The 57,671-nt window shown below is 65.1% G+C and carries 43 protein-coding genes and 3 pseudogenes (1 of these 46 running past the window's edge); 27 read left to right on the top strand and 19 right to left on the bottom strand.

The genetic code is table 11. The features are described 5' to 3' along the window. On the bottom strand, window positions 1-959 hold the 5' portion of the coding sequence (locus tag H261_RS03840; protein ID WP_040475670.1) for a DUF3971 domain-containing protein. It extends 2,203 nt beyond the left edge of the window; 959 of the gene's 3,162 nt are visible here — the first part of the coding sequence; its start codon is at window positions 957-959; its stop codon lies beyond the left edge, outside the window. A gap of 82 nt (window positions 960-1,041) precedes the next feature. Here H261_RS03840 and H261_RS03835 point away from each other — a divergent pair, with 82 nt between their 5' ends. From H261_RS03835 to H261_RS03825, 3 genes are read left to right on the top strand one after another with little or no spacing between them, the layout of a single operon-like run. After that, a complete protein-coding gene (locus H261_RS03835; protein WP_040475683.1) occupies window positions 1,042-4,011 on the top strand; it encodes a bifunctional [glutamine synthetase] adenylyltransferase/[glutamine synthetase]-adenylyl-L-tyrosine phosphorylase in 2,970 nt (989 codons plus the stop codon). After that, window positions 4,008-4,469, top strand: a complete 462-nt coding sequence (locus tag H261_RS03830) for a peroxiredoxin (RefSeq protein ID WP_008614498.1) — start codon at window positions 4,008-4,010, stop codon at window positions 4,467-4,469. Before H261_RS03835 ends, H261_RS03830 begins: the two co-directional genes overlap by 4 nt. Continuing rightward, complete coding sequence (locus tag H261_RS03825; protein WP_008614497.1) at window positions 4,466-5,260, top strand: ferritin-like domain-containing protein; 795 nt, start codon at window positions 4,466-4,468, stop codon at window positions 5,258-5,260. The genes H261_RS03830 and H261_RS03825 overlap by 4 nt, the downstream gene beginning before the upstream one ends. A 47-nt stretch (window positions 5,261-5,307) precedes the next feature. On the opposite strand, the gene H261_RS03820 is transcribed toward H261_RS03825, so the two are convergent. Both H261_RS03820 and H261_RS03815 read right to left on the bottom strand, forming a co-directional pair. Then, entirely contained in the window at window positions 5,308-5,571 is a 264-nt protein-coding gene (locus H261_RS03820; protein WP_008614496.1) for a DUF2312 domain-containing protein, read from the bottom strand. Window positions 5,572-5,758: 187 nt separating this feature from the next. Beyond that, window positions 5,759-6,551 (bottom strand): annotated as a pseudogene (locus H261_RS03815) (N-formylglutamate amidohydrolase). A gap of 146 nt (window positions 6,552-6,697) precedes the next feature. Between H261_RS03815 and ykgO the strand changes: the two are divergent. Beyond that, window positions 6,698-6,823 carry a type B 50S ribosomal protein L36 gene (ykgO, locus tag H261_RS03810; protein ID WP_008614494.1) on the top strand — a complete coding sequence of 42 codons (126 nt, stop codon included), beginning with the start codon at window positions 6,698-6,700 and terminating at the stop codon, window positions 6,821-6,823. A gap of 127 nt (window positions 6,824-6,950) precedes the next feature. On the opposite strand, the gene H261_RS03805 is transcribed toward ykgO, so the two are convergent. Beyond that, window positions 6,951-10,514, bottom strand: coding sequence for an ATP-binding protein (locus tag H261_RS03805; RefSeq protein ID WP_008614493.1), 3,564 nt, complete (start codon window positions 10,512-10,514; stop codon window positions 6,951-6,953). Between the two features lie 92 nt (window positions 10,515-10,606). Here H261_RS03805 and H261_RS03800 point away from each other — a divergent pair, with 92 nt between their 5' ends. Beyond that, window positions 10,607-11,917, top strand: coding sequence for a radical SAM protein (locus H261_RS03800; RefSeq protein ID WP_008614491.1), 1,311 nt, complete (start codon window positions 10,607-10,609; stop codon window positions 11,915-11,917). A 36-nt stretch (window positions 11,918-11,953) separates the two neighbouring features. On the opposite strand, the gene H261_RS03795 is transcribed toward H261_RS03800, so the two are convergent. The 6 genes from H261_RS03795 to gltB form a co-directional block, all read right to left on the bottom strand. Then, complete coding sequence (locus H261_RS03795) at window positions 11,954-12,778, bottom strand: MBL fold metallo-hydrolase (protein ID WP_008614489.1); 825 nt, start codon at window positions 12,776-12,778, stop codon at window positions 11,954-11,956. A 105-nt stretch (window positions 12,779-12,883) separates the two neighbouring features. Further along, a complete protein-coding gene (locus H261_RS03790) occupies window positions 12,884-13,609 on the bottom strand; it encodes an SAM hydrolase/SAM-dependent halogenase family protein (protein ID WP_008614488.1) in 726 nt (241 codons plus the stop codon). A 133-nt stretch (window positions 13,610-13,742) separates the two neighbouring features. Beyond that, on the bottom strand, window positions 13,743-14,954 hold the full coding sequence (locus tag H261_RS03785; RefSeq protein ID WP_008614487.1) for an NnrS family protein: 1,212 nt from the start codon (window positions 14,952-14,954) through the stop codon (window positions 13,743-13,745). Window positions 14,955-15,066: 112 nt separating this feature from the next. Continuing rightward, a complete protein-coding gene (locus H261_RS03780; RefSeq protein WP_040475669.1) occupies window positions 15,067-16,755 on the bottom strand; it encodes a methyl-accepting chemotaxis protein in 1,689 nt (562 codons plus the stop codon). 337 nt (window positions 16,756-17,092) lie between these two features. Then, window positions 17,093-18,511 carry a glutamate synthase subunit beta gene (locus H261_RS03775; RefSeq protein ID WP_008614484.1) on the bottom strand — a complete coding sequence of 473 codons (1,419 nt, stop codon included), beginning with the start codon at window positions 18,509-18,511 and terminating at the stop codon, window positions 17,093-17,095. Window position 18,512: 1 nt separating this feature from the next. Then, window positions 18,513-23,144 (bottom strand): glutamate synthase large subunit, encoded by a 4,632-nt coding sequence (gene gltB / locus H261_RS03770; RefSeq protein ID WP_008614483.1) that lies wholly within the window; start codon window positions 23,142-23,144, stop codon window positions 18,513-18,515. Between the two features lie 515 nt (window positions 23,145-23,659). Here gltB and H261_RS03765 point away from each other — a divergent pair. From H261_RS03765 to H261_RS03740, 6 genes are all read left to right on the top strand, one after another. Continuing rightward, on the top strand, window positions 23,660-24,430 hold the full coding sequence (locus H261_RS03765) for an ABC transporter ATP-binding protein (protein WP_008614481.1): 771 nt from the start codon (window positions 23,660-23,662) through the stop codon (window positions 24,428-24,430). Then, window positions 24,423-25,133, top strand: a complete 711-nt coding sequence (locus H261_RS03760) for an ABC transporter ATP-binding protein (protein WP_152426691.1) — start codon at window positions 24,423-24,425, stop codon at window positions 25,131-25,133. Before H261_RS03765 ends, H261_RS03760 begins: the two co-directional genes overlap by 8 nt. Window positions 25,134-25,152: 19 nt before the next feature. Next, a complete protein-coding gene (locus tag H261_RS03755; protein ID WP_040475668.1) occupies window positions 25,153-26,367 on the top strand; it encodes an ABC transporter substrate-binding protein in 1,215 nt (404 codons plus the stop codon). Between the two features lie 88 nt (window positions 26,368-26,455). Beyond that, a complete protein-coding gene (locus tag H261_RS03750) occupies window positions 26,456-27,343 on the top strand; it encodes a branched-chain amino acid ABC transporter permease (protein ID WP_040475667.1) in 888 nt (295 codons plus the stop codon). A 4-nt stretch (window positions 27,344-27,347) separates the two neighbouring features. Then, entirely contained in the window at window positions 27,348-28,298 is a 951-nt protein-coding gene (locus H261_RS03745) for a branched-chain amino acid ABC transporter permease (RefSeq protein WP_008614463.1), read from the top strand. A 21-nt stretch (window positions 28,299-28,319) separates the two neighbouring features. After that, window positions 28,320-29,021 (top strand): Crp/Fnr family transcriptional regulator, encoded by a 702-nt coding sequence (locus H261_RS03740; RefSeq protein WP_040475666.1) that lies wholly within the window; start codon window positions 28,320-28,322, stop codon window positions 29,019-29,021. A 211-nt stretch (window positions 29,022-29,232) separates the two neighbouring features. On the opposite strand, the gene H261_RS03735 is transcribed toward H261_RS03740, so the two are convergent. Next, entirely contained in the window at window positions 29,233-31,356 is a 2,124-nt protein-coding gene (locus tag H261_RS03735; protein ID WP_008614460.1) for a sensor histidine kinase, read from the bottom strand. A gap of 60 nt (window positions 31,357-31,416) precedes the next feature. On the opposite strand from H261_RS03735, the gene H261_RS03730 reads away from it, so the two are divergent. Further along, window positions 31,417-32,217 (top strand): substrate-binding periplasmic protein, encoded by an 801-nt coding sequence (locus H261_RS03730; RefSeq protein WP_052004149.1) that lies wholly within the window; start codon window positions 31,417-31,419, stop codon window positions 32,215-32,217. Between the two features lie 10 nt (window positions 32,218-32,227). Here H261_RS03730 and H261_RS03725 read toward each other — a convergent pair whose 3' ends face one another. Further along, entirely contained in the window at window positions 32,228-33,121 is an 894-nt protein-coding gene (locus H261_RS03725) for a dihydrodipicolinate synthase family protein (protein ID WP_008614458.1), read from the bottom strand. An 80-nt stretch (window positions 33,122-33,201) separates the two neighbouring features. On the opposite strand from H261_RS03725, the pseudogene H261_RS03720 reads away from it, so the two are divergent. Together H261_RS03720 and H261_RS26635 are read left to right on the top strand one after the other, a co-directional pair. Beyond that, a pseudogene (locus tag H261_RS03720) lies at window positions 33,202-34,417 on the top strand (glycerate kinase type-2 family protein). Beyond that, window positions 34,414-35,337, top strand: coding sequence for an AEC family transporter (locus tag H261_RS26635; protein WP_040475664.1), 924 nt, complete (start codon window positions 34,414-34,416; stop codon window positions 35,335-35,337). The pseudogene H261_RS03720 and the gene H261_RS26635 overlap by 4 nt, the downstream one beginning before the upstream one ends. Here H261_RS26635 and H261_RS03710 read toward each other — a convergent pair. The 4 genes and pseudogenes from H261_RS03710 to H261_RS03695 form a co-directional block, all read right to left on the bottom strand. After that, window positions 35,321-35,869 (bottom strand): annotated as a pseudogene (locus tag H261_RS03710) (MBL fold metallo-hydrolase); the annotation flags it as partial. The gene H261_RS26635 and the pseudogene H261_RS03710 sit on opposite strands and share 17 nt — an antisense overlap. A 66-nt stretch (window positions 35,870-35,935) precedes the next feature. Continuing rightward, on the bottom strand, window positions 35,936-38,908 hold the full coding sequence (locus tag H261_RS03705; RefSeq protein ID WP_008614455.1) for a Tn3 family transposase: 2,973 nt from the start codon (window positions 38,906-38,908) through the stop codon (window positions 35,936-35,938). Between the two features lie 496 nt (window positions 38,909-39,404). Beyond that, a complete protein-coding gene (locus H261_RS03700; protein ID WP_008614454.1) occupies window positions 39,405-41,048 on the bottom strand; it encodes an ABC transporter ATP-binding protein in 1,644 nt (547 codons plus the stop codon). An 89-nt stretch (window positions 41,049-41,137) separates the two neighbouring features. Beyond that, the gene (locus H261_RS03695) at window positions 41,138-42,295 is read right to left on the bottom strand and encodes a nucleotidyltransferase domain-containing protein (protein ID WP_008614452.1); all 1,158 of its coding nucleotides are present in this window, start codon (window positions 42,293-42,295) and stop codon (window positions 41,138-41,140) included. Between the two features lie 518 nt (window positions 42,296-42,813). Here H261_RS03695 and H261_RS03690 point away from each other — a divergent pair. The 6 genes from H261_RS03690 to H261_RS03665 are packed head-to-tail and all read left to right on the top strand — an operon-like array spanning window position 42,814 to window position 47,973. Beyond that, window positions 42,814-44,688, top strand: a complete 1,875-nt coding sequence (locus H261_RS03690) for an asparagine synthetase B family protein (RefSeq protein WP_008614451.1) — start codon at window positions 42,814-42,816, stop codon at window positions 44,686-44,688. Further along, the gene (locus H261_RS23210; RefSeq protein WP_152426690.1) at window positions 44,685-45,506 is read left to right on the top strand and encodes a hypothetical protein; all 822 of its coding nucleotides are present in this window, start codon (window positions 44,685-44,687) and stop codon (window positions 45,504-45,506) included. The genes H261_RS03690 and H261_RS23210 overlap by 4 nt, the downstream gene beginning before the upstream one ends. Beyond that, window positions 45,503-46,384 (top strand): phosphoenolpyruvate carboxykinase (ATP), encoded by an 882-nt coding sequence (locus tag H261_RS23205; protein WP_008614447.1) that lies wholly within the window; start codon window positions 45,503-45,505, stop codon window positions 46,382-46,384. The genes H261_RS23210 and H261_RS23205 overlap by 4 nt, the downstream gene beginning before the upstream one ends. Continuing rightward, window positions 46,377-47,255: a sulfotransferase domain-containing protein gene (locus H261_RS03675; protein WP_040475662.1), complete on the top strand. Its 879-nt coding sequence runs from the start codon at window positions 46,377-46,379 to the stop codon at window positions 47,253-47,255. The genes H261_RS23205 and H261_RS03675 overlap by 8 nt, the downstream gene beginning before the upstream one ends. Then, window positions 47,256-47,540 carry a PqqD family protein gene (locus H261_RS03670; protein ID WP_008614444.1) on the top strand — a complete coding sequence of 95 codons (285 nt, stop codon included), beginning with the start codon at window positions 47,256-47,258 and terminating at the stop codon, window positions 47,538-47,540. It begins immediately after the preceding gene. Continuing rightward, entirely contained in the window at window positions 47,524-47,973 is a 450-nt protein-coding gene (locus tag H261_RS03665) for a lasso peptide biosynthesis B2 protein (protein WP_008614443.1), read from the top strand. Before H261_RS03670 ends, H261_RS03665 begins: the two co-directional genes overlap by 17 nt. On the opposite strand, the gene H261_RS03660 is transcribed toward H261_RS03665, so the two are convergent. Further along, complete coding sequence (locus H261_RS03660) at window positions 47,970-49,085, bottom strand: glycosyltransferase family 4 protein (RefSeq protein ID WP_081608847.1); 1,116 nt, start codon at window positions 49,083-49,085, stop codon at window positions 47,970-47,972. The two genes, H261_RS03665 and H261_RS03660, sit on opposite strands and share 4 nt — an antisense overlap. Before the next feature lie 152 nt (window positions 49,086-49,237). Here H261_RS03660 and H261_RS03655 point away from each other — a divergent pair, with 152 nt between their 5' ends. Further along, entirely contained in the window at window positions 49,238-50,242 is a 1,005-nt protein-coding gene (locus H261_RS03655) for an SGNH/GDSL hydrolase family protein (RefSeq protein ID WP_152426689.1), read from the top strand. Window positions 50,243-50,350: 108 nt separating this feature from the next. On the opposite strand, the gene H261_RS03650 is transcribed toward H261_RS03655, so the two are convergent. Next, the gene (locus tag H261_RS03650) at window positions 50,351-50,599 is read right to left on the bottom strand and encodes a hypothetical protein (protein WP_008614438.1); all 249 of its coding nucleotides are present in this window, start codon (window positions 50,597-50,599) and stop codon (window positions 50,351-50,353) included. Window positions 50,600-50,628: 29 nt separating this feature from the next. Further along, window positions 50,629-51,603 (bottom strand): alpha/beta fold hydrolase, encoded by a 975-nt coding sequence (locus H261_RS03645; protein WP_152426688.1) that lies wholly within the window; start codon window positions 51,601-51,603, stop codon window positions 50,629-50,631. An 86-nt stretch (window positions 51,604-51,689) separates the two neighbouring features. Here H261_RS03645 and H261_RS03640 point away from each other — a divergent pair, with 86 nt between their 5' ends. From H261_RS03640 to H261_RS03620, 6 genes are all read left to right on the top strand, one after another. Continuing rightward, on the top strand, window positions 51,690-52,796 hold the full coding sequence (locus H261_RS03640) for an autotransporter outer membrane beta-barrel domain-containing protein (protein ID WP_008614434.1): 1,107 nt from the start codon (window positions 51,690-51,692) through the stop codon (window positions 52,794-52,796). Window positions 52,797-52,902: 106 nt separating this feature from the next. Next, window positions 52,903-54,246 (top strand): exopolysaccharide biosynthesis polyprenyl glycosylphosphotransferase, encoded by a 1,344-nt coding sequence (locus tag H261_RS03635; RefSeq protein ID WP_008614433.1) that lies wholly within the window; start codon window positions 52,903-52,905, stop codon window positions 54,244-54,246. A gap of 2 nt (window positions 54,247-54,248) precedes the next feature. Then, the gene (locus tag H261_RS25720) at window positions 54,249-54,725 is read left to right on the top strand and encodes a glycosyltransferase family protein (RefSeq protein ID WP_052004137.1); all 477 of its coding nucleotides are present in this window, start codon (window positions 54,249-54,251) and stop codon (window positions 54,723-54,725) included. After that, window positions 54,722-55,360 carry a glycosyltransferase gene (locus H261_RS25715; protein WP_052004136.1) on the top strand — a complete coding sequence of 213 codons (639 nt, stop codon included), beginning with the start codon at window positions 54,722-54,724 and terminating at the stop codon, window positions 55,358-55,360. The genes H261_RS25720 and H261_RS25715 overlap by 4 nt, the downstream gene beginning before the upstream one ends. After that, window positions 55,357-57,303: an O-antigen ligase family protein gene (locus tag H261_RS03625; protein WP_040475660.1), complete on the top strand. Its 1,947-nt coding sequence runs from the start codon at window positions 55,357-55,359 to the stop codon at window positions 57,301-57,303. Before H261_RS25715 ends, H261_RS03625 begins: the two co-directional genes overlap by 4 nt. Before the next feature lie 195 nt (window positions 57,304-57,498). After that, a partial coding sequence (locus H261_RS03620; protein ID WP_008614429.1) for a recombinase family protein occupies window positions 57,499-57,671 on the top strand: 173 nt, incomplete at its 3' end.

Raw genomic sequence — 57,671 nt, 5'->3', positions numbered from 1 at the left:
CCCTTGCTCAATTCGCCGCGCAGGGTCGCCGAAGCCACCTGATGGACGGTATGGAACGGCGCCGGCAGGTCGAGGCGGCCGGCGCCGCCCGACAGGTCGAAGGCCAGATGCTCCACCACGCCGCCGCCGCCGACCCGCACCCGCACGCTGCCGGCCAGCGGCATGTCCATCACCCGCAGATGCAGCGCCGGACCGCCGAAGCGGGCCAGCACCGCCGGACGGATGCCGGACAGGCGCAGTTCGGCGTCGGCGGCGCCGTCGGCCTTGGCATAGGCGGCCTCGACCGTCACCTCGCCCACCTCGCCGGCCAGGTCCAGGGGCAGACGGCCCTTGGCCTGGATACCCGACGGAACGCGGCGGATGGTCAGGTCGGCCCCCGGGGCATGCCAGCTGGTTGAAAGCGCCCGGTCATCGACCAGGATGTCGGCGTCCCGGATGCTCAGCGATTGCAGCGAGCGGCCCGGCTTGGACGGATCGGGCTCGCCCAGCAGGGCGTCCTTGATCCGGGCCAGCACCACTCCGGCATCGTCGCCGCCGCCATCGGGCATGCCGAACTGGAAATACCCCGAGGAGTCGCGGACCAGGGTCAGGCGCGGCCCGTTCAGGCGGATGGAATTGGGGGCGATGACGCCCCGGAGCAGTGCCCGCCCGCTCAGGCTCAGGGCCATGTCGGGCACCGCCACCACCGGAACGTCGTTGCCGGCCACATAGGCCCGCACGTTGCGCACATGGATTTCCAGCATGCGCTCGTCGTCGCCGCGCTGCAGCAGGGTGGTGTCGAGCCGAACGGTCAGCGATCCGTCCCGCGCGGTCAGCGCATCCTCGATATAGGGAGTCAGGAATTCCAGCGAAATCGGGCCGTGCGACAGCCGCCACGCCGCCAGCGGCAAAGCGACCAACAGCCCCACCGAAACGGCCCCGAGAAGCTGGAACAGACTCCTAACGGTGCCGTGAACCACTCGCCGCCATCTCCATGCCCGCTTGACCCTTGATCCCGTATTCCGCAGTGTGAAGCAACCACAACATTTGGGGCCGCACAAGGTGAGTTTTCCCCTCGATCCATGTTTCTTCCCCCAAATCGCCGATCATGGCCGCGTCGAGGTCGGACTGGCCCGCTGGCGGGAAGCCGCCGATTCCCAGGACGACGCCGAATTGGCCGCCTTCATGCGCGCCCTGCCGGCACGGGAGGGCGTGGGCGATCTGTTGCGCGGCATCTTCGCCAATTCACCGTTTCTCACCCTGTGCCTGGAAAAGGAGCCGGCCTTTCTGCGCCGTACGCTGGAGGTCGGGCCCGACGCGGCGCTGGAGGCGCTGATCGGCGACCTGAAGGCCGGTCTCGGCGCCGAGACCGATCTGGGCCGCCTGATGCGGAATTTGCGCATCGCCAAACGCCGCTGCTCGCTGCTGGCCGCCCTGGCCGATCTGGGCGGCGTCTGGCCGCTGGAAAAGGTCACCGGGTCCCTGGCCCTGATGGCCGAGACCGCCATCCGCCTGGGGCTGGCCTTCCTGCTGCGCCGCGAGGCCGGGCGCGGCAATCTCCGGCTGGCCCATCCCGAGGACCCGGAAAAGGGCTCCGGGCTGATCGTGCTGGGCATGGGCAAGCTGGGGGCGCGGGAGCTGAACTATTCCAGCGACATCGACCTGATCATCTTCTACGACCATGAAAAGCTGGTCTACACCGGCAAGCGCTCGATCCAGGAATGCGTCATCGCCCTGACCAAGGACCTGGTGCGCATCCTCGACGAGCGCGACCCCGACGGCTACGTCTTCCGCACCGACCTGCGTCTGCGCCCCGATCCCGGTTCGACGCCGCCCGCCGTCGCCCTGGTGGCGGCCGAGGCCTATTACGAGGGATTCGGCCAGAACTGGGAACGGGCCGCCATGATCAAGGCCCGGCTGGTGGCCGGCGACGAGGAGACCGGGGCGGCCTTCCTCCGCTTCCTGCGCCCGTTCATCTGGCGCAAATCCCTGGATTTCGCCGCCATCCAGGACATCCATTCCATCAAGCGCCAGATCAACGCCCACAAGGGCGGGCGCTCCATCGCGGTGGCCGGCCACAACGTCAAGCTGGGCCGCGGCGGCATCCGCGAAATCGAGTTCTTCGCCCAGACCCAGCAGCTGATCTGGGGCGGCCGCCAGCCGGAGATGCGGGTCTCCGGCACCATGGCGGCGCTGGAAGCGCTTTCCGCCGCCGGCCACGTCACCCCCCAGGTGGTCGACGACATGGAAGCCGCCTACCGCTATCTGCGCACCCTGGAACACCGCCTGCAGATGGTGGACGACAAGCAGACCCAGACCCTGCCCGCCAATCCCCAGGTACTGGCCGAGATCGCCGCCTTCATGGGGGCGGCGGACCTGGATTCCTTCGCGGCCGAGCTGACCGCCCACCTGCAGAAGGTCGAGCACCACTATGCCGGCCTGTTCGAGGACGCGCCCCCCCTGGGCGCTGGCGGCAACCTGGTGTTCACCGGCGGCGAGAACGACCCCGAGACGGTGCATACCATCACCGAAATGGGCTTCACCAATGCCGACGCGGTGTGTTCCACCATCCGCGGCTGGCATCACGGACGGGTACGGGCCACCCGCTCGACCCGGGCGCGGGAATTGCTGACCGAGCTGACCCCGGCCCTGCTGTCGGCCCTGGCCACCACCACCGCCCCCGACGACGCCTTCATGCGCTTCGACGAATTCCTCACCCGCCTGCCCGCCGGGGTGCCGCTGTTCTCGCTGTTCTACGCCAACCCCTCCCTGCTGGAGCTGGTGGCGGAGATCATGGGCGACGCCCCCTTGCTGGCCGAGCATCTGGCGCGCCACACCACCACCCTGGATTCGGTGCTGCAGGCCAATTTCTTCGAGCCCCTGCCGCCCCTGGACGCACTGGAGGCCGAGCTGGCCAAGGCGCTGTCCGAGGCCGACGACTTCCAGCTGGTCCTCGACGTGACGCGGCGCTGGGCCAACGACCGTAAGTTCCAGGTGGGCGTGCTGACGCTCAGGAACGTCGTCGAGGCCGGCGAGGCGGCCGGCGCGCTGTCCGACGTGGCCGGCGCCATCCTCCGCCAGCTGGGACCCAAGGTGGAGGAGGAATTCGCCCGCGCCCACGGCCATGTGGCGGGCGGCGCCTGGGTAATCCTGGCCATGGGCAAGGCCGGCGGGCGCGAGATGTCGGCCACCTCGGACCTGGACCTCATCCTGGTCTACGACTGCCCGGAGGAGGCCGAGGAGTCCGACGGCACCCGCCCGCTGGCTCCGCCGGTGTGGTTCTCCCGCCTGACCCAGCGCATGGTGGTTGCCCTGACCGCCAAGACCGGCGAGGGCACCCTCTACGAGGTGGACATGCGTCTGCGGCCCTCGGGCAATTCCGGCCCCATCGCGTCGAGCCTGGAGGCCTTCCGCCGCTATCAGGAGGAAGCCGCCTGGACCTGGGAGCACATGGCGCTCACCCGCGCCCGGGTGGTGGCCGGCGACCAGGCCCTGGCGGCCCGCGTCGACGCCGTCATCCGCGACACCCTGACCCGGCCCCGCGACCGCTCGAAGCTGCTGGCCGACGTGGCCGACATGCGCGAGCGCATGGCCAGGGAACACAAGGCCGCCTCCATCTGGGAGGTCAAGCACCTGCGCGGCGGGCTGGTGGACATCGAGTTCACCGCCCAGTACCTGCAACTGGCCCACGGCCCCGACCACCCGGAAATGCTCGACAGCAACACCGCCGAGGCGCTGGAGCGGGCCGCCGCCGCCGGGGTGCTGGAGCGGGGCGACTGCACCACCCTGACCGAGGCCCTGCGCCTGTGGTCGGCGGTGCAGACCGTGCTGCGCCAGACCATCGCCGGCGGCTTCGACGAGGCCACCGCCCCCAGGGGGCTCAAGGACGTGCTGGTGCGCGCCGCCGGGATGACCGATTTCAAGAGCCTCACCGACCGCATGGAAGACTGCGCCGCCGGCGCCCACGAGGTGTTCCGCCGGCTGATCGACCAGCCTGCCGCCGACCTGAAGAAAAAGGAGCCTCCGCAATGACCACCGCCATCGGCGCCCCCGCCCCCGCCTTCGCCATGGATTGCGACGACGGCAAGACCGCCCTGGCCGATTACCGGGGCAAGGTCCTGGTGCTGTACTTCTACCCCAAGGACGACACCTCGGGCTGCACCTCCGAGGCCAAGGCCTTCCGCGACGCCATGGAGGAGTACCGGGCGGCGGGCGTCGAAATCCTTGGCGTGTCGAAGGATTCGGTGGCCAGCCACGCCAGGTTCCGCGCCAAGCATGACCTGCCCTTCCGCCTGGGCTCCGACCCCGACGGCGCCGTCTGCGAGGCCTATGGCGTGTGGAAGAAAAAGAGCATGTACGGCCGCGAATACATGGGCATCGAGCGCTCCACCTTCCTGATCGGCCAGGACGGCGTGCTGCGCGCCGAATGGCGCAAGGTCAAGGTCACCGGCCACGCCGAAGCGGTGCTGAAGGCGGCAAAAGGGCTGTGACCACCCTTTCCGAAGCCGCCTGCGCCGTCCTGGCCGCCGCCGCGCCGGCCGAGAAATGCCGCCTGACCCGCGCCTTCGCCGCCGACTGGCGCGAGGGCCGCATCACCGAGATGGGCGACGCCCTGCCGTCCGCCCGCCCGGCGCGGCCCGAACGGCCCCGCCTGCTGCCGCCCCGGGACATGCCGCGCCGGTCCTATGGCGGCGAGAAGGGGCGGATCGGCCTGATCCACGCCCTGGCCCATATCGAGCTCAACGCCATCGATCTCGGCTGGGACATCGTGGCGCGCTTCGCCCACGAGGCCCTGCCCCGCGATTTCTCTTCCGACTGGGTGCAGGTGGCGCTGGACGAGGTCGAGCATTTCGAGATGCTGGAGCGCCTGCTGGGCAGCCTGGGGGCCGCCTATGGCGACCTTCCCGCCCATGACGGGCTGTGGCAGGCCGCCGAGAAGACGGCCGGCGACCTCCTGGCCCGGTTGGTGGTGGTGCCCATGACCCTGGAGGCCCGTGGGGTCGACACCACGCCTCCCACCATGGACAAGCTGGCGCGCAACGGCGATACCCTGACGCCCCCGGCGCTCGACATCATCTACCGCGACGAAATCCGCCATGTGGCGGCGGGGGTGCGCTGGTTCACGGTGGTGGCGGAACGGCGCGGCCTCGATCCCAAGGCCGCCTATCACCGCTACATGGCCGAGCATTACCCCGCCGGCCTGAAGGCGCCCTTCAACCACCAGGGCCGCGCCGAGGCGGGTTTTCTCCGCGACTGGTACGAGCCGCTGGCGCGGGAATAGGGGGCCGGCCCGGCCCCCGCATCAGCCTTGCCCGACCCTGGCTGCGGTTACGCCTCGCCGATGGCGGCGAGGTAGAGGTCGAGAATCTGCTGCTCCTCCTCCCGCTCCTGGCGGTCGCGCTTCCTGAGCGCCACGATCTTACGGATGATCTTGGTGTCGAAGCCCTGGGACTTGCACTGGGCGTAGACGTCCTTGATATCGGCGGCCAGCGCCTTCTTTTCCTCTTCCAGCCGCTCGATGCGGTCGATGAACTGCCGCAGCGCCTCGGCCGCGATGCCGCCGATCTGGCTGGTGTTCTGTTCGTCGCTCATGGACAGCTCTCCTGGTCGAAATCGGCCCAGACCATAGCCAAGGCCCCGCCGGGTTTCAATAGACCTCGGCATCCCGGTTGACCGGGATGCCCGAAGCCCTCAATCGCCGGGCGCTTCGCTTGGCTTTCGCGGGCATGAGCCGCGGCGCGCTTCGCGCTTGCCTCCGGGCCGCAAACCGGCCCGTCGGTCAATAGACCTCGGCGCGGTACAGCCCCTCGTCGGCGAGAACGCCGGCCAGCGCCTCGGCCAGAATGGCGGCCCAGCGGACGCAGCCCGCCTCGTCGGCCACCAGATCCTGGCGGATCTCGAACGAGACGTTGGGCAATCCCGCCGCTCCGGCATGGGTGTCCAAAGTGTAGTTGATCTCGCGCCCCGAATAGGGCTGGTTGTCGCCCACCGTCAGACCGCCGCGCGCCCGCAGGGCCGCCAGCACCGGTTCCGCCATGCGCGGGTCGCGGTTCCACAGCACCCCCACATGCCAGGGGGCGCGGCGCCTGTCCGTCGATGCGGGGCGTGAAGCTGTGCACCGCCACCACCGCCGGAGCGGTGCCGTGCCGCCACAGATGGGCGATACGGTCGCCGATGGCGTTGTGATAGGGCCAGAACCAGTCGCGGGCCCGGCCATCGGCCTCGGCCTCATCGACGCCCTCGTTGCCCGGCACACTGATCCCGCAGGTGAGCGGCGGAATGGAGGACGGATCGCCGGGCTGGCGGTTGCAGTCGATCACCAGGCGGCTGATGCCGGCCAGCACCGCCGGACAGCCCAGCGTTCCGGCCAGCAGGCCGGCCACCCGGGCGGCGCCGATATCCCAGGCCACGTGGCTGCTCCGGACTGCCTCGTCGACGCCCAGATCGCCCAGGCCCGGAGGAATGGCCGCCGAGGCGTGGTCGCAGACCACCAGGACGCGGGCCTGCGGACCGCCTTCGATGGCCTGGAAGGCGACGGGGGTTCCGTGGGGATCGGGAATGAACTTCAGCATGGAAAGGAGTATAACTTCGGAAATTCGAAAAAAAACGTTTCACGAGCTGTTGACAGCCCCCGTTCCATTCCGTATTTTCCCGGCCTCGCGCTTGCGAACCCAAGTGACGTCGTTTCGGCGACAATTACGCTTTAGGAAGTCGGACCATGAAGATTCGTAACTCGCTGAAGTCGGCCAAGCTGCGCGACAAGAATTGCCGCATCGTTCGCCGCAAGGGCCGGGTCTACGTCATCAACAAGACGAACCCCCGCTTCAAGGCTCGCCAGGGCTGATCCCCGGCCGCCGGTCGGCGCCCTTACAGGCTCGGATCGAAGCAAACCGCGCTCCCCACCGGGAGCGCGGTTTTCTTTTGGGCCGGGACGGCCGCGCTCCCAACAGGCATCCTGCCCGCCCAAGCCCCTATACCGCCGCCACCGCCTCGGCCGCCTCGTCGAAGGCGGCCTCCAGGGCGGGCTGGAGCGAGGCGGCCCGGGCCAGGTCGGAGGCGGCGCAAGCGGCCTCCGCCTCGGCGCACAGCCGGGCGAAGCGGAAGGCGCCGGCACTGTTGCCCGCCCCCTTGGCGGAATGGGCGGCCTCGCGCCCCGCCACGGCGTCGCCCGCCACCAGGGCGTCACCCAGATCTGCCACCAGCGGCCGGGTGGTGTCGACGAACAGGGCCAGCAATTCCCGCACCTCGTCGCCGATATCGCCGAAAATCTGCCGCATGGGGGCGAGGTCGAGAACCGGCGGCAAGGCCGGGTCTTCCGGCGGGGCGACGGCAACCGGCACCCCCGCGGCCGGGCGCGCCGTCTCGGAACGGCGCCGCCGCAACCCCACCGCCGCCGGCAGCAGGCGGCGGATGGTGGCATCCAACTGGGCAAGGTCGATGGGCTTGGCCAGGAAGGCGTTCATGCCGCAATCCAGGCAGCGCCGCGCCGTGCCGGCCAGGGCGTCGGCGGTCAGCGCCACGATGGGCAGCAGATGGCCGGTCTCCATCTCCCATTCGCGGATACGCTGGGTCAGTTCGTAACCGTCCATCTCCGGCATGTGGCAATCGGTGAGCAGCAGGCCGTAATCCCTGATCTGCATGCGTTCCCAGGCTTCGGCGCCGTTGCCCACCACCTCGATGGCATAGCCCAGGCGTTCCATCAGGTGGCGGATCACCACCTTGTTGGTGGGATTGTCCTCGGCCACCAGAATCAGGGCGCCGGCGGCGGCGGCCTCTTCCATGGCGGGAGGCTTCCACCCCTCCTCGATTCCCTCGCCTTCCGCCGTGTCGGCCTCGGCCGAGGCGCGGCCCACCGCCGCCGCCACGCTGCGCCACAGCTGGCGGCGGCGCACCGGCTTGGGCAGGGCGGCGTACAGGCCGGCGGCCTTGACCTCGGCGGAAACGGCGGCGAAGGCGTCCTGGGACACCAGCATGGCCACCTTCAGCTCAAGGTCCGGCCCGGCGGCGGTCACCAGGGCGCCGGCCACCCCCATGCGCATACGGAAATCCTGGCCGCCGTCCAGCAGGGCGACATCGTAGGTCCAGCCGGCCAGGGCGGCGGCGCGCACGGCGGCCACCGCGCCTTCGGCTCCGACCACCACCGCCACCTGGGCGCCGAGATGGCCGAGATACTGGCGCAGGCATTCCGCCGCCACCGGCCCCTCGGCCAGCACCAGCACGGCGATGCCCGACAGGTCGGGACCGGCCTCGGCCTCGGCCTCGACCGGCTCCAGCGGCACCTGGAACCAGAAGGTGGAACCCTGGCCGATATTGCTGCGGACTCCGATGTCGCCCTCCATCATGGCCACCAGGCGGCGGCAGATGGACAGGCCGAGCCCGGTACCGCCATAGCGCCGGGAAATGGTGACGTCGGCCTGCATGAAAGGCTCGAACAGGCGGGCCTGCTGCTCGGCATCCAGGCCGATGCCGGTGTCGGTGATGGCGAATTCCAGGCGCAGCGGCCGTTCGCGCGGGTCCATGGCCCTGGCCGAGATGCGCACATAGCCCTTGTCGGTGAACTTGATGGCGTTGCCGGCCAGGTTGGTGATGATCTGCCGCAGCCGGATGGGGTCGCCCACCACCCGGTCGGCCAAGGCGGGCTCGACGAAGGTGATCAGGCTGATGCCCTTTTCCTGGGCGCGGATGGTCAGCAGGTCAGCCACCCCTTCCACCAGTTCGGACACCGACAGCTCCACCAGTTCCAGCTGCAGCTTGCCGGCCTCGATCTTGGAGAAGTCCAGGATGTCGTTGATGATGGTGAGCAGCGAGGTGGCGGAATCGCGGATGACGCGGGCCATTTCCCGCTGCTCGGCGGGCAGCGGCATGTCTTCCAGCAGATGGGCCATGGTCAGCACCCCGTTCATGGGGGTGCGGATCTCGTGGCTCATGGTGGCGAGGAACAGCGACTTGGCCTGGCTGGCCTCCTCCGCCACCTTCTTGGCCTCGGCCAGGGCGGCTTCCTCCTCCTTGTGCCGGGTGATGTCGGTGGAGGACGCGATCACCGCCGGCTCGCCGTCCATCTCGATCTCGGCGGCCGACAGCATGGCCCAGAACTCGTGGCCGTCGCTGGCCCGCATGCGGCATTCGAAGCCGCCGACGAAACCGCGCTTGCGCACCATCTCCACCAGCCGCGCGCGGTTGTCGGGATCGGCGTAGCACGAGGCCACCGAGGTGCCGAGTGCCCGGGCCTTGGGCACCCGGTACAGTTCGGACCAGCGGGGATTGACCAGCAGGATGGCGTTGTCCGACACCCGCGAGATGGCCAGGGCCAGGGGCGAGGTGTCGAGGATGCGGCGCAGGCGCCGCTCGCTTTCGATCAGCGCCTCGCTGGATTCCTGCAGCTTGGCCATGGCGTCGCGGAATACCGCCAGCTCGGCGGCCATGTCGGAAATCTCGTCGTTGCCCTCGCCGGGGATGGGCGCCTGGAAATCGCCCTCGGCGATGGCGTGCATGGACGACGCCAGCCCGGCCAGACGGGCCACCACGCTGCGCCCCAGATACAGCCAGATGAACAATAACGGCCCGAAGAAGGTCAGCATGGCCACCACCAGCATGGTGGTCCGTCCGCTGGACACCGCGGCCTCGGTGCGGCGCTCGTTCTCCGCCGCCTCGGCCTCGGCGGCCGAGACCAGGCGGCCCACCGAGGACGAGGTGCGGGCCACCAGGTCGCGGCCCTCGTCGTTGGCGGCGGCCAGCCGGGCGATGGTCAGCATCTGCAGGGTGCGCAGCTCGAAGACGTTCTCCGGCCCGGTGCCCAGCGCCAGGACGCGCCGGGTCAGTTCCCGGGTCCGCTGGCTCTTCGCCCCGCTGGCATCCACCAGTTCGGCCAGGGAGCGCACTTGCTCCTCATAGGCGCCGCGCAGGTCACCGACCTTTTCCATATTGGCCGCCACCACCGCCTCGCGCAGGTAGTTGGACGCCAGCACCACGGTGGCCAGGGCCGGGTCGCCGGCCAACCCGCCCATGGCGCGGTGAACCTCCACGTCCAGCTGGCTGATGATCTCGGCCTGGACCCGGCTGCGCTCGGCCAGTTGCAGGCGCTTGTCCACCAGGATGTTGCGGTCCACCACGTTGTCGGCGAAGGCGGCGATCATGGAGCGCAGTTCCTCCACCCGGCCGGTATCGGCGATGGAGCCGGCCAGATGGTCCACCAGGGCGAGAAGGCGCTCGGTCTGCTGCTGCAGGGCGACGAAATTGCTCTGGCGCTGGAACTGCGATTGCGAGCCGTCCAGGGCGGGGGCGGCGGCGGCCAGCCGGGCGGTGGCCTCGGACAGCTTCAGGGCATTGGACAGGCTGGGCAGGTTGGTCCGCGTCACGGCGGCCAGCAGCCGCTCGATCTCGGAATAGCTGAACCAGGTGAGCAGGCTGGCCACCATGATCATGCCGGCCACGGTGCCCACCGCCACCACCAGCTTGGCCCGGATGCCGAAACGCCAGCGGCCGCCGGCCCGCCCCTCCTGGGCTGTAATCCTGTCGTCGGCTGACACGCCCGGCACTCGCCCGTTCTCCCCTGCTGCCCCCGGGCGCATAATGCCCCAGACCATGCGGCCATGGAAAGCCAAGACCGGGCGGTGTAGTCTCCCGATCCATGAAGCCCGTGAAGAAAAAGACCAAACCCGCCGATCCCGTCCGCGTCCTGGCCGAGGCCCTGCGTCTGGCCGAGGGGCAACTGGTGGACGAGGCCGTCGCCGCCCTGGAGAAGGCCGACGGCCATCCCGAATGCGACTACCGCCGGGCCGGGTTGCTGCTGGTCAGGAACCACGCCGCCGAGGCCGAGAATCTGTTCCGCCGGGTACTGTCGGCGGTTCCCGGCCATCTCGACACCATGGTGGGGCTGGCCGGCGCCCTGGTGGCCCAGGGCCGCGCCGCCGAGGCGCTGCCGCTGCTGGAACCGGCGGCCGAGGTGCAGCCGCAATCGGGCCGTATCCAGTACCTGCTGGGCATCGCGCTGGACGAGGCCGGGCGGAGCGAGGCGGCGGCGCCCCATCTGGCCAAGGCCCGCGCCCTGGTCATCGCCCCGGCCGAGCGGCGGCGGCTGGTGCCCTACGAGCTGTACGTCCAGCTGAGCCGCCGCTGCAACCTGCGCTGCACCATGTGCGGCTGGGAGATCTGGAAGGACAATTCCGGCTTCATGGAAGACGACGTCTTCGAGCGGGTGATTGCCGAGGGCAAGGCGTGCGGCATCACGGCCATGCACATCCTGGCCGGCCAGGGCGAACCCTTCCTCCACCCCCGTGTCTTCGAGATGCTGGAGCGCGCCGTGGCCGAAGGCTTCCAGGTGGGCATCGTCACCAACGGCACCCCCTTCACCCCCGACAAGATCGCCCGGCTGGCCAAGGTGGGGCTGGCCTACCTGCAATTCTCGTTCGCCGGCTGGGACGCGGAAAGCTACGAAAGCGTCTATGTGGGCTCGAAATTCGACCGCACCCTGGCCAATCTCAAGGCCATGCACAGGGCGCTGAAGGGCACCCCCACCCGCTTCGCCGTCAAGGCGGTGGCCCTGGGCGAGTGGGAGGAAAATCTGCGCCGGACCAAGGCCTTCCTCGCCACCCACGGCATCACCGACGTATGGACGGTGCCGGCCAATAATTTCGGCGGTTCCGTCCAGTGCGGCAGCTTCAACCAGCGCCACGGCATCTGGTCGCTGAAGGAGATCGGCCACCACCGGCTGATGCCCTGCCGCCTGTTCCTCAAGGCGGTGGGCGTGTTCTGCGACGGCACGGTGACCGCCTGCGGCTGCTACGATTCCAACGCCCAGCTGAAGATCGGCAACATCATGGAACAGGGATTGGGCGACATCCGCCGCGGCCCGGCCTATGGCCACATCCTCGAGGCCTTCCGCGCCGGCGATGTCCGCCATGTCCCCATGTGCGGCAAGTGCGACGATCCGTTCAGCTGAACCGCCCCCGGTGATCGCAACCGATCACCGGAAGCCCTATAGCGGGATTTCCATGCCGTCGCGGGCCACCACCACCCGGTCCCAGGTCTGGAGCGCCTCGGCCTCGATGCCGGCCATGACGTCGTCGGTGTGCTCGGGATCGTGATGGAAGATGGCCAGACGGCCGGCCCCCGCCGCCTGGGCGAGGCGGACGCCCTCCTGCCAGGTGGAATGGCCCCAGCCGACCTTGGCGGGGAACTCGGCATCGGTATAGGTGCAGTCGTAGATCACCAGGTCGGCGCCGCGCATCAGGGACAGGACGTTCTCGTCCAGCGTGCCGGGGGTATGCTCGGTATCGGTGATATAGGCCATGGCGACGCCGCCGGTCTCCAGGCGATAGCCGCAGGCGCCGTTGGGATGGCGGAGCGGCGCGGTGCGCAGGGTCACCCCATCGTAGGGGGTGAAGACGCTGCCCACCTCGAAATCCTCGTAGGAGACGATGCCGCGCATGGCGGCCAGGGGCACCGGAAAATTGGGGGTCTCCATCTGTCCGGTCAGCACGTGCTGGATGCCGCGCGGGCTGCCCTCCTGCTTCGGCCCGTGGACCTCCAGGCGAAAGGCGGGATTGTAGGCGGGCGCGAAGAAGGGAAAGCCGTTGATGTGGTCCCAGTGGGTGTGGGTGAAGAACAGGTGGGCCTGGCCGAGTCCGCGCCCGATGATCTCGCGCCCCAGGGAACGGATGCCGGTGCCGGCATCAAAGACCACGATCCCGCAATCGGTGGTGACGGCGATGCATGACGTATTGCCGCCATAGACCACATGATCGGGCGAAGGACAGGCGATGCTTCCGCGCACCCCCCAAAACTTCACCGTGCAAGCCATTCCCTAGCTCCCCGCGTCTGCCCCACGACACGACTGTAACCATCGTAGCGCCCTGCGCCTATGTATTTGGTCACACAAACGGGGAAAAATAAGAAAGAATGTTAGTTAAATTGTGACGCTATCGCCAACGGCCAGTCCCGGAAGGCTGGAGGCGGCGCCGCCGTTGACGGCGATTTCCGCCAGACCCGAGGAATTCTCGTACCAGAAGGCCCCGCCTTGCGGCGCGTCGGAGAAGGTGCGCGCCCGGCGGAACTCCCTGCCGCCGGCCCGCAGCACGGCGTCGCCGGCCAGGGCCGAGGCGCGCAGCCCGGTCCAGGCGTTGCCGTAATGGTCGTGATAGATGATTGCGGCCAGATCGTCGGGCCAATCGGCGCGGCGCGACGGCTCGGCGGCGCGGCAACCGGCGTCCTCGGGGGCCAGCCCGGCGGCCAGGCGGGCGGCGACGGGAGCGAAGAGGTCACGGCCATGGAAGCTGGCCGACAGCCGTTCGGGCCGCCAGACGATCTCCCAGGCGCGAAGCGTTCTGGCGCGGCGCATCAGCGGCTCGAACAGGCCGTTGCCGGGACCGGCATACAGCACGCCGTCGGCCTCGACCACCAAAGGCAGGCGCTCGCCGCCCACCCCGGGGTCGACCACCGCCAGCACCACCGACTGGCGGGGGATGCCGGCGGCCAGGGCCGCCAGCAGATAGGCCGAGGCCCGGGGATCGAAGGCCGGCGCGTCGGCGACCAGATTGACCACCGGCTCGGCCGGCAGGGTCTGGCGGATGACCATCTCCATCTGCCCGAGATAGGGCCCGTGGGCGCCGAAATCGGTAAAGAGAACGATCATCGGCGGCACTCCATTGTTTCAACGCCCCTCAGGCGCCGGGCGCGGGCCTCCGCCCGCTTGGCTCCCGCCGCGTAAGCGGCGCGGCCCCTTGGGCCTAGCCGGCCTCAAGGGAGGCCGGCGACGCAACGCCCCCTTACCCCGGCCGGCCGTCGGCCCGCGGCTTGGTGCAGACGGGGAAGTAGACCACGACGTAGAGAATCCAGCCCAGGGTCCACACCGCGCCGCCGACCATGGTCAGCGCCATCATGCCGTCGGGAATCACCGGCGCCACCACGCGGAGCATCGCCCCGGCGGAGATCAGGCCGTAGGCCCACACCGTGGCCTTGGCCACCACCAGGGGATGGCCGGCATGGCCCAGGGCGGCGCGGCTCATCACCCCGATGACCATGGTGGCGACCGAACCGGCGGTCAGCGCGTGCAGCGCCGCCGAGGCGGGCAGCGCCTCGATGAAGGCCGAAAGGCCCAGCAGGGCGAAGCCCAGCACCATCCAGGCATAGCCCACATGCAGGACCACCAGGATGGGGTTGGACACGGTCTTGAGCCCGTGCCAGCCCGACAGCCGCCAGGCGTGAACCGCCGCCGCCAGCAGCAGCAGCACCCCGGCCACCGGCGAGGACGGCAGGAAGACCTGGGCCAGGCCGGCCAGGGCGACCACCGCCCCCGCTCCGCCCGTCTCGATCCAGCCCACCGGCGCCACGTCCACCGGACGGCCCTGCATGCGCAGCCAGTTTTGGGTGAAGGAGGGAATGATGCGCCCGCCGACGATGGCGATCATCAGCAGCAGGACGAAGATGCCCAGCGTGACGCCCTTGAGCCCGACCACCTTGCCGGTCAGCGCCTCGATATGGGCGCACAGCCCGGCCAGCCACAGCACGCCGAGGATGGGCAGGAAGACGATGTTGCGCCACTTGCCGGCCTCGATCAGCGGCTTGGCCAGCAGGAAGGCCAGCAGCGGCAGATAGCCGAGATCGATCACCGCCACCAGCACCGGCGGCAGCATTCCGGCCAGGGCGATGGCCACCCGGCCGGCCAGCCACAGGCCGAACAGCGCCATCAGCGGCTTGCCCGACACATGGTGGGAGTTGGTCCAGTTGGGCACCGCCGTCAGCAGGAAGCCGCCCACCGCCGCCCCGGCGAAGCCGAAGACCATGGCGTGGGAGTGCCAGACCACCGGATTCCAGTTGGGCCCCACCGGCAGGATGCCGGCGAAGGCGAGCAGCCACAGGGGCAGCATGACCGCCGCCTGGATTGCGGCGAACAGAAAGAACGGGCGGAAGCCGGCGGCGAAGAATACCGGCCCCTGGGAGCCCTTGTAGGCGGGCTCCATCAACGGAATCGTGGCCATGAACAAGCATCCTGAAGCGAATGACCGGGGGATGGTGCCCCCTTCACGTCGTCCGCGCCTTGAGGCGGGTCAAGGGCAGCCCCGTCAAAATGCGGACAGGATGCCCACAGCTCTACATGGCCCGCACTTCGCCCAGGAAGCGATCGACGCCGGTGCGCAGGGCATCGGATTCCCTGGCCAGGCCGGCGGCGGCGCCCAGCAATTCACGGGCGGCCAGTCCGGCTTCCGACGCGGTCCGGCTGATGGAGGTGATGTGGCTGGACACGTCCTGCGCCCCGCTGGCCGCCTCGTGGACGTTGCGGGCGATTTCCTGGGTGGCGGCACCCTGCTGGTCGACCGCCTCGGCGATGGCGGTGGCGATCTCGTCCATGCGGCCGATGGTCTTGCCGATGCCCTCGATGGCGCCCACCGCGGCGGCGGTGGTGGACTGGATGGCGGCGATCTGCTGGCCGATCTCGTCGGTGGCCTTGGCGGTCTGGCTGGCCAGATGCTTGACCTCGTTGGCCACGACGGCAAAACCTTTTCCGGCCTCTCCCGCCCGCGCCGCCTCGATGGTGGCGTTGAGCGCCAGCAGGTTGGTCTGGCCGGCGATGTCGTTGATCAGGCGCACCACCTCGCCGATGCGGTCGGCGGCCTCGGACAGGCCGCGCACCACCGAATCGGTGCGGTTGGCGGCATCCACCGCCTCCTTGGCGATCTGGGCGCTTTCCATCACCTGCGAGCCGATGCCGCGGATGGAGGCCGACAATTCCTCGGCGGCGGCGGCCACCGTTTCCACGTTGCACGAGGTCTGCTGCGCAGCGGCGGCCACCGCCTGGCTTTCCTGCGAGGCGTGGTCGATGGCGCCGGCCATGCTGTTGGCGGTGGTCTGCATCCGCCCGGCGGATTCGCTGACCGTCACCACTGTGGATTTGACGCCGCGCTCCAACTCGCTGGCCAGGCCGGCCAGGGTGGAACGGCGTTCGGTCTCGGCCTGGCGGCGCTGCTCCGCCCGCTCCTCCGACATGCGCGCCATGGTCAGGGAATGCTCGCGGAACACCTCGGCGGCACGGACCAGATCACCGATCTCGTCGCCGCGCCCGGCGCCGTCGATCCTGACCGCCGTATCGCCCTCGGCCAGCTTGCGGATGCCGCCGGTGACGCCGTTCATGCCGCTGACCACGTTCTTGCCGACCCACCACGACACCGCCAGGACCAGCAGCATCACGCCGGCGGCGATGCCGCCCAGCCGGGTCAGTTCGGCACGGAAAGCGGCATCCACGTCGTCGATATAGATACCCGAACCCACCAGCCAGCCCCATTCCTCGATGCCCTTGACGTAGGACACCTTGGGCACGGGCTGGTCGAAGCCCGGCTTGGGCCACAGGTAATCGACGAAGCCGGCCTTGTCCTTGTTGACCACGGTGATCATGGCCTCGAAGAACCGCTTGCCGGCCGGGTCGGTCAGGCCCATCAGCTCCTTGCCCTGCATGTCGGGGCGGATGGGATGGACCACCATCCTGCCGGCCAGGCTGTTGATCCAGAAATACTCGGTCCCGGCATAGCGCATGGCCTTGACCGCCTCGATGGCGGCGGCCTGGGCCGCCTCGGTGGTCAGGGTCCCCGCCTTGGCCTGGGCGATGTAATGGCCGATGACGCTGTGGGCGGTCTCCACCACGTGCTGGGTCTTCACCTGCCGCGCCGCCATGAGGTCGCCGCGCAGACTGGCGAGATTGACGGCGATGATCGCCCCCATGCCCAATAGGGACAACACGACGATGAGAAGAATTTTCGCTCTGAAGCGCCAGTTGCTGATTGACATTCGCCGGGTATCCCAAAACTGCCGTTGTGATGGAGCCTCCATCCGGCCTCCTTCTATGACGATCTTTTGAACTAGTCAATAAGTCCAAGTGCCCAATCGGTATGCTCATACCAAAGAAGGCAACCGATGCGGGATATCAATAGAACAGCAACCCGCTCTCACAGAAATGAGCGGGAGAAGACAAGATCGCCTCATCAAATTCGATCTGATGATTTCAGGTTATGAATATTGTTACTGTGAACAACAAAGGTCCTCACCCGGGCTACTCTGGTATTACCAGTGAAAAGGGGTGCGGCCGATCCGGCCGCACCCCTTTTTCCCGATCCCGTCCCCGCGATCAGCAGGCCGGCAGGTCGCTGCTTCCCATGAGGTAGGCGTCCACAGCGCGGGCGGCCTGACGGCCCTCGCGGATGGCCCACACCACCAGACTCTGGCCCCGGCGGATATCGCCGGCGGCGAAGACCTTGGGATTGGAGGTCTGGTAGGCGGTGGTATCGGCCTTGACGTTGCCGCGCCCGTCCTTTTCCAGGCCCAGCCCGTCCACCAGACCCTCGTGGACCGGATGAACGAAGCCCATGGCCAGCAGCACCAGATCGGCGTCGAGCTTGAACTCGGTGCCGGGGATGGGCTGGAACCTGGCGTCGACCTCGGCGCAATCGAGGCCGGTGACCCGGCCGTCCTGCCCGGTGAAGCGCAGGGTGGACACCGCCCAGCGGCGCTCGCAGCCCTCGTCATGGGAGGACGAGGTCCGCAGCTTGTTGGGCCACAGCGGCCAGGACAGCCCCTTGTCTTCCTTCGCGGGCGGCTTGGGCATGATCTCGATCTGGGTGATCGAGGCGGCGCCATGGCGGTTGGAGGTGCCGACGCAATCGGCGCCGGTATCGCCGCCGCCGATCACCACCACCTTCTTGCCCTTGGCCAGGATATCCTCGGCGCCCACCGCCTCGCCGCCATTGCGGCGGTTCTGCTGGGTGAGGAAATCCATGGCGAAATGCACGCCCTTCAACTCGCGGCCGGGCACGGCCAAGTCGCGGGGTTTTTCCGAGCCGCCGGTGAGCACCACGGCGTCGAAGCCGTCCAACAGGTCCTGGGCCGAAAGATCGACGCCCACATGGGTGTTGGCACGGATGGTGACGCCCTCGGCCTCCATCTGGGCGACGCGGCGGTCGATGATGTCCTTTTCCAGCTTGAAGTCGGGAATGCCGTAGCGCAGCAGGCCGCCCACCTTGGCGTTCTTCTCGAACAGCACCACGGCATGGCCGGCGCGGGCCAGCTGCTGCGCGGCGGCCATGCCGGCCGGACCGCCGCCCACCACCGCCACCATCTTGCCGGTCTCGCGCTTAGGCAGGTCGGGCACCATCCAGCCCTCGGCGAAGGCGCGCTCGACGATGGCGTGCTCGATGGTCTTGATGGCCACCGGAGAGTCGGTGATGTTCAGGGTGCACGACGCCTCGCACGGCGCCGGGCAGACGCGGCCGGTGAATTCCGGGAAGTTGTTGGTGGAGTGGAGAACCTCGGCGGCCTCCTTCCAGCGGTTGCGGTACACCAGGTCATTCCAGTCGGGAATGATGTTGTTGACCGGGCAGCCCTGGTGGCAGAAGGGGATGCCGCAATCCATGCAGCGCGCCCCTTGGCGGGCCAATTCCTCGTCGGTCAGCGGCGTGGCGAACTCGCGGTAGTGCTTCACGCGCTCCGCCGGCGCTTCGTAGCCGGGGGTCTGGCGGTCGAATTCCTTGAAACCGGTTGCCTTTCCCATGTCAGCGCCCTCCCCCAACGGCCACTTTGGGTTCCTGGGCCTTCTGCATTTCGAGCAGGGCGCGCCGGTAATCCACCGGCATCACCTTGACGAATTTCGGCATGTAATACTCCCAGTTCAGCAGGATGTCGTGAGCCCGCTTGGACCCGGTGTAGTGCTGGTGGTTGCGCAGCAGCGCCTGGATGCGCGACGCGTCGTCGCGGGTCATGTCGCCCATGACGTCCACCAGGCCGTGGCCTTCCAGATCGCCGGCCTGATTCTCGTGCTTGGAATTGGCGTCCTCCTCGGCGGCCACCGGCTCCAGGTCGACCATGGAGAGGTTGCAGCGCTTCTTGAAGTCGCCGGCCTCGTCCAGCACGTAGGCGACGCCGCCCGACATGCCCGCCGCGAAATTGCGGCCGGTGGGGCCGATGACCAGCACCACGCCGCCGGTCATGTACTCGCAGCCGTGGTCACCCACGCCCTCGACCACCGCGATGGCGCCCGAGTTGCGCACGGCGAAACGCTCGCCGCCCACGCCACGGAAGTAGCACTCACCCTCGATGGCGCCGTAGAGCACGGTGTTGCCGACGATGATGTTGTCCTCGGCCGGGGACTTGAAGTCCTTGGACGGGTAGATGATCACGCGGCCGCCCGAGATACCCTTGCCCACGTAGTCGTTGCCTTCGCCTTCCAGCTCCAGCGTCACGCCGCGGGCCAGGAAGGCGCCGAAGCTCTGGCCGGCGGTGCCGGTCAGCTTGACGTGGATGGTGTCGCCGGGCAGGCCGGCATGGCCGAAGCGCTTGGCCACCTCGCCCGACAGCATGGCGCCGACGGTACGGTTGACATTGCGCACCGGCTTGGCGATGCGCACCGACATGCGGTCGTCCAGCGCCGGCTTGGCCTCGTTGATCAGCTCGCGGTCGAGCACGTCGTCGACGTCGTGCTCCTGGGCTTCGCAATGGCGCTGGGCCACGCCCGGCTGGGCCGGAATGCGGTGGAACAGCTTGGAGAAGTCCAGGCCCTTGGCCTTCCAGTGGTCCATGGCCCGGTTGACGTCCAGCAGATCGGTGCGGCCAGTCAGCTCGGACAGGGTGCGCACCCCCAGCCTGGCCATCCATTCCCGCACTTCCTCGGCGACGAAGAAGAAGTAGTTGATGACGTGCTCGGGCTGGCCCACGAACATCTTGCGCAGCTCGGGGTCCTGGGTGGCGACGCCCACCGGGCAGGTGTTGAGGTGGCACTTGCGCATCATGATGCAACCGGCGGCGATCAGCGGCGCGGTGGCAAAGCCGAACTCGTCGGCCCCCAGCAGGGCGGCGATGACCACGTCGCGCCCCGTGCGCAGGCCGCCGTCGGCCTGCACCACGATACGGCCGCGCAGCTGGTTGAGCACCAGGGTCTGATGGGTCTCGGCCAAGCCGATCTCCCAGGGGCTGCCCGCATGCTTGATGGAGGTCAGCGGCGAGGCGCCGGTGCCGCCGTCGAAGCCCGAGATGGTGACGTGGTCGGCCTTGGCCTTGGACACGCCGGCCGCCACGGTGCCCACGCCGATTTCCGAGACCAGCTTCACCGAGATGCGGGCCGCCGGATTGACGTTCTTCAGGTCGAAGATCAGCTGGGCCAGATCCTCGATGGAATAGATGTCGTGGTGGGGCGGCGGGCTGATCAGGCCGACGCCGGGGGTGGAGTGACGCACCCGGGCGATGACCTTGTCCACCTTGTGGCCGGGCAGCTGGCCGCCCTCGCCGGGCTTGGCGCCCTGGGCCATCTTGATCTGGATGTCGTCGGCGTTGATCAGGTATTCGGCGGTGACGCCGAAGCGGCCCGAGGCCACCTGCTTGATGGCCGAGCGCATGGAATCGCCGTTGGCCAGCGGCAGGAAGCGCTCGGCCTCCTCGCCGCCCTCGCCGGTGTTGGACTTGCCGCCGATGCGGTTCATGGCCACGGCCAGGGTCGAGTGGGCTTCATAGGAGATGGAGCCGAACGACATGGCGCCGGTGGCGAAGCGCTTGACGATGTCCTTGGCCGGCTCGACCTCGTCGACGGAGATTCCGTTGCCGCCCACCTTGATCTCGAACAGGCCGCGCAGCGTCAGCAGACGCTTGCTCTGGTCGTCGATGGCCTTGGAGAACTCGCGGAACTTGTCCATGGAGCCCGAGCGCACCGCGTGCTGCATGCTGGCGATGGTCTCGCTGGTCCAGGCATGTTCCTCGCCGCGCAGGCGGACGGCATATTCGCCGCCCACGTCGAGCGCGTTGCGGTAGACCGGCGCGTCGGAATAGGCGATCTGGTGGCGCCGTACGGTTTCCTCGGCCACCCCGGCCAGGGAGATGCCCTCGACCCGGCTGGCGGTGCCGGCGAAATAGGTGTTGAGGAAGCCCGACGACAGGCCGATGGCGTCGAAAATCTGGGCGCCGCAATAGGACTGGTAGGTGGAGATGCCCATCTTGGCCATCACCTTGAGGATGGCCTTGTCCATGGCCTTGATGTAGCGCTTCTGCACCTCGTAGGAGGTCAGCGGCTCGGGCAGGTTGGGGCGCATCTCCTCCAGCGTCTCGAACGCCAGATAGGGATTGATCGCCTCGGCACCATAGCCGGCCAGCACGCACATGTGATGGATCTCGCGGGCCTCGCCGGTCTCCACCACCAGGCCGGCCTTGGTGCGCAGGCCTTCCCGGATCAGGAAGTGATGCACCGCCGACACCGCCAGCAGCGACGGGATCGGCACATTGTCCGGCCCCACCGAGCGGTCGGACAGGACGATGATGTTGTAGCCCTCGGTCACCTTGGCCTTGGCCTGGCGGCAGATGCCGGCCACGGCGGCTTCCAGCCCGGCGGCGCCTTCGGAGGCCGGCCAGGTGATGTCGATGGTCACCGCCTTGAAGCCCGAACCGGGCAGCTTCTCGATGCGGCGGATCTTCTCCAGGTCCTCGTTGGTGAGGATGGGCTGGCGCACTTCCAGGCGCTTGGCCTGGCCGCCGTCCTTGTCCATGCCCAGCAGGTTGGGACGCGGGCCGATCAGCGACACCAGGCTCATCACCGATTCCTCGCGGATGGAATCGATGGGCGGGTTGGTCACCTGGGCGAAGCACTGCTTGAAGTAGTTGAACAGCAGCTTGGGCCGGGCCGACAGCACGGCGATGGGCGTATCGGTGCCCATGGAGCCCACCGCCTCCTGGCCGGTGACGGCCATGGGCTGCATCAGGAACTTGACGTCTTCCTGGGTGTAGCCGAAGGCCTGCTGGCGGTCCAGCAGGGTGGCGGGATCGGGCTTGACCGTCTCGACCGGGATGTCCAGGTCTTCCAGCATGATCTGCGACTGGGCCAGCCACTCGGCGTAGGGCTTGTCGCCGGCCAGTTGCGCCTTGATCTCGGCATCGTCGATGATGCGGCCCTGCTCCAGGTCGATCAGCAGCATCTTGCCGGGCTGCAGGCGCCACTTCTTCTTGATGCGATCCTCAGGCACGGGCAGCACGCCCATCTCGGAAGCCATCAGGAACTTGTCGTCCTTGGTCACCAGATAGCGGGCCGGGCGCAGGCCGTTGCGGTCCAGCGTGGCGCCGATCTGGCGGCCGTCGGTGAAGCACACCGCCGCCGGGCCGTCCCACGGCTCCATCAGGGCAGCGTGGTACTCATAGAACGCCTTGCGCTTGTCGTCCATCAGCGGGTTGCCCGACCACGCCTCGGGGACCAGCATCATCATGGCGTGGGCCAGCGGATAGCCGCCCATGACGAGGAGTTCCAGCGCGTTGTCGAAACAGGCCGAATCCGACTGGCCTTCCGGGATCAGCGGCCACAGCTTGGCCAGATCGTCGCCCAGGACCTTGGATTCCATGGTCTGGCGCCGCGCGTTCATCCAGTTGAGGTTGCCGCGCAGCGTGTTGATCTCGCCGTTATGGCTGATCATGCGGAAGGGATGGGCCAGACGCCAGCTGGGGAAGGTGTTGGTGGAGAAGCGCTGATGCACCATGGCCAGGGCGCTGACCATGCGCTCGTCGGAGAGCTCCTTGTAGAACACCCCCACCTGATCGGCCAGCAGCATGCCCTTGTAGATCAGGGTGCGGGTCGACAGGCTGGGGATGTAGAAGTCGCGCTCCGAGCCCTCGGGGGCCTTGTTGAAGACCTGCTTCCTGATGACGAACAGCTTGCGCTCGAAGGCGTTCTGGTCGGCGGTTCCGGCCCCCTTGCCGATGAACACCATGCGCACCACCGGCACGGTGGGCAGCACCGAATGGCCCAGGCTGGAGGAATCGGTGGGAACGTCGCGCCAGCCCAGCAGCACCTGGCCCTCGGCCTTGACCAGGGTCTCCACATGGGTTTCGCACGCCTTGCGGCAGGCGGCGTCCTGGGGCAGGAACACGCAGCCGGCGCCGTAGGAGCCCTCGGCCGGCAGGGTGACGCCCAGCTTGGCCGCCTCGTCCCGCAGGAAGGCGTCGGGCATCTGGATCAGGATGCCGGCGCCGTCGCCCGCCTTGGGATCGGCGCCCACGGCGCCGCGATGGGTGAGATTGACCAGGATCTCGAGACCGTCGCGGACGATGTCATGCGACTTGCGGTTCTTGATATCGACGATGAAGCCGACACCGCAGGCGTCGTGTTCGTGGCGCGGGTCATAGAGTCCCTGAGCTTCGGGCAATCCGCTGATCTTCACTTCGTATTCCTTTATACCGCCCTGCGGTCCCAACCGGCCGCACAGCCTGATCCAACATACCCAATCCGTCACCTTGGGCGGGCAGACAGCCCCCCACCCGATCGCCGGCAGCGATCAGCCAAGCTAAACTTCATACGGCATTCCAACGGCTTCGCCAAGAGCAGGTTTCCGTACTTCCCGCCTCTTGACAATGGCCGCGCCACCAATGTCCGGGGTCCCCGGGAAACACTCATAGACTTGAGCGGCGGCGATACCGCCCCTTCGACCCCTCTTGTAAAATGGAAGATCAATTCCCTCATTCATTGGCCAGGGGACGACAGACTTCGTCTCGCGGCAATTGGCCACCTAGCCTTGAAATAGGGTTTTCACCCGATGGGTCGCCCGGACCAATTCCATGCTTTGACAGGGTGCGATTTTGATGGCCTTATTTGATGAATAATATTCAGGCGACCGGGCAGACGGGAAGCAATCCCGCGCAGGCTCGCCGGACAGGGCCGCCGCAGGGAGGTGTCCGCATGGGAGACGAGTTCATCGTCGAAACCCGCTCCTTGACCAAGGAGTTCAAGGGCTTCGTCGCCGTATCCGACGTCAATTTGCGGGTCCGCCGCCACACCATCCATGCGCTGATCGGTCCCAACGGGGCGGGCAAGACCACCTGCTTCAACCTGGTGACCAAGTTCCTGACGCCCACCAAGGGCCAGATTCTGTTCAACGGCACCGACATCACCCACACCCAGCCGGCGGCCATCGCCCGCCACGGCATGGTGCGGTCGTTCCAGATCTCGGCGGTGTTCGGCCACCTGACGGTCCTGGAAAACGTCCGCGTCGCGCTGCAGCGCAAGCAGGGCAAGTCGTTCCAGTTCTGGCGCTCGGGCGAGTGCCTGAACGAACTCAACACCCGCGCCGAGGAACTGATCGAGGCGGTGGGGGTCGCCGAATACCGCGACACCCCGGCCGGCGAGCTGTCCTACGGCCGCAAACGGGCGCTGGAGATCGCCACCACCCTGGCGCTCGACCCCGAGATGCTGCTGCTGGACGAGCCCATGGCCGGCATGGGCGCCGAGGACGTGCGGCGCACCGCCGATCTGATCCGCCGGGTTTCGGCCAACCGCACCATCCTGATGGTCGAGCATAATCTCTCGGTGGTGGCCGATCTCTCCGACACCATCACGGTGCTGAAGCTGGGCCGCGTGCTGGCCGAGGGCAGCTACGCCGAGATTTCCGACAATCCCGAGGTGGTCGAGGCCTATATGGGCTCGGGCCATGGAGCGGCTGGCCATGGCTGAGTCCGAAATTCTCCTCTCGGTCAAGGATCTGCACGCCCATTACGGCGAGTCCCACGTGCTGCACGGCATGAGCTTCGACGTGCCCAAGGGCGAGGTGGTCACCCTGCTGGGCCGCAACGGCGTCGGCAAGACCACCACCATGCGCTGCATCATGGGCATCGCCGGCAAGCGGACCGGTTCGGTGAAATACTCTGGCACCGAGACCATCCACCTCTCCTCCAACCGCATCGCCCGGCTGGGGCTGGCCTATTGCCCGGAGGAGCGCGGCATCTTCTCGTCGCTCTCGGTCAAGGAGAACATGGTGCTGCCGCCGGTGATCAAGCCGGGCGGCCTGTCGCTGGACGAGGTCTACGAACTGTTTCCCCGCCTGCTGGAGCGCGGATCCAGCCAGGGCACCAAGCTGTCGGGCGGCGAGCAGCAGATGCTGGCCATCGCCCGCATCCTGCGCACCGGCGCCGACATGCTGTTGCTGGACGAGCCCACCGAGGGTCTGGCCCCGGTCATCGTCTCGCATATCGGCGACATCATCCGTACGCTTCGGGAGAAGGGTTTCACCATTCTGCTGGTGGAACAGAACTTCCATTTCGCCGCCACCGTCGCCGACCGTCACTACGTGGTCGAGCACGGGCAGGTGATCGACATGATCCCCAACGAATCCCTGGCGGCCAACATGGACAAGCTGAAGAGTTATCTCGGCGTTTAACCCAACGGGAGGACCTAACATGGTGATGAAGAGGCTTCTGCTCGGCGCCGCGGCGCTGGCCCTGTCCACCGGCATGGCGCATGCCCAGTACAGCGACGGCAAGGTCAAGATCGGCGTGCTCACCGACCTGTCGGGAACCTATTCCGACCTGGCCGGCAAGGGCACCATCGTCGCCGCCCAGATGGCCATCGACGATTTCGGCGGCAAGCTGAACGGCCAGACCATCGAGTTGATCTCCGCCGACCACCAGAACAAGGCCGACATCGCGTCGGGCATCGCGCGGAAGTGGTACGACACCGAACAGGTGGACGTGATCGCCGAGCTGGTGACCACGGCGGCGGCCATCGCGGTGCGCGAGGTCTCCAAGGAGAAGGGCAAGGTCGATCTGGTGTCGGGCGCCGCCTCGACGCCGCTGACCAACGACAAATGCTCGGCCACCGGCTTCCACTGGACCTACGACACCTACGCCATGGCGGTGGGCACCGGCGACGCGGTGGTGAAGAGCGGCGGCAAGACCTGGTTCTTCCTGACCGCCGACTACGCCTTCGGCCACAACCTGCAGGCCCAGACCGAGCGCGTGGTCAAGGCCAACGGCGGCACGGTCAAGGGCGCGGTGAAGCATCCCTTCCCCAATTCCGACTTCTCGTCCTTCCTGCTGCAGGCCCAGGCGTCGGGCGCCCAGATCATCGGCCTGGCCAATGCCGGCGCCGACACCATCAACGCCATCAAGCAGGCCAAGGAATTCGGCATCACCCAGGCGGGCCAGTCCCTGGCCGGCCTTTTGGTGTTCATCACCGACGTGCACTCGCTGGGCCTGGAAAACGCCCAGGGCATGATGCTGACCACCGGCTTCTACTGGGACATGGACGACCAGACCCGGGCGTGGTCCAAGCGCTGGTCCGAGAAGATGGGCGGCGGCAAGATGCCGTCCATGGTCCATGCCGGCACCTATTCCCAGGTGCTGCATTACCTGAAGTCCACCGCCGCCGCCAAGACCGACGAGGGCATCAAGGTGGCCGACGAGATGCGCAAACTGCCCATCGCCGACTTCTTCGCCAAGAACGGCAAGATCCGCGCCGACGGCCGCATGGTCCACGACATGTACCTGGCCCAGGTCAAGAAGCCGTCCGAGTCCAAGGGGCCGTGGGATTACTACAAGATCGTCCGCACCATCCCCGGCGACGAGGCCTACCAGCCGCTGGCCGAGAGCACCTGCCCGCTGGTGAAGAAGTAATCATTCCCCCCACCCCACCCCTCCCCCGGCATGGCCCGGGGAGGGCGAAGGGTGGGGGCATTGACCTGAGCGCAAGAGGCCCCAGCCCATGATGACCATCCTCGGCATACCGACCCAGGCCCTGTTCGGGCAATTGCTGCTGGGTCTCATCAATGGCGCCTTCTACGCCATGCTCAGCCTGGGGCTGGCGCTGATCTTCGGGCTGCTCAACATCATCAATTTCAGTCACGGCGCCCTGTACATGATGGGCGCCTTCGTCGCCTGGCTGGCGCTCAACTTTCTGGGGCTGGGCTACTGGCCGGCCCTGATCGTCGCCCCCCTGGTGGTGGCGCTGGTCGGCATCATTATCGAGCGCACCATGCTGTGCCGGCTGTACAAGCTGGACCATCTCTACGGCCTGCTGCTGACCTTCGGCCTCGCCCTGATCATCGAGGGCCTGTTCCGCGAGGGTTACGGCGTGTCGGGCCAGCCCTATTCGGTGCCCAAGGAATTGGCCGGCGGCTGGAACCTGGGCTTCATGTTCCTGCCCATCTATCGCGGCTGGGTGGTGGTGGCCTCGCTGGTGCTGTGCCTGGGCACCTGGTACGCCATCGAGAAGACCAAGCTGGGCGCCTACCTGCGCGCCGGCACGGAAAACCCCACCCTGGTCCAAGCTTTCGGCATCAACGTGCCGCTGATGATCACGCTCACCTACGGCTTCGGCGTCGCCCTGGCCGCCATCGCCGGCGTGCTGGCCGCCCCCATCTATCAGGTCAGCCCCAAGATGGGCTCGGACCTGATCATCGTGGTGTTCGCCGTGGTGGTGATCGGCGGCATGGGCTCGATCCTGGGCTCCATCGTCACCGGCTACATGCTGGGGCTGGTGGAAGGCCTGACCAAGGTCTTCTACCCCGAAGCCGCCAGCACCGTGATCTTCATGGTCATGGTCGTGGTTCTTCTGATCAAGCCCGCCGGGCTGTTCGGCAAGGGAGCCTGACGCCATGACCCTTTCTCCTTCCGTCCCCTCGCGCCAGAAACCCTTCATCCTGGCCCTGATCGGCCTGGGACTGGTACTGCCCTTCGCCGTCTATCCCGTCTTCCTGATGAAGGGCCTGTGCTTCGGCCTGTTCGCCGCCGCCTTCAACCTGCTGCTCGGCTATGTGGGGCTGCTGTCCTTCGGCCACGCCATGTTCTTCGGCTGGTCGGCCTATCTCACCGCCTATGCCGCCAAGGAATGGGGCCTGACCCCGGAGATCGCCATCCTGCTGGGCGTGGCCCTGGCCACCGTGCTGGGCGCCGTGGTCGGCTGGCTGGCCATCCGCCGCCAGGGCATCTATTTCGCCATGATCACCCTGGCGCTGGCCCAGCTGGGCTTCTTCGTGGCGGTACAAGCCCCCATGACCCATGGCGAGGACGGCATCCAGGGCGTGCCGCGCGGCCATCTGTTCGGCCTGTTCGACCTTTCCGACACCATGACCATGTACTATTTCGTGCTGGCGGTGTTCGTCGCCTCGCTGCTGTTCCTCCACCGGGTGGTCAATTCTCCCTTCGGCCAGGTGCTGAAGGCCATCCGCGACAACGAACCCCGCGCCGTCTCGCTGGGCTACGAGGTGGGACGCTACAAGCTGATCGCCTTCGTGCTGTCCTCGGCCTTCGCCGGGCTGGCCGGTTCCCTGAAAAGCCTGGTGTTCCAGCTGGCCTCCCTGGCCGACGTCAGTTGGCACATGTCGGGCGAGGTGGTGCTGATGACCCTGCTGGGCGGGGTGGGCACCGTACTGGGGCCGATGGTCGGCGCCTTCCTGGTGGTGGCCATCCAGGATTTCTTCGCCGGCATCGGCTCGTGGGTGATTATCATCCAGGGCGTCATCTTCGTTGTTTGCGTGTTGTTGTTCCGTAGCGGTATGATCGGCGTGCTGGCGCCATGGTTGAAGCGGCGCGGCATCACTGGCTGAGGTGGGGAGAGACGCTCGAGCATGCCGGAAACAGTTTTGCGTCGCCGCGAGATGCTGGCGAACACGCCCTTGTTCGCGTCCGTCCAGACCGACCTGCTCGACGAGCTGGCGGCCAAGGCCAAGATGGTCAAGGTCGATGCGCGCGAGACGCTGTTTTCCAAGGGCGATCCCGGCGACCGGCTGTATCTGGTGGCCAGGGGGCTGATCCGCATCGGCGTGCTGTCCGCCGACGGCCGCGAGGTCACCTACGGCCTGATCAAGCCGGGCCAGCTGTTCGGCGAGATCGCCGTGCTGGACGGCAAGGAGCGCTCGGCCGACGCCACCGCCATGGAAGCCTCCGAGCTGATCGCCCTGGAGCGCAAGGACGTCCACACCTTCCTGCATCGGCACCCCGCCCAGGCCCTGCACCTGATCGAGGTGCTGTGCGACCGCATCCGCAAGGCCGACAACCAGCTGGAGGACATGGTGTTCCTCTCCCTGCCCTCGCGGCTGGCCAAGCATCTGCTGATGCTCGACCAGACCATGGGGACCAAGGCCAAGCCGGGCACGCCGTCCTCCATCAAGCTGTCGCAGCAGGAAATCGCCGACCATCTGGGCATCAGCCGCGAAAGCGTCAACAAGGTGCTGTCCAAGTGGGAACAGGCCGGCATCGTGACGCTGGGCCGCGGCCAGATCACCCTGAACAAGCTCACCGCCCTGGAGGGCCTGACCTCTCTCGATTGATTTTCCGCTATGTGAGACTCTTCACAGACGCGAGACCCCACCCTCCCCTATATTGGGCCTGTCACGAATTCCAGTCCGTCCCCTCCTCGAACGAACGAACGGGACTGCAGACGGGCCCGAGGGTGACTTTTGGGGCACTACCTCTGGGCGAAAGCCCCCGGCGATGATCCTCCGCCGGGGGCTTTTTCCGTTTGGGCCGGACGGCGGGGAATCAGAGCACGCCGCCCGGCGTCATGGGCAGGGTGAAGAGGAAGGCGCTGCCGCTGCTGCCGTCGGATTCCACCCAGATGCGCCCGCCCGCCGCCTCGACGATCTTGCGGGCGATGGCCAGCCCGATGCCGGTACCGCCGTAGGTGTTACCGGAATGCAGGCGCTCCAGCGCCACGAAGACCCGTTCATGATAGCCGGGCTCGATGCCGATGCCGTTGTCCTCGACCCGGAACAGCCAGCCGTCGGCATGCGGCTCGGCCCCCACCCACAGCCGCAGGGGCCGTTGGGGATGGCGGAAACGCACGGCGTTCTCGACCATGATCTCCAACAAATCGTCCAGATGCTTCTGGGGCAGGCCGGCCCGGGGCAACAGCCCCCGCACCACCTCCACCGGGCCGATGGCCTCGGGATCGATGAAGCGGTTGAGGGCGGCACCCAGCGCCGATTCCGACGAGGCGGTGCCGCCGGTCACCGGCTGGCGCTCGACGGCCAGGTAGGCCTGCACGTCACGCAGCATCTCCACCAGCCGCTTGGCGGCGTCGATGATCAGCTGGGCCGGCTGCTGGGCGCCGGATTCGGGGATGTCCTCGATGCGCTGCAGCAGCACCTGGGCCTGCAGCCGCATCTGGCGGGCCGGCTCCTGCAGGTGATGGGCCAGCACGAAGGAGAAACGCTCCAGGTCCTCGCTGTAATGGGCGACGTCGTCATAGGCCTTGGCCAGGGCGGCGCGGGCTTCCTCCTGCTGGGTGATGTCGCGCTGCACGCCCACCCAATGGCTGACCTGCCCGTTGGCGCCGTGCACCGGCGACAGCGACAACTGGTTCCAGAACAGCGTGCCGTCCGCCCGCTGGTTGCGCAAAACCACCGAAACCGGCTTTCCCTCGGCCAGGGCGGCGCGGACCTCGTCCAGCCCCTCCTGCGCCGGATCGAATTCGTGCAGGAAGCGGGCATTGCGTCCCAGGGCACTCTGGGCGGTATAGCCGGTGATGCGCTCGAAGGCGGGGTTGACGTAGATCAGCGGCAGGTCGCGCGCCCCCACCTCGGCGATGGTCACGCCGTTGGAGACGTTGGACAGCACCATGTCGGACAGCCGCAGCCGGGCCTCATCACGCCCGCGGTGGCGCAACATGGAGGCCATGGCGGCGGTCAGGCCCAGCACGATCAGCGTCACCCCTCCCACCGGCCAGGCGATGGCCTCGACGCTGTGCCGCCAGCTTTCCAGCGCAACGTCCTGGGAAACCCCGACGCTGACCACCAGCGGCCAGGACAGGGCGGTGCGATAGCTGGTGATCCACGTCACCCCGTCGCCGCCCGGTCCCAGGAAGGTGCCCATCTCGGATTCGCCCAGGTGGCGCGAGAACAGCGGGTTGTCCCAGCCCCGGTCCTGGTGGGGATCGTTGAGCCCCCCCGCCCCGGCCAGCATCAGCCCGTCGAAGCGCCACAGATGGACATGGGCTCCGGATTCCGCCTCGATTCCCTGGAAACTGGCCACGAAATATTCGGGGTTGACCGCGCCGATCACCAGCCCCAGCACCGCGCCATCGGCGCCGCGGACGGCGCGGCTGACCGGAATGGTCTTGTGGCCGAGCCACCGCCCGCTGCCGCCGATGAAGCGTCCGTCGACCGGAACGCCGATCACCAGCGGGCGCGGCAGGCGGGCGTGCTCCGCCAGCAGGGCGGCAAGGTCGAGGGAACGCCCGTCGGCCTGATTGGCCGAATCGAACAGCACCATTCCATCCGCCCGGACCACCAGGATCTGCCGCAGATAGGGAATGAAGGTCAGGCGCTGGGCCACCGCCGCCCGCAGGTCGAGATGCGCCGCCGCCATCCCCTGCTCCGCCGCCAGTTCGGCGACCGAGGCCAGGGTGACGTCCATGGAATTGACGGAACGCTCGACGGATTCGGTCAGGCTGCGGGCCAGATTGCGGGTCACCGCCTCGGCGCCGCTGATCGCCTCCTGCCGCCCCGCCCACAGGCCCAGGGTGGTGACGACCGCCACCAGCAAGGCCATGCCGACCCCGAACACCACCACCGCGCCGATCAGCCGCCGGGAAAACAGCGGCTGGACCGGCACGCTGCCCAGGACCACGGGGGTATTGGCCGGCGGAGGTACCGCAGGCTTCATCGGGCTAGCTTGCATGACCTAGGTGAAATAGCATAATACGTCCGTATCTGGAGGACAAAAATGCATAGATTGGCCCGCCTTGCCACCGCCGTTTCCCTTCTGGTCCTGGGAAACGGGGCCGTGGCGGCCCCACCCGGCGGCAGGCTGGCGCATATCCGCCAGAGCGGCGAGGTCCGGGTCTGCATCTGGCCCGATTACTATTCCATTTCCTACCGCAACACCCGCACCGGCCGGCTCGAGGGCATCGACATCGACATGGCCCATGAATTGGCCAAGGACCTCGGCGTGCAGGTGCGCTTCGTGGATTCCTCGTTCAAGACCATGATCGACGACCTGCTGTCGGACAAGTGCGACGTTTCCATGCACGGAGTGGCCATCACGCCGCCGCGCCAGGAAAAGCTGGCCTTCACCCGCCCCCATCTGCGCAGCGGCATCTTCGCCATCACCACCAAGACCCACCCGGTGGTCAAGGAATGGCAGGATATCGACCGCGACGGCGTGGTGGTGGCCGCCGCCGCCGGAACCTTCATGGTCGACGTCATGAAGGGGGAGCTGAAGCAGGCCCGTCTGCTGGAGGTCGCCACCCCCGAGGCCCGCGAGCAGGAGGTGATGAGCGGCCGCGCCGACCTGTTCGTCACCGACTATCCTTTCAGCCGCAAGATGCTGGCCCGCCACGACTGGGCCAAGTTGCTGACCCCGCCCGCCCCGCTGGCCCCCAGTTCCTATGCCTACGCCATGGCACCGGGCGACGGGGAGTGGCAGGAGACGGTGGATTCCTTCGTGGCGCGGGCCAAGGCCGACGGCCGCCTGCTGGCCGCCGCCAAGGCCAATGGCCTGGAGGCCATCGTCGATTTGAAATAGCCGGATCGGCTCAAATGGCGATCCCGGCCTTGGCCAGCCGCTCGATCAGTTCGATCTCGGCCTCGGGCGGCAGGGCCACCAGGGGCGGGCGCACGCGGCGCCAGCCGTAATCGCCGGTGCGCCGGGCCGTCAGCGCCTTCAGGGCGGCGATCAGCGGCACGCCCTCCATGACGGTGCGGAAGCCTTCCAGGCCCTTCTGCAACCCCTCGGCCTCCGGCTCGCGCCAGCGCCGCCACAATTCCAGCATGGCCGGGCCGTGGATGTTGGCGTTGGCGCTGATACAGCCCGCGCCGCCGGCCCGCATCACCGGCAGAATCAGCCGTTCCGTCCCGGCGAACACCTTGAAGCCGGGAAAGGCCCGGCACATCCCTTCCATATTGGCCAGATCGCCCGACGAATCCTTGATACCCACCACGGTGGCGGGATAGGCGGCCAGCAGGCGCGCGATCAGCCCATGGGTGATGGGAATCTGGCTCTGCTGGGGGAAATGGTAGAGATAGACCTTAAGGCGGGAATCCCCCACCCGCTCGATCACCTCGGCGAAGGAGGCGAACAGCCCGTCTTCGCTGGGAGTCTTGTAGTAGAAGGGCGGCAGCATCAGCACCCCGCCGCAGCCCAGGCTCACCGCGTGCCGGGAGAGCGTCACCGAATCGGTCAGGGCGCAGCATCCGGTGCCCGGCATGGTGCGGCCCATGTCCAGGCCGGTTTCCGCCAGGGCGTCGAGCAGTTCCACCTTCTCCTCCACCCCCAGCGAGTTACCCTCGCTGGTGGTGCCGAACGGCGCCAGCCCCAGCCCTTGCCCCATCAGGTGACGGGCCAGCGCCACGAACAGCGGCACATGGGGCGTCAGGGCGTTGGTGAACGGGGTGAGGATGGGGGCGAGAACGCCGTCCAGATTGCTCATGGTCCATTTCCGCTGTCTACTGGTGCGACCATTGAGCCCGCAAAGGGAAACAGAGTCCAGTGACGACCATCTTGTTACGCATGTTCGAGGCGGCGGTGGCGGCGGCAAGGCCATCGGTCTGCCTGCCGCCCGCCCTGCCCGCTCCGCCGCCCGGCCGCACCCTGGTGATCGGTGCCGGCAAGGCGGCGGCGGCCATGGCCCGCGCCGTGGAGGACCACTGGTCCGGCCCGCTGTCGGGGCTGGTGGTCACCCGCTACGGCCATGCCGCCGCCACCCGCCGCATCGAGGTGGCGCAAGCCGCCCACCCGGTGCCCGACGCGGCGGGGGAAAAGGCGGCCGGCCGCATGATCGGCCTGCTGGCCGGACTGGGGCCGGACGATCTGGTGCTGTGCCTCATCTCGGGCGGCGGCTCGGCGCTGCTGGCCCGTCCCGCCCCCGGCATCACCCTTGCAGAGAAACAGGCCCTTACGGCGGCGCTGCTGCGCTCGGGCGCCGCCATCGGCGAGATCAATTGCGTGCGCAAGCATCTTTCGGCGGTCAAGGGCGGCCGTCTCGCCGCCCTGGCCGCCCCGGCCCGGCTGGTGACGCTGGCCATTTCCGACGTGCCCGGCGACGACCCTTCGGTGATCGCCTCCGGCCCCACGGTGGCCGACCCCACCACCCTGGCCGAGGCGCGTGACGTGCTGGCCCGCTACGGCATCGCGCCGCCGCCGGCCATCGCCGCCCATCTGAACGATCCCGCCGCCGAGACGCCCAAGGCGCTGCCCGACAGCGAATACCGGCTGATCGCCACGCCCCAGCGCTCGCTGGAGGCCGCCGCCCTGGTGGCGGCGCGGGCCGGCCTGATGCCGTTGCTGCTGGGCGACGCCCTGGAGGGCGAGGCGCGCGAAATGGCCAAGGTGATGGCCGGCGTGGTCAAGTCCATCCGCGCCCACCAGCAGCCGGTGCCCTTCCCGGCGGTGATCCTGTCGGGGGGCGAGGCCACCGTCACCCTCAGGGCGGGGCAAGGGCGGGCCCAACGCCGAATTCGCCCTGGCGCTGGCCCTGGCGCTGAAGGACTGCGCCGGGGTGGAGGCCATCGCCTGCGACACCGACGGCATCGACGGCTCCGAGGACAATGCCGGGGCGATCATCGCCCCCGACACCCTGGAGCGCGCCCGCACCCTGGGACTTCATCCGGAATCTCATCTTCTGGAAAACGATTCCTACGGATTTTTCAAGGCGTTGGGCGATCTTGTTCAGAGCGGTCCGACGCTGACCAACGTCAACGACTTCCGGGCGATCCTGGTACGATGACCCTGCCCTTCGATACCTCCCTGGCGCTGAAGCTGCTGCCGCTCTACCTGCTGGTCGCCATCGGCTTCGCGCTGGGCCGGTTCGGCGAGGTCAGGGGCCAGGACCTTGGCCGCCTCGCCCTGTTCGTGCTGTCGCCCGCCGTGGTGTTCAAGGGCTTCGTCACCGCCGACCTGAGCGGCGCCCTGCTGGCGCTGCCCTTCGCGGTGTTCGGCCTGTGCTCCGCCGTGGCGCTGCTCGCCGCCCGGTTGACGGGGCGTTTGTGGAAGGACGGGCGCGAGCGTATCGCCGCCTTCACCGCCGGCACCGGCAATACCGGCTTCTTCGGCATCCCCGCCTGTCTGGCCCTGGTGGGGCCGGACGCCCTGCCCATCGTGGTGATGGTGTCGTTCGGCGCCACCGCCTACGAGAACTCGGTGGGCTTCTACACCGTGGCCCGCGCCGAGGCCTCGGTGACCGGCGCGATCCTGCGGGTGCTGAAATATCCCGGCCTGCACGCCTGCTGGCTGGGCGCCCTGCTCAATCTCAGCGGCACCAAGGTTCCCCCGGCGGTGATGCAGGGCGTGGACATCCTGTCGGGCGCCTTCGTGCCGGTGGGCATGATGATCGTCGGGCTGGGGCTGGCCCAGCTGCGCAGCCTGCGCCTCGACCTGGGCTTCACCGCCTTCACCCTGGCGGTCAAGTTCGCCGTGTGGCCGGCCCTGGCACTGGCTTTCATCGGGCTGGACCGTGCCTGGCTGCACATCTTCGGACGGATCGGGCATCAGGTGCTGCTGATCGAATCCCTGGTGCCCCTGGCCGCCGTCACCGTGGTCCACGCCACCCTGCGCGGCATCCACCCCGACCGCGCCGCCATCGCCGTGGCGGCCAGCACCCTGTTCGCCCTGGCGTGGCTGCCGATCGTGTTCAGCCGTTTCGGCTGATGCTCATCCTTTGCCCGTGCACCGGCAGGCGGTAGACGTCCCGCACCTCCTTGACCTTCAGCGAGGCCTCGAACATGCGGGGATCGCAGGAATTGTCGGCGAACATGTCCCAGTGGCAGGGAATGGCCTGGGACGGCCCCACCCGGCGCACCAGTTCCGCCGCCTCCCAATGGGACAAATTGGCGTAGCCGCCGTTGATGGGAAGAATGATGGCATCGGGCCGGTGCCTGGCCCCGGCCTCGGCCAGCAGGTCGCACCAGGCGGTGTCGCCGGTGATCCACAGGGACGGCCCGCCGTCAACCTGGATGACGAAGCCCATATGGGTGAGATCGCCGGCATCGGTGGGCAAGGCGAAGGTGCCGGTAACCCGCAGATCGCCCAGGAAAATTTGATGATTGGGCCAGGTGAGCATCCGCTGGCTCTCCGCCACCCCGGCCTGGGCGAACACCGCCTGGGTATCGCCCGGCCCGGCGAAGGCCTTGACCCGGCCGCTGCCGGCGCAGGAGCACAGGGTCTCGGGATCGGCATGGTCCTTGTGCGAATGGGGTCACCTAACGAAAGTGCATTCCTTGTACGCTAAGGTCGCACGAAACGAGAACTACGCCGCGAGGAGCGACACATGGCGGTGCAATGGACGCATTCCGCCGGCACCGAATTCCTCGGTTGCCCAACTATAATCCCCGGTCAAGCTGATGTGCTCCCAGCCGAGCGGTGCCACGTGCTTCATCAGGTCGGGAGTGACGGCCATGCCCCGGCGCGCCAGCTCGGCATAGGCAAACTCCAAGTAGCGGGTGTTCCACAGGATGATTGCGGCCACCAGCAGGTTGAGGCCCGAGGCGCGATACGCTTGGTTCTCGTAGCTGCGATCACGCATTTCACCCAGCCTGTAAAAGAATACCGCCCGCGCCAGGGCATTGCGGGCCTCGCCTTTGTTTAGGCCGGCCCCGACACGCCGCCGCAACCCAGGATCGCGGAGCCAGTCCAACGTGAATAGCGTCCGTTCCAGCCGACCGAGATCGCGCAATGCCACCGCCAGACCGTTCTGGCGGGGATAGGCCGACAATTTGCGCAGGGCGGCCGACGCCGTCACGGTGCCCGAGCGGATCGACACCGCCAGTCTGATCAGGCTTTCCCAGTTCAGGGACAAGTGCTTGACGTCGATGGTGCCGCCCACCAGTGGCACCAGGATGTCAGGTGCCTTCATTCCAGGCGGCAGATACAGACGGCGGTCCTTGAGATCGCGGATACGAGGTGCGAACCGAAACCCCAACAGGTGACAGAGGCCGAAGACGTGATCGGTGACCCCGCCGGTGTCGGTGTAGTGCTCGCTCGGCTGAAGGCCGGTCTGGTGGTAGAGCAGGCCGTCGAGAACATGGGGCGCCTCGCTCGCGGTCGCCGCGATCACCTTGGTGTAGAACGGCCCGTACTGGTCGGAAATGCAAGTGTAGAAACGGACGCCGGGCTCGCTGCCGTAATGAGCGTTGACGTCGCCGATGCCCTCGCCGCGACCACCGGCCCGGAAGAACTGGCCGTCCGACGAGGAGGTCGATCCATCGCCCCAGAGGCTGGCCAGTGGCATGCCGCGATGGACATCGATGATCCTCGCCAGCGCCGCGCCATAGGTATCCTCACGGACGTGCCAGTCATGGGCCCATGCCAGCCGCCCCGCCGTAACGCCACGACAGGACTCCGCCATTCGGGCCAAGCCAAGGTTGATGCCGTCGGCCAGCACGGCGGTCATCAGGGCGGTACGATCTTCCGGCGGTCTGCCGCTCCGCTGGTGGCTGAAGCAGTCGGAGAATCCGGTCCAACTGTCCACTTCCGTCAGGAGATCGGTGATCCGCAGGCGGGGAAGCAACCCGTAGGCGGCATTGCGCAGCGCTAGGGCGGCCTCCGGCGTGTCGGCCTTGTGGGGAGTGATCTTCAGATCGCCGGCCTTGATGGTCACGTCGGGCAGCCCGTTGCCTTCGGCAAGGACGCTGACCTCCTGGAGAGCACCCTCCAGATTAATGGCCATCATACCCAGGTGACTTTCCGGGTTGCTGGATACGGCTACCGGAAGCGGCCCTTCCTGACGGAGCGCCTCGAATACGGGTATTGGCAACAGGCAGTCCTCGAAACTGCGACAGGTCTGGCTGCCCTCGACCCAGACATCGCCGGCACGAAGACGATCGCGCAATTCGGAGAAGGCGCAGATTTCATAGGACCGCCGCTCGACCTCACCCTTGACCAACACAAGCGCCCGCCAGCTCCGCCGAATGAACGTCGTTGGCACCTTGTCCGGCAGTTTGCGCCCGCCGGATTGATACATGTCGCCGATGATGGCAAGGGCATCCAGCAGGGACTTGCACGCCGGCACACCCTGGAACGACAGCCCGGACAACAGAACCGGCGCGAAGGATCGGACTGCGGTATAGCGGGCGATCAGCTCGGTTCGGGGGTCCGTGGTCTCCGGTCGGGCAAGCTCTTCGGCTAGGCCGACGCTGGTGACGAAGTTGGCCCATCCGGTTTCGTCTTCGATGGCCTTCTTGGGATCGGTCCCCTGTTCGCAGGCGGCGATCAGCACCCGGCACGCCTTGGCCAGGGACATCAGCTGGCCATGAGCCTCACGGACCGACACGAGGGCGCGGTCGGCCGTCTTGCGCTCTGCCCGCCGCGACAGCGTGCCCATCAACTTGTCGAACATGCCCAGCACGCCGTCGATGAGGCAGGTCTCCAACTGCAACGCGGCGGCGGTCAGGGTGGCATGGCGGCGCTCCGTCGCCAAATCACGGAGATGCTGCACTGTCATCCGCAGCCCTTCGTCGGCCAGGCGGGACAGCGTGCCGGCGGGAACCAGCTTGGCAACCGTGCGACCGATCCCGAGCCGGCGAACAGCCTGAAGGCGCTCCACCATTGCCGCCATGTTGCGGGCCGAGGGCGATGGACTGCCCGTCTTCAGCCAGGCCAGAAGGCTGATCGACGTGTTGGCCATCGGTTCCAGGAGGCCGTCCAGTGCCGCCCGTCGGGTGTCGTCGAGGCCTCCGATCAGCGCCTGGATCATGATCCTCTCGGCCCTGAGGCGCGCTCGTCGCACGACGAGGTCGAGAATGGCTGCCTGGGGCAGCAGGATGTGGCGTGACCGGCTTTCCTGAATCAGCAATTCGGCGAGACGAACGGGCGAGCGTTCATTGGTGGCCATGGTGACCAGCCAAGCGATCAGCGACCGGGTCACCTTACGGTCAAAGGAAACGAGGTTGAGCCGGCGAATGATGTCGGCGACATGTTCGCGGCGGGTTTCGTCGCGGCGGGCGTATCGGGCATGGACGCTCGGATCAACATCCAGCTGCTTGGCGACGAATGCCACCACCTCCGATGGCGCCACTTCATCGGCGGCCGGTGGGTGGCCGGACTGCCGGATGGAGCAGAGCAGCACGGCGAAGCCAAGGCGGTTGTGGTCGCCCCGCTTTCCCGCGATGAGGTCTATATCGTCCCGCGATAGCGTGTAGTGGCGCACGATCGCCCGCTCGTCAAAATTAACGGCCATCAACTGGGCCCAATGCCTATCGCTGAGAATACGCTGCCGTGCCATCGGTCGGACCTCTACAGTTCCCCTTTATCGGCATACATCTTCCCGGCGGCAAAGAGCAAGAATCGACCATGGATCTTCGTTCGGAGGCCCTGAGCGGCGGCTGCCGGGGGTCCTGCGGTCATCCACAGCGCCGGGGCCTACGGGCTCTTCGTGACCCAAAACCGCCGTTTGCCACTTGGTGCAGCCGTCTCTATGTACGATGGGCACATTGCCACTAACTTGTCGTGCTCACCGTCCATAGACAATGTCACCAGCCCTTGGGCCTGCAGGGCATTAGTCGTGAAGCGGGCGTCGTCATGGAAGGTCTCCGGATCGGGTGCATTGATGCGTGTAAAGTTCCCTGTTGTTAGGGCGCCCACAATCTGGTGCGCGACATCGCCAAGACCGAGGTCAGCGCCGAATCAGGCCACCAGCGAAAGGCCAGCTTGGCCACATCAACCTTCTTGCGGCCCTTCCGGCCAGCACGTAAGCCATCCCGAAAAATGGCGATAACCTTTCAAATTGGCGCGCCATACTGCTGGGTTTGGATAGATAGTTTACCGTCAGAAACTTCAATGACGTTATCGGCGGCAGCGATCATCGCCGGTCGGTGAGCAACGACCAGGATCGTCATGGTGCCACGCAACGTCGTCAGCGCCTCGGTAACGGCCCGCTCAGCCTCGGCGTCCAGTCCGCTTGTCGCTTCGTCGAGAACCAGAAAGCGTGGCCGACGAAGCAGTGCCTGGGCAAGGACAAGGCGCTGTCGTTCCCCTCCCGACAGCCGAGAGCCGCGATCACCGACGATGGTGTCGAGGCCTTGTGGCAGGGCTGCCACCACTTGATCGATCGAGGCCATGGTCAATGCGCGGTTGATCTCGGCCGGACTCGCCGAAGGAGACGCCCACAGCATGTTGTCACGGACCGAGGCGTTCAACAGAAAGGGGTCCTGAGGGACATAGGCGGCCGTACTCCGCCATGCCCGGCGATTGCTGCCGACCAGGGGGGTGCCGTCGATGGTGATCGCGCCACTTTCGGGGGAGAGCAGTCCGAGCAGCAGGTCGGCGACGGAGGTCTTACCGGCTCCTGATAGGCCGACCAGAGCGGTAACCTGCCCCGCAGTGATGGTGACGTTCGCCCCTTGAAACAGGAATGGGCTGTCATGGTCATGGCGGAAGCTGACGTCGCGCATCCTGATCTCATGGGTCAGCGCCAGGGGGGGCGTGGCCCTGTCCGGGGCTTCGGCAGCGGCTAGGCAATGATGTTCGGCCGTTGTGACTGCCTCATAGGTCGGCAGCATATGAATGACGCCGTCCCAACTCTGCTGGGCATCTTGCAGTAAGGGCATCATCCGAGCCAGGATTACCGCCAGAACCATCAAGGTGGTGGGCGCCAGTGTCCCGTAGGTAACCGACAGCCAAACCAGAATCGCCAGTCCCACGGCGATGAAGATTTGCGCAGCCATGCGCATCCGGGCTCCACCCTCGGTGAAGGCATAAGTGCGCTCGCACATTTCCCCCGTAATGGCCGCGAATGCAGTGACATGCGCCTGCTCGCAGGCGTGGCACTTGGCCGGCTTCAACCCTTCCAGAAAGCCGGCGATTTCGGAAAACAGCTGCCCTTGCTTGTATGTGAGGTCCCCGCCGAGGCGTTGAACCAGCTTCGTCCGCATCTTCACCGTCATCCCGATGGCGAAGACGCAGCCGACGGCGATCAGTCCGATGGAGGACGCCACATATATCGCCGCTGCCGCCTGAGCCGCCAGCATCAACATCAGAGGCGGTAATTTGAGCAGATTAAGGAACCCCAATCCGAGCCGGGCGATATCCCCGCCCAGCAAATTGATCAATTCAGAGCGGGGGCGGCCTGCCACATATTTCCATTCCGCACAGGCGATAGCCTGGAACAGCCGCACTCTGAGGGCCTCGACGAAGCCGAAGCGGATGGCCGTCAGACTGGCTTCCCGACGCCAGACGAGAACTGACCTCAGTGAAACCACCGCGACGAAGAGCGTCAACAAGACGGACAGATTGCCTTGGGGGCCAAGCCAATCAAGCAGTTCTCTGACAGGTCCCGTTCGCTGAGATTCGCTTGCGTCCACAACGGCAAGCAGCGGCAGCAATAGAGCGAAGCCCACTCCCTCGGCCACGGCGGCTGCCAGCATTAGAATAGCGGTTCGGCAAAGCGCCAGTCCCCCGGCCCAGCGACCCAGATCAATGATACAGCCGCGCAATTGGCGAGAAGCAGACGGTGTCACGGTGTTTCCTTACGTCCGCGCCGTAACACCCAACCGACGGGGCGAAGAAACGGGTAGAGCCAGAACAGGGTGTCGGGCAGGGGAATTGTCTCCCAGTCCGGAGGCCAGATCAGTATCGACGACAGTTCCCGTATCCGGTACCGCCAATCGGACCGTAGGGACCAATTGTGAACACGTCCCCAGAATGAATAGCGGCGCAGCCATTCGCGGCTGCCCGGCTTGGGCAGGCATTCCCACCGGCGACCGGAAAAGAAGCGATGAACGAAGCGATCAAGCGTCGCCGCCGCGGGAAGGTCGCTCGCTTCCACGTTCAGGCCAAGCCAGTTATGGCACAGCGCCAGCGCCTGACGCATGGGGGCGCCAAGCCCCGCCATGTCCGCGTCGGCCAGAGCAAGCTTAACGGCGCCAGGCTCTTGCAGAAGTTCGGCCAGATCCGCCAACCAGCGCAGGCGCTCCCAGCAATGGGTGGCCCCGTGAATGCAAAGATAGAGGGGGAGAAAACGCCGGGGTAAAGTGGCGAGGCTTCCGTCTGCGACGGCGACCGTATCGCGATCCCGCCATAGCGCGGCAAAGTCGCATGGCAGAAGATATGGGTTCTCCGTCAGGCGCTGGTGTAATTCGACATACTGCCCGGTGTCGAAATGCCGATAGGCGATGTCCTTGAGCCGCTGCTGGCAGATGGTCTGGTTGCGATCCAGCACGTTGGCGCCTTGCCGCAGATAGCCAGCCTCCCTCAGAATCCCATCCGCCTGACGCAATTGGCTTGGCTCGACGAGAAGATCGATGTCGCCAACCCCTCTCATGGTCGGCTCGCCATAAAGCTGCTGGGACAGGGGAACCCCCTTCAGCACCAGGACGGCGACCCCGCCGCCTGCAAGACCGCGGGTCACGCGCATGATCTCGGGCAATTGCGAATGACAGACAGCGACTTCCCTCAGAACCCGGATGTGCATTTCAGCCAGGATCTCGGGAGGCACCATTCCCTCTCCATACTTCGCCAGAATGGGATAGAGCCGTTGCGCCAGACGATGGCGCCGGGCCGCCTCGCCGATTGCGCGCCAGTCGGTGACGCCAGCCACGGTGCGAGACAGTTCCTGTCCGTTGGGCTGCGGGCTTGCCGCCAGGCACAGCAGGCGGAACTCCAGCATCGGCATATTCATTTCCTTGGGTATCGCGACCTGCCCATGACGATGCCATGGTTGCAGGCGCTCCCGTCTGTCGGTCTGATTGTCAGGCACCCGCATCAGCCCCCAACCGTTTCCGCCCCACATTAGACCAAACGTCTAATGTCGAGAAGCATGCTGGAAGTCAGTCCGCCATCACCGCAGACGAACCTTTCTCAGCCATTATTCCGGCGTTCCGGGTAAGGGCTCTTCCGGGGTTGGAACTTGTTTATTGTTTTTCCGGATGGTACACTTCGCCAGAGCGCTCGTTTGGGAGCTGGCTGCATTGCAGATGAAAGCGGAGACAGATGTCGGAATACAATCCTGAGAACCGTATCGAGATTGCCTCCCAGGCTGGCGATGATACGGTTGATCCGCGTCCGGAATGGCGCTCGCCCACCGTTATGAAGATTGACTTGGCCCGCACCCTTGCTGGGTCTGGCTCGAACCCGGACTAAGTCGCTGACGGCATCTTCCGTGTCGGCGGGAGCGGTGTTGGAGTTTTTCAAGTGAGTTTCGGTGTTTTCGGCCTTGTCCGACGCGATGGCGGGCCGATTTCCGCGAAAACACTGGAGATCTTCCAGGCCGATGTTTCGTCGTACTCCGGAAACATTCGCGCGGATTTTCTCTGTGCCGAGACGGCTATTCTCGGCTCAATCCACCGGGGAGAACAGGGGGCGTGCCCCCTCGGCGAGGCCGTGTTGTTCTCGGCTGCGGGGCGGCTGGACAACCGGACTGACTTGGCACTGGCCTTGGACTCGGTTGCCGACGGGGGGGCCGATCTTTCAGACCGGGATTTGATCCGTCACGCCTATGGCCGCTGGGGCGCAGATTGCGTCAACCATCTGCGCGGAGACTGGTGCTTTGCGGCTTGGCATCCCGCGGACCGGCGACTTGTCCTGGCCCGCGACCGGTTCGGCCCTACAGCCCTGGCCTATTGCATCACGCCAGCCTTCATCGCCTTCTCGCCCCGCTTCCTGACTCTCCGCTCCTTCGTCAAACATCCCAGTGACTTTGATGAGCTCTATCTGGCGCAAAGGCTGGTTGGGTGGCATCCCTCTCCCGGTGATCGAACGATTCACCCCGAGATAAAGCTGCTTCCACCAGCCCATGTCATGGTGGTAACCCCGGAACAGACCAGGATTGAACGATACTGGCGGATAGAAGACGTCAGCCTGTGCCGGTTTCGTCAGCGTCAGGATTATGCCGACCGGTTTCGGGAACTCTTCGACGCCGCCGTGCGCAATCGTCTTGTGGGGGACGGCCCGTTCGGCGCGACCCTGAGCGGCGGTCTCGATTCCAGTTCGGTTGCGGTTACCGCCGCAGCTATTCTCTCGCGCAGCGCCCAGCGTCTCCACGCCTTCACCTCCATACCGACCACCGAGACCTCGCCCTATACGGGCCCACTCTTCGGCAATGAGTTGCCCTATGCGCGGGCAGCCGTGGAAATGGCGGGCAATATCGACCATCACCTCGTTGAGGGGCGCTCGCTTACGCCGCTGCAGGGGCTTCGGGCCATGCTTTCCATTACCGGCACCCCCGGCTATGCGGTCACCAACTTTTTCTGGCGGTTGGAATTGCAGGCCCAGGCTCGGGCTCTGGGCTGTCAGGTGGTCCTGACCGGCCATTTGGGAAATCCCGGGATATCTTGGGTCGGCAGCCCGTTCTCGCTTCCGCTGGTTCAACGGCTTCGTCGGATAGGCTTGGGGCGCTGCCTCAAGGAATTGTTGCGCGAGATCGTGCCGACTCCGGCCATGCGCATGTGGAAGGACCTTCGGCTGTCGGAGGATTGGTTTCGCACAAGTGCGATCCATCCGGAGTTCGCCCGCCGCATTCGCCTGAGAGAGCGTATTCTGGACGATGGCGGCGGGCCTCTTTCGCCCCGCGCCAAGGACGGGTTGACGCACCGGCTCAAGATGCTGAGCCCAGAGGCCAATTCCAGCAGTGCGATCTATACGGAAATGGGGCTGCAGGGCGGTATCGAATATCGCGACCCGACGGCCGATGCTGGCTTGCTGGAATATGTCTTGTCCATACCCGACCATATCTTTATCGATCAGGAAAGTGGCCTCGACCGTTGGGTGATCCGGTCCGCCATGACGGGACGCCTGCCTGACGTGATCCGGGTGAACTCGAAAATCGGTAGACAGGCCGCCGATCTCGTTCCGAGGCTCAGGGGAGACGCACAGGCTATGGACGTGGCATTGGATGAATTGGCGCATGGACCGGCGGCCAATTACGTCGATGTGGATCACATGCGCGCAACCTGGCGTTCCATACAGACCGAAGACGGCCCGGATATTTTAAGGCAGGCCGACTCCATCATCATGCGCGGGGTTATGGCCGGGCAATTCGTGAATACGTATGCAGCAGACAGGGCATGATCCCACTTCCGCCCACTCTGTCTGATCTTCAAATGGAATTTGGATGCGTGCCGCTTCATCTCGATGCGATCACGTCGTCCGGCGTGCTGTGGGAGGTGGCGGACGGGCAATTCCTGCTGAGGGTGCCGAATGTCGCGCGCTATTTCGTCGAGAGAGGCGAGCGCATCACCATACAGCCCGACCCCGAGGCTCAGATGATGGAGGTCAAGCGCTTCGCGGCCATGACTCCTTTGGCGGCGGCGGCGTACCAGCGCGGCCGCCTTGTCTTGAATGCCGCAACCGTCGTCAACGGCTCGGGAGATGCGGTGGCCTTTACCGGCATTGGCGTATCGGGCAAGTCAACATTGGCCATGAGCTTGCTGTTGCACGGGTGGCGGCTGCTGTCGGATGATCTTGCCGTGATATCATGGTCCGACGCGGGTGGGCCGATCGCTGAAGCCGCCGATAGCGGACTTTGGCTCTGGCCAGATGCAGCTGCCGGATTGTCCTTGCCATCGGCAAAGGACAGCGGGCGGACATTCCATCAGGTGGAGAACCCTAAAATTGCCGGGCCCTCCCGGTTGAAGGCCATTGTCAGGCTGGGGCTGGAAGACGGTGATCGGGTCTCTCTGGAGGCTGAACTTGGGGCCAAAGCCGTTATGAGCGCGGGCTATGCGATCTATAACAGGCGGATTGCGTTGGCAATTATGACGCCGGTTCGGATTTTTGAGTTGCTTGCCGAGATTGTCCGGACGACTTCATCCTTACATCTAAGGCGCCCGCTCAGAGGATGGTCGGTTGATGACGTGACGCGGCGATTCCTGGAGTGGGACTCATGAGTTTTGCCTATATGGCTTACGGCCTTCATCTGTCGTTGCCGTTTTCCTGCCCTTCGTTGCTTGCGGTGGATGGGGCGTCACCACTGGATCTGAGCGTGGTGGAGGGCGTGGTGCCCCAAGCTCTTTCCGCTCCCACCCTCCGGACCCCCAGATATGATGCGGCCCCAGGCCTCTTTTTGTGGAAGGGCGACCCGCGTGGAGGCCGTTTCCTGGTGGAGGGAGGGCAGCGTGTGACCGTCGAGAGGAATGAAGCGTCCGAGGATGGCAGGCTCGCATTTCATTTCATCCACTCGATATTGGCTGCGGTCATGCGCCAGCGGGGCCATCTGGTGCTGCACGGCAATGCCGCTGTCGGCCCCAGGGGGGTGAGCGTTCTGTGCGGCCGTTCCGGGGCCGGCAAATCGACGACCCATCAGGCCCTTCTGGATGCCGGTTGGAAAACATTGTCCGATGACGTAACGGTTCTCGCTGCGCGACCGGACGGTGGATTCGCGGTCCTGCCCGGAAACAACCATGTTTCCATGTGTCTGGATGCGGCCGAGAGGCTGGGCAAGAATATAGCCAGCCTGCCGCGCAATCCGTGCCAAGCCAAGAAAGTCACGCTTCCGGCCCCCGATATGGGAACTTTGGCGCCCCTTGCCGAGATCGTGATTCTTGATGCCTGGGATGACGATCGCGTGGAGAGTATTCCCTTGATCGGGGCCGAGAAATTCGCGGCGTTGCATGACTGCATTTATGGCCCATTGCTTCCCGAGGAGCTTGGCGACCACTTTACCGTATTTTCGGCGGTGGCAGGGGGCGTTCCCATGCGCCGGGTTTGCCGACCGAACGGAACATGGACCATCGCCGCCATCATGAGCGAGATTTGCCGTGACTGATATCGTCTGGCTGGCGTCATTTCCCAAGTCAGGCAACACATGGATGAGGGTGCTTTTAAATAACTATACCCGCAACTGCTGTGAGCCCCTTGGCATTAATGATCTCGAAAATAACGTCATGGCAAGTTCCAGGGAATTGTTCGATGACTGGTGCGGGATCAAGTCGTCATCCCTGAACGACTCTATTGTCGAAAGCCTCCGGCCTGAGGTCTATCGCAGGCTGGCGGGAACCATGAGGGATACAATATTCATCAAGGTTCACGATGCTTGGGGGGGCAGTGCCCTATCCGGAGAGCCGATCTTTCCACCATCGCTGACACGGTGCTCGATCTATATTCTGCGCAATCCGCTGGATGTCGCCACGTCATTTGCCCATCATCTCGGGGTATCGATCGAAGATGCAGTCGAGAGGATGGGGGATTCTTCGTCCCGGCTTGGCGGCGGTTCGCGACGCATGACGGATCAACTGAGCCAAGTTATCGGGTCATGGAGCGATCATGTGAGAAGCTGGGTCGATCAACCCGACGGGCTCACGCATGTCGTGCGCTATGAGGATATGTTAAAGTCACCCGAAGCGGTGTTCAGGGAGGTTGTGAGGGCCTGCGGTTTGCCTTTCGATGCTGACCGGGTCTGTCGCGCAGTCCGGTTCTCCAATTTTGATGAACTGCAGCGACAAGAGCTGGCCGGGGGGTTCCGGGAGAAGCCCTCGGCCGGGACTGGGAATTTCTTTCGTCGGGGACGAGCCGGTGGATGGCGGCAGGAGTTAGCCGCCCATCTTGCCGACCAAATCATCCGATCCCATGGCGAGGTGATGCGCCGGTTCGGATACCTGGACCGTGACAACAATCCGCTTCCCTATGGAGATGAATAGATGCCTCTGTGTGCCACATCAGTTATCGCCCAAACGGACGGATTGCAGTCGACCACCGTTGGTGACGAGATCGTCATCCTTAATCTGGCATCCAATAACTACATCGGCCTTAATGATGTCGGCCGTCGTATCTGGTCAATATTGGAGTCTCCTCACCGGGTGGATGATTTAATCAAGCTCCTGACGGAGGCCTTTCGTGGTGATCCCGAGGTTATCGCCGCAGAGGTGATGACGTTCATCACGGAACTGGAACGCGATGGAATCATCCATGTCGTTGAAGACTGACATCGACAAATTACGGCGGGCTTCTGCTGCCGAGATTTTGCTGCTTATGGAAGCTATGACGCTGTTATGTGTCGTTAAGGCAGGGGTGCTTACCTTGCCGTTCCGGTGGCTTGCGGCGCTGACCGGATTGGAGTTGTCCTCCGCGACCACGGCGGAGAAGGCGGGGCCAGAGGGTGATCCTGAATGGGTTGGCAAGGCCGTGCGCGCCATGGCGGCCAGAACCCCCTGGAAAAGCACCTGCCTCGTCCAGGCGATAACCGGCGCAATCATGCTGCGCCGCCGGGGCATTCCGGCCTCGCTGCTATTGGGGGTGGCGAAGGAAAGCGGCCTCATCGCCCATGCATGGCTGAAAAGTGGCGATGTCTTTGTAACCGGCTATGCTGGGCATCAGACCTATCGGGTTATTTCAGTCTTTACCGTAAGCCCCCGCTAAATCACCCGCTCCAGAACCCTTGCGACGACGGACGCGGTCTCCGTCCAGGAAAAGTGCGACGCGTGTGACAGGCCCCGCTGGATACATGCCTCGCGCCGATGCTTGTCCTTGGTGATGACGATCATCGTCGCGGTCCACTCTGCGACATCCTGCGGTGGGACTCGCAACGCCGCGTCTCCGCTCGCCGTATCCAATCCAAGAGCGGTGGATGCGATCACCGGAGTGCCGCAGGCCATGGCCTCTATAACCGGCATACCAAACCCCTCGTAGTGCGACGGGTAGCATAGCGCAATAGCCCCGCCGAGCAGGCTAGGTAGATCTGACGCGGGAACGTAGCCGATCTCGCGGACCATGTCGTCATGGGCGCCCACTATCTGGGAGCCCCATCCCGCTGCTCCTGCCAGAACCAGGGGGTGGTCTCGCCGGAACTCGGTCGGCAGGGCCTTGTGGGCGGCAATCAGCGTCGACAAGTTCTTTCGTGGTTCCTGAGCCGCCAGGCAGAGATAGTACGTGCCGGACTGAAGGCCTAAGCGATCCATGACCGGCGCGAGACGGGCGTCGTTCTGGGGGAGAAATCCCGGCGAGAGCCCCGGAGTGGCGACGCTTATGCGGTCCGGAGAAACGCCAAGCAGACTGGTAATTTCAGCCTTGGTAAAATCCGATACTGCGATGATTTCCGACGCGCTTGCCGCAGCGTCCTGGAGGGAGCTCAGCCATCTTAATCGCCCTTTTGGGTGAGTTTCGGGCATTCGCATATGGGACAAATCATGAATAATGGGAACGATGGGGTGGCAAGGTGCCGGAGGAAGATGATTCGGCACCAGAAAGACATCCGGACGAAACGAGCGGGGAAGCCGACTGAAACAGCTTCGTTGAACTTTTCGCCACGCCTCGTAGGCAAATGGAATTTCGCGCCAGAACCGGATGGATGGATGGTGGTCGGATGGGGCGGAGAGTGTCCGTTCCCAACCAATTCCATTGAACAGGAGAAAATCCCAGTCGGGACGGATTTCCTGTAAGGACTGGGTCAGACGATAGGTAAAATGGGCGACCCCGGTCCACTGCCTGCCAAGGCTTGAGCAATCGATGGCGACTCGGCAATCTTTGGACATGATGAAGTCGCGCGCCCCAAGCCTATGGTGTCAACCATGATGCCGCAAAATCACCTGCGGATTAAATCATAAATCTTCCTGCCTCCAGCGCATCCTTCGGCATTGAACGCATATTTTTGGTGGGGAATATGAAGCGAAAATTAGGAAATATCTTGACAGTATTTCTGTCTGTTCTGTTGTCGATTGCGGTGTTCGAGCTTATTCTTCAGGAGTTTTCCCCGACATACCCTTCTGATGTTCCTGGAATGATGGTTTTTGACAGCGAACTTGGCTATCGCTACCGCCCCTCCAGTCATTTCCTTCGTTCCGCCGACTACCAGATCGAGTTCGAAACAAACCGTCTGGGTAGTTTTAACTACACCGACGATTTCACGGGCTACCGAGAGCTCGTATTCGCACTTGGGGATTCCTATACCCAGGGTACGGGGGTGCCGATGGACGCATCCTATCCGGCCCAGTTGGACCTTCAACTGAACATCGGCTCGGATGGGCGTTATAGGAAGGATATTGCCGTCGTTAATTTGGGCGTTTCCAGCTATGGGACGCTGCAAGAGCTGATCACCTTTCGTCGGATGCTGAAAGAACTTGGAAAGCCATCTTTTGTGCTTCTGCTTGGTGCCGAAAACGATGCGGAGGACATTGATGAACTGCTCTCGGGGCGTCGGGCCCGAAAGGCAGTTGCGGGGAGTCCGTATTGGGGGGCTTTCACCCCAGTGGCTCGCTGGATTCTCGATCGCCAAGTAACCATCCTGGCCCTTGAGGCATTGCGCCCTCTCCTGATCTCAAGATCTCCAAGCCCCCATGGCATGTCGGTGGCAGAGCGGTGTCGGCCCTATCTCGAAATGCTTGCCGACGAGGTTGAGGTTGCGGGAGGAAAGCTGATCGTTTCCTGGGCTGTCACCCAAGACCACGCTCCAAGCTATGACTGGCTTCGAAACTGGGCATTGCATCGCGGGGTCGGCTTTGCCGATTGGTGGCCGACGGTTCAGAGTGTCCGTGACCAAGTGCCGACCATGCCGCTCCGCAACCCACATTCCGGAGGACATTTCCGCACCTGGGTGAATCAGGCCATCGCCCGCGCCTTCGCAAAGGAAATAGGGGCATCGCGTCCTACGGTCGGCCAAATGAACCGCATGCCATATAACCGCATCCACTGAAGCTGAATTCAGCATCCAGATGTTGGGGCACCCAACGATCAGCGATGATTGCCATCGCTGATCGGGTCATCAAGGTCTCCTACGGAAAACGATCAGAACGAAACGGATCTATTTCGGCGGAGCCACTGGGATGGCGCCCTTGACGTCGGGAGCCGCTGGCTTGGCCGCCTCTGCCTCCGCCTTAGCTTTGGCTTTGGCCGCCTCCGCCTTGTCTGTTGCCTGCTGCTTCGTTGCATCGGTCATGGTGCCGACCCCCTGGGCTCCGACCTGCCCCACGGCCTGGGACATTGCGCCGGACTGGGCCATGGCCGGTACGGACAAGGCCATCAACACGGCTGCGGTAAGCGCGATCTTCATGGGGGTTCTCCTCGAGACACGGCGTTTTCTCAACGCAAGTTACCGGCTGGTATAGCCCAGCCCGGTATAATCTTCAGGTCGGACCGTCCAGACAATTCCGGCCATTTCCCCGCCCAGCAGCACACATGGCCAAAGCCGGGAACTTCGATCACCCGCACTTTGGATGAGTCCACCATATGAGAGATATAGGAGCGAACAACCCCCGGTGCAACAACGTCATCCGCACGGCCGACGAAGTGAACCTGCGGGATGGTCTCCACGTCATGCGCGGCGTCGGCGGGATCCAGGGAACCCGAGAGTGGGGCCAATTTCTCTGTGCTGGTCCAATAACGAAGGTCGAGATTGGCGGCGACCGTGACGATGCCCACCACATCCGACCGGCGCGCGGCCAGCAGGACCGCGATGGCCCCACCGCCGGAATAGCCGACCAGAACCAGACGCTGCGCTCCAGCCCGGTCCTTCAAGACATCGACTGCCTGCCCCATGCTTTCGATCACTTCCGGAGCATAGCGATGACTGGTCCAATAGGACGGATGGCAATTTCGCCCGCTCCCAGCCATCTGATACTGGCAGGGGCGGGTAAGATAGGCGGTACTCCCGCCGGGATGGCCGAGGGCCAGCCGCAATGCGGTTGGGTCGTCGGGGGTAGGGTCGCTGGAGATCGTTCGCGGTCCCAGAAATGCAAGGCCGTCACCCTCGACATAAATCGTGAGTTGGCCTGTGCCGTTACCTCGTGGTGACGCGACGGCAATCAGGTCGAATTGCTTTGCTGCAATGCTTTGGTAGCTCCATCCGGACGTGTCCGCGATGGCTTTCGCCTTGCGTTGCCGAGGGAGAAACTCCGTCGAGGAGCAGGCGCTCAGCACCAGAAGAATCATGAAAAGGAAGGAATATGAATGTTTTGAATGAGGCATTTCTGGATCCGTGGCGTTGCTATTCAACCCAGGCGTTTGTTTGTTTCGGCCTGTGGTATTTTTAACACTGATACAATATGTCACTTTCACAAGGCACAACCTTGCTTGAGATCAAAGTGATAGGCCGTTAGATTGGCCGCTAATATATGTGTGTGCTGAGCCCCGGGGGGATTCTAATGAACAAGGCCTTAAAAGTCGCCGCGATCTCGTTCGGGGTCGTTGTTTCGTCAAGCGCCTGGGCTGCGGGCACGTATAATACCGCAACGAATACGGTTGCTGGTGGGCAGGTTGCGCAGCAGTCGGCGTCTCAGGTTTCGACCGTTATTTCGTCTCGCATCAGTCAGGCCGTCTCGGCCGGTACCAGTTCAGGTACCGCGATCACGCCGTCCGTGCCGAGCGGTGGCGGCGGTGGAACTGGAACCGGAACCGGCGCGGCTCCCCAGCAGGGAAGTTCGCTGCTCAATTTCGGTGACGGCAAGTCGGCGGGTTCGGCGACCAAGGACTTTGGCGTCTGGGCCAATTTCGGCAATGCCTGGATCAAGGACGACCACAAGTTCGAAAACTTCCACGGTATTATCGCCACGGCGGTTCTCGGTGCCGACTATCGTGTGACCGACCAGTTTATTGTCGGTGTCGCCTCGGGCTACGAAGGTGCCCGTATCGACACCCCCTTTAACAACGGCTCCCTGATTGCCAACAATGTCGGCATTGCCCCCTATGTGGGCTATAACTTCAATCAGAATTACAGTGTTGATGCCACGGCGGGCTATGCCTTCCTGAAGTACAACATGACCCGCCTGAGCAATTCCGTATATGGCACGACCTATGGCGGCCGTGTGTTCGGAGCCACCAACTTCAATGCCAAGACCACCATGGGGAATTGGCAGCTCGGCACCAATCTGGGTTACATGTATCTCTCGGAGGCTCAGAACTCCTATCGGGAATCCGGCGTGGGTGGCACCGTGGTGGACCGGGTGAATATTCGCCTGGGCCAGCTGCGCTCCACCACACGGGTCGGCTACATGGAAAGCACCGATTGGGGTTTTCTCAACCCCTATGTGTCGGTTCGTCCTGAATATGACGTCAACAAGAGCCCGGCGGGCATCATTGATACGGCCTCGGGGACCAAGGCGGTCGGTGACCGCTTCGGTGCGACCTTTACCGGTGGTCTTGTTGCCGGAGTGGGAGACGACCTCACCCTCATGCTTGAAGGCAGCAGCGGACAGTTCCGCTCTCACATGTCCATGAATGGTGTGACCGGGACAGTCCGGTATCGGTTCTAATCCCGAGTCTAAGAGAAACGGGATGCCACGTGATGGTGGCATCCCGTTTTTTATTTAGGGCTCTCCAATGTCGGCGATGACGACGCATCCATAGGGGCGGCGAAAGGTGCTCATCGGACTGGTCAAGCTCTTCGACATCGTTGCCATTCTCATGGGTGGCGGCTTGGCGTTCGTCTTGCGTCATGGAAGCCTGAGCATGTCGCCGTTGCAGACGGGGCTGTTGCTGATTTCCCCCCCAGTCTTGTCGTTCTGGTTCCATGTGTTCGGCGCCTATTCATCGGGGCGGATTCTGAACAGCGCCCATAGCATGAATGCCCTGGCCATTGGCGGATTGGCCGGGGGGGTCACCCTGATGACCTTGGGCTATGCCACCAAAACCAGCGGCGAGTTTTCCCGCGTCTGGCTGATGCTGTGGGTCCCCTTGAGTCTCCTTCTCTTGGTGTTCGGCCGGGCCGCCATCGGCGCCGCCAGTGCGCATCTGAAGTCAGCCGGTATCGGGCGCCGCCGCATCGCGATCATCGGCCGGATGGACTTGATCGAAACGATCCGGCGCCGCATCGACCTGACGCCGGATGGGACCGACATCGTGGCAGTGGTCGCCTTGTCTCTGGACAGCCAGATCTCGGACCATGTCGCGGCATTACGGACAGCCTGCGCGGATACAGACCCGCACGGAATCGTTGTGGCCGTCGGTGGGCAGGATATTTCCGATGTGGAGAGGATGATCGTCGATCTGTCGTCATTCGACACGGATATCGATCTTTTCCTTGAATACTCAGCCATCCGGTGGCCGTTTGAAACGACCGATACCCTTGCCGGTATGCCGGTTCTGCGCGTGATGAACCGGCCTTGGCGCGGGGTCGCATCGGTCCTGAAGGCGATTGAGGACCGGGTGGGGGCGGTGGTGCTGCTTGTTGTGCTGGCCCCTCTCATGGGGCTGATCGCCGCCGCCATCAAACTGGACAGTTCCGGGCCGATCCTTTATGCCCAGCGACGCTCGGGCTGGCGGGATCGGGAATTCACCGTCTATAAGTTTCGCACCATGCGTCACGATCCGACGGAACAGGTTATGACCACGACAATCCGCAATGATCCACGCGTCACCCGGATCGGCAGATTGCTCCGCCGGACCAGCCTCGACGAGCTTCCCCAGCTCTTCAACGTTCTGACCGGCTCCATGTCGCTGGTTGGCCCGCGCCCGCATGAGGTTTTCCATTCGCAAGGCTTGGCGGCCATCACGGATTCCTATCTGTGGCGGACGCGGGTTCGGCCAGGCATGACGGGCTGGGCCCAAGTCAATGGCTGCCGGGGGGAGATCACGTCCGCCGAGGATTTGGAACAACGGATCGCCTATGATCTGTTCTATATCGAGAACTGGTCGATCATGTTCGATGTCATGATACTGGCTCGCTCATTGGCCCTCTGTTTTCGTGACAGCAAGGCGTATTGATCATGAGAGTGGCCATCGTATTCGACTGGTTGACCGTGATCGGTGGTGCCGAGCGGGTCCTGGCCGAGATGATCACCCTGTATCCGACGGCCGATATTTTCGCGGTGATCGATTTCCTGGAAGACCGGCGCATCCTGCAAGGCCGCCCGGTCACCACCAGCTTCATCCAGCAGCTTCCCTTCGCCAGCCGCTTCTATCGGCGGTATCTCCCCCTGATGCCCCTGGCCATCGAGCAATGGGATTTCTCGGCCTATGAACTGGTGCTGTCCTCCAGCTATGCCGTCGCCAAAGGCGTCTTGACCGGCCCCGACCAGCGGCATGTCGCCTATATCCATACGCCCATGCGCTATGCCTGGGATCTGCAGAACCAGTATCTGGGGGGGGGGAGCTCTCCTGGTTGGGACGGTGGGCGGCCCGTTGGATGCTGCACCGCTTACGCCTCTGGGACCAGCTGTCGGGGCAGCGGCCCGATGTCTTGATCGCCAATTCCGGCTTTGTAGCCAAGCGGATCGCCAAATATTGGCGCCGCAGCGCCGAGGCCGTCTATCCGCCGGTGGCTATGGAGCGCTTTCAGGTCAGTCATCACTCCGAGGATTTTTATCTGACGGTATCCCGGCTAGTTCCCTATAAGCGGATCGATCTCATGGTCTCGGCTTTCGCGGCCATGCCGCACCGTAAGCTTGTGGTGATCGGTGACGGGCCGGAATTGGCGCGGCTGCGGGCCTCGGCACCGGCCAATGTGGTTTTGTTGGGCGCTCAGCCCGATCATGTGGTGGAGGACCATCTATCGCGCTGTCGGGCCTTCATCCTGGCTGCGGTCGAGGATTTCGGCATCGCTCCCCTCGAAGCCCAAGCGGCGGGAAAGCCGGTGATCGCCTTGGCCAAGGGTGGGGCGCTTGAGACACTGCAAAATCCCCAGGCGGAAGCACCGACGGCGGTTTTCTTTCATGAGCAAACCGCCGCCTCGCTCTGTCAGGCGGTGGAGGAGATGGACCGGCAATATCCCATCATGGATCCCCTCGGTTGCCGGGCGAACGCCGAACGGTTCGCACCCGCACGGTTCAGGGAGGCGCTGTCCATGGCTATCCAGAAGGCGCTGGAGAAACCATCATGATGGCCACAATCTTACTGTCGGCCACGGGACTGCTGATTGGCCTGTTGTCCGTTCTGTTGTCCGACAAGCATTTCGCCCTTGGGGTTTGGCAGCAATCCGAACCCGTGATCATCGCCACTCATTTCGGAGCAAGCCTGTGTTGGGCGGGACTGGCCGTGGGATGGCGGCGCGAGCCGTCTCTCGCGTCGATGCTTCGGTCCCCTCTTGTCCTTCCGGCCCTGGCTTTGGCGGTCTGGAGCGCATTGGCCGCTTCCCTGGCAGAATTCCCCGGCTTGGCGCTACTTGGCGCCCCGCAAAGCGGTGAAGGCCCCCTCTGGTATCTCGATCTGGCCGCCTTCGTCATGGCGGCCTGGCGTCTGCGCGATGAGAATACCCGGATTCATGATGTCTTGGTTCTGATCGGAGGGCTCGTCATCCTCGGAGTTGGAGTTTGCAATCTGTCGCGGACGGTCACATGGCTACCATTCCGTACCGGCATTGGATTCTTCGGCTTCGCCGAATTCCTTGGCTATAGCGCCCTGGCTCTGCTTCCCGTGGCCTGGAATGCGAGAGAGCGAGGCAATCGGTTTTGGAGCGTCATAGCGGCTGTCGGCATATTGGGCGTGCTGATGTCGCGCAACCGAACCGCCATGGCGGGGTTCGTCGTGATCGCGGTCTTCCTGATGCCGCTCCGCCTGACGATCCCGGCTTGGCTGATTCGATATCGCATGGCGCTCGTCATCGCCGTCATAAGTATCGTCAGTCTGGCCCCCTATGTTTTGCTGAACCATGTGACTTGGTTCCACGGCACATTCTCGCTGTGGTCCCGCTCTATCCTCCACAGCGTGATCGCACCGCATGTTTTTGACAGCCTCAAAACGGCTTTCTTCGGCCATGGCTGGGGACACTTTACTGAATATCTGGCGCGCCATGTGGCCGATACCGGGATCTCCCTGGTCGATGGCAAGTGGAAGGATCTCTATCGTGACGAATTCCACAGCCACAATGCCGCCTTGGAAGCCGCCTTTGCCACCGGTCTGCCCGGTCTGACACTGGCTATTATACTCCGCGCCGGCATCGCGCTGGGAGCCGCGCCACAAGCGGGCAGGATGGCCTTTGGCTTTGCCTTGGCCCTGGCGCTCACCGACGCCACATGGTTCATGTTGCCCCTCAGCCTCGCTCCGCTCGGTTTTGCCTTGGCCGCCTTAGCCCCAGTGCGAACCGAATGGCGCAACACGGCCGCTGGCCGTCAGGGATCTCTGATGGTGGCTGTGGGTGGGGGCGCCGTCACCCTGGCTGCGACATTGGTGCTGTTCAACAATGCAGTCATGACGGGCCGTCTGGAGGCTTGCCTTTCCCCGCAGCCAGCCATAGTCGACTGTGGCCACGTCCAAGTTCCCACCGATCCGCGCGGACAGAATTTTGACCTTGCCGTTTCGATCAGCAATTCATTGACGGCATCACAGCGTCGCTCAACCACCCTCGAACTTTCCCCCGAACATGCAGAATTCCTGTCGCGACTGATTCGGGAGGGAGCAGAGCGCACAAAATCAAACGGTTCCGCTTTGCTCCCCATCGTCATCGCCAATGCCGTGGGGCAGTCCGCGTTTCCCTCTCCCACCATCCCTTGGCTTTCCATGACGCCCGAATTGGATGCCATGTGGCGGGAGGAGATCATCAGGTTGATCGAGATCGCCCCCAACAGGATGGACATTGCCGCGATTTATCTAAATTGGCTGATTGCGGAGGGGCGCGATGGTCCAGACGATACCCTCCTGCCCAAGCTAGAGCAGCTGCAGCCATCGCATCCCGTCGTGTTATGGTTTCGGGGGGTGCGCCTGATCGCTGATCCGTCATCGGCCCATCAGGCTAATGGGCTGAATATGCTCCACAGAGCGATTGCCCTTGGTGCTGGTCGCTTTGTGCCGATAGCAGATGATGTAACAAAGTCCTTAGCGCACTGAACCGAATGGCTCTTTCTGGCACACAGGGGCCATAGCGGACCTTCGCCCTGACCGGCCGTTGTCGGGGGTACTGCGGTCGTTCTGTACGAAATCGGTCGATTTCGGACACACCTCCTGCCCCTGTCCGAAAAATAGCTTTACACACTTCCGAACATGGCCTATCTTTCGGACACCCTTTATGGACTGAACTAGGCCATGGCACGCACTTTCGCCTATGTCCGCGTCTCGACCAACGGTCAGACGACCGACAATCAGGTCTTGGAGATAGAAGCCGCTGGTTTTGCGATTGAACCGCGACGGGTTATCACTGAGACGATCTCGGGAAGCGTTGCCATCGCCCAGCGCCCAGGATTTACCCGCCTCCTTGA

The sequence above is a fragment of the Paramagnetospirillum caucaseum genome (genome assembly GCF_000342045.1).
Taxonomy (GTDB): Bacteria; Pseudomonadota; Alphaproteobacteria; order Rhodospirillales; family Magnetospirillaceae; genus Phaeospirillum; species Phaeospirillum caucaseum.
The sequence above is the reverse complement of the archived record's forward strand: the minus strand, read 5'-3'. Positions and strand labels throughout refer to the sequence as shown.

What these genes read in the sequence shown, in the direction of transcription:
- H261_RS03830 (WP_008614498.1), top strand. Translation starts at nt 4,008, where the DNA reads ATGACCACCGCCATCGGCGCCCCCGCCCCCGCCTTCGCCATGGATTGC.
- H261_RS03820 (WP_008614496.1), bottom strand. Translation starts at nt 5,571, where the DNA reads ATGAGCGACGAACAGAACACCAGCCAGATCGGCGGCATCGCGGCCGAG.
- ykgO (WP_008614494.1), top strand. Translation starts at nt 6,698, where the DNA reads ATGAAGATTCGTAACTCGCTGAAGTCGGCCAAGCTGCGCGACAAGAAT.
- H261_RS03800 (WP_008614491.1), top strand. Translation starts at nt 10,607, where the DNA reads ATGAAGCCCGTGAAGAAAAAGACCAAACCCGCCGATCCCGTCCGCGTC.
- H261_RS03795 (WP_008614489.1), bottom strand. Translation starts at nt 12,778, where the DNA reads ATGGCTTGCACGGTGAAGTTTTGGGGGGTGCGCGGAAGCATCGCCTGT.
- H261_RS03790 (WP_008614488.1), bottom strand. Translation starts at nt 13,609, where the DNA reads ATGATCGTTCTCTTTACCGATTTCGGCGCCCACGGGCCCTATCTCGGG.
- H261_RS03785 (WP_008614487.1), bottom strand. Translation starts at nt 14,954, where the DNA reads ATGGCCACGATTCCGTTGATGGAGCCCGCCTACAAGGGCTCCCAGGGG.
- H261_RS03780 (WP_040475669.1), bottom strand. Translation starts at nt 16,755, where the DNA reads ATGTCAATCAGCAACTGGCGCTTCAGAGCGAAAATTCTTCTCATCGTC.
- H261_RS03775 (WP_008614484.1), bottom strand. Translation starts at nt 18,511, where the DNA reads ATGGGAAAGGCAACCGGTTTCAAGGAATTCGACCGCCAGACCCCCGGC.
- H261_RS03765 (WP_008614481.1), top strand. Translation starts at nt 23,660, where the DNA reads ATGGGAGACGAGTTCATCGTCGAAACCCGCTCCTTGACCAAGGAGTTC.
- H261_RS03760 (WP_152426691.1), top strand. Translation starts at nt 24,423, where the DNA reads ATGGCTGAGTCCGAAATTCTCCTCTCGGTCAAGGATCTGCACGCCCAT.
- H261_RS03755 (WP_040475668.1), top strand. Translation starts at nt 25,153, where the DNA reads ATGGTGATGAAGAGGCTTCTGCTCGGCGCCGCGGCGCTGGCCCTGTCC.
- H261_RS03750 (WP_040475667.1), top strand. Translation starts at nt 26,456, where the DNA reads ATGATGACCATCCTCGGCATACCGACCCAGGCCCTGTTCGGGCAATTG.
- H261_RS03745 (WP_008614463.1), top strand. Translation starts at nt 27,348, where the DNA reads ATGACCCTTTCTCCTTCCGTCCCCTCGCGCCAGAAACCCTTCATCCTG.
- H261_RS03740 (WP_040475666.1), top strand. Translation starts at nt 28,320, where the DNA reads ATGCCGGAAACAGTTTTGCGTCGCCGCGAGATGCTGGCGAACACGCCC.
- H261_RS03735 (WP_008614460.1), bottom strand. Translation starts at nt 31,356, where the DNA reads ATGAAGCCTGCGGTACCTCCGCCGGCCAATACCCCCGTGGTCCTGGGC.
- H261_RS03730 (WP_052004149.1), top strand. Translation starts at nt 31,417, where the DNA reads ATGCATAGATTGGCCCGCCTTGCCACCGCCGTTTCCCTTCTGGTCCTG.
- H261_RS03725 (WP_008614458.1), bottom strand. Translation starts at nt 33,121, where the DNA reads ATGAGCAATCTGGACGGCGTTCTCGCCCCCATCCTCACCCCGTTCACC.
- H261_RS26635 (WP_040475664.1), top strand. Translation starts at nt 34,414, where the DNA reads ATGACCCTGCCCTTCGATACCTCCCTGGCGCTGAAGCTGCTGCCGCTC.
- H261_RS03705 (WP_008614455.1), bottom strand. Translation starts at nt 38,908, where the DNA reads ATGGCACGGCAGCGTATTCTCAGCGATAGGCATTGGGCCCAGTTGATG.
- H261_RS03700 (WP_008614454.1), bottom strand. Translation starts at nt 41,048, where the DNA reads ATGCTGGCAGCCGCCGTGGCCGAGGGAGTGGGCTTCGCTCTATTGCTG.
- H261_RS03695 (WP_008614452.1), bottom strand. Translation starts at nt 42,295, where the DNA reads ATGCCGATGCTGGAGTTCCGCCTGCTGTGCCTGGCGGCAAGCCCGCAG.
- H261_RS23210 (WP_152426690.1), top strand. Translation starts at nt 44,685, where the DNA reads ATGATCCCACTTCCGCCCACTCTGTCTGATCTTCAAATGGAATTTGGA.
- H261_RS23205 (WP_008614447.1), top strand. Translation starts at nt 45,503, where the DNA reads ATGAGTTTTGCCTATATGGCTTACGGCCTTCATCTGTCGTTGCCGTTT.
- H261_RS03670 (WP_008614444.1), top strand. Translation starts at nt 47,256, where the DNA reads ATGCCTCTGTGTGCCACATCAGTTATCGCCCAAACGGACGGATTGCAG.
- H261_RS03665 (WP_008614443.1), top strand. Translation starts at nt 47,524, where the DNA reads ATGTCGTTGAAGACTGACATCGACAAATTACGGCGGGCTTCTGCTGCC.
- H261_RS03660 (WP_081608847.1), bottom strand. Translation starts at nt 49,085, where the DNA reads ATGTCCAAAGATTGCCGAGTCGCCATCGATTGCTCAAGCCTTGGCAGG.
- H261_RS03650 (WP_008614438.1), bottom strand. Translation starts at nt 50,599, where the DNA reads ATGAAGATCGCGCTTACCGCAGCCGTGTTGATGGCCTTGTCCGTACCG.
- H261_RS03640 (WP_008614434.1), top strand. Translation starts at nt 51,690, where the DNA reads ATGAACAAGGCCTTAAAAGTCGCCGCGATCTCGTTCGGGGTCGTTGTT.
- H261_RS25720 (WP_052004137.1), top strand. Translation starts at nt 54,249, where the DNA reads ATGAGAGTGGCCATCGTATTCGACTGGTTGACCGTGATCGGTGGTGCC.
- H261_RS03625 (WP_040475660.1), top strand. Translation starts at nt 55,357, where the DNA reads ATGATGGCCACAATCTTACTGTCGGCCACGGGACTGCTGATTGGCCTG.